Source organism: Stenotrophomonas maltophilia group sp. Smal17 (assembly GCF_030237045.1).
Taxonomy (GTDB): Bacteria; Pseudomonadota; Gammaproteobacteria; order Xanthomonadales; family Xanthomonadaceae; genus Stenotrophomonas; species Stenotrophomonas forensis.
Genome location: NZ_JASJSU010000016.1, coordinates 1 through 56,387, shown reverse-complemented (window position 1 = coordinate 56,387; position 56,387 = coordinate 1). Strand labels below are relative to the sequence as shown.

At 68.0% G+C, this 56,387-nt stretch carries 52 protein-coding genes (1 of these 52 running past the window's edge); 22 read left to right on the top strand and 30 right to left on the bottom strand.

What is annotated here, in order from left to right:
• Positions 1–182, top strand: partial view of a DAPG hydrolase family protein gene (locus QRO93_RS06955; RefSeq protein WP_180879111.1) — the final stretch only. 514 nt of this gene lie to the left of the window's left edge; 182 of the gene's 696 nt are visible here — the last part of the coding sequence; its start codon lies off the left edge, out of view; its stop codon occupies positions 180–182.
• A 12-nt stretch (positions 183–194) separates the two neighbouring features.
• Here QRO93_RS06955 and QRO93_RS06950 read toward each other — a convergent pair whose 3' ends face one another.
• Together QRO93_RS06950 and QRO93_RS06945 are read right to left on the bottom strand one after the other, a co-directional pair.
• On the bottom strand, positions 195–611 hold the full coding sequence (locus tag QRO93_RS06950; protein ID WP_180879110.1) for a VOC family protein: 417 nt from the start codon (positions 609–611) through the stop codon (positions 195–197).
• Between the two features lie 59 nt (positions 612–670).
• Entirely contained in the window at positions 671–1,774 is a 1,104-nt protein-coding gene (locus QRO93_RS06945) for an alkene reductase (protein ID WP_180879109.1), read from the bottom strand.
• Between the two features lie 131 nt (positions 1,775–1,905).
• On the opposite strand from QRO93_RS06945, the gene QRO93_RS06940 reads away from it, so the two are divergent.
• From QRO93_RS06940 to QRO93_RS06920, 5 genes are all read left to right on the top strand, one after another.
• Positions 1,906–2,811: a LysR family transcriptional regulator gene (locus QRO93_RS06940; RefSeq protein ID WP_053450772.1), complete on the top strand. Its 906-nt coding sequence runs from the start codon at positions 1,906–1,908 to the stop codon at positions 2,809–2,811.
• Between the two features lie 71 nt (positions 2,812–2,882).
• Positions 2,883–3,158, top strand: a complete 276-nt coding sequence (frmR, locus tag QRO93_RS06935) for a formaldehyde-responsive transcriptional repressor FrmR (protein ID WP_008266233.1) — start codon at positions 2,883–2,885, stop codon at positions 3,156–3,158.
• A 58-nt stretch (positions 3,159–3,216) separates the two neighbouring features.
• Positions 3,217–4,326: an S-(hydroxymethyl)glutathione dehydrogenase/class III alcohol dehydrogenase gene (locus QRO93_RS06930; protein ID WP_133935544.1), complete on the top strand. Its 1,110-nt coding sequence runs from the start codon at positions 3,217–3,219 to the stop codon at positions 4,324–4,326.
• A 50-nt stretch (positions 4,327–4,376) separates the two neighbouring features.
• On the top strand, positions 4,377–5,207 hold the full coding sequence (fghA, locus tag QRO93_RS06925) for an S-formylglutathione hydrolase (RefSeq protein WP_180879107.1): 831 nt from the start codon (positions 4,377–4,379) through the stop codon (positions 5,205–5,207).
• Positions 5,208–5,365: 158 nt separating this feature from the next.
• Positions 5,366–6,811, top strand: a complete 1,446-nt coding sequence (locus QRO93_RS06920) for a GGDEF domain-containing protein (protein ID WP_053450768.1) — start codon at positions 5,366–5,368, stop codon at positions 6,809–6,811.
• Between the two features lie 34 nt (positions 6,812–6,845).
• On the opposite strand, the gene QRO93_RS06915 is transcribed toward QRO93_RS06920, so the two are convergent.
• The gene (locus tag QRO93_RS06915; protein WP_180879105.1) at positions 6,846–7,316 is read right to left on the bottom strand and encodes a hypothetical protein; all 471 of its coding nucleotides are present in this window, start codon (positions 7,314–7,316) and stop codon (positions 6,846–6,848) included.
• 5 nt (positions 7,317–7,321) lie between these two features.
• The gene (locus QRO93_RS06910) at positions 7,322–7,768 is read right to left on the bottom strand and encodes a universal stress protein (protein WP_180879103.1); all 447 of its coding nucleotides are present in this window, start codon (positions 7,766–7,768) and stop codon (positions 7,322–7,324) included.
• Between the two features lie 141 nt (positions 7,769–7,909).
• On the opposite strand from QRO93_RS06910, the gene QRO93_RS06905 reads away from it, so the two are divergent.
• The 4 genes from QRO93_RS06905 (at position 7,910) to QRO93_RS06890 (ending at position 13,024) form a co-directional block, all read left to right on the top strand.
• Positions 7,910–8,818, top strand: a complete 909-nt coding sequence (locus QRO93_RS06905) for a LysR family transcriptional regulator (RefSeq protein WP_049455908.1) — start codon at positions 7,910–7,912, stop codon at positions 8,816–8,818.
• Positions 8,819–8,994: 176 nt separating this feature from the next.
• Entirely contained in the window at positions 8,995–10,509 is a 1,515-nt protein-coding gene (locus QRO93_RS06900) for an MFS transporter (RefSeq protein ID WP_053450764.1), read from the top strand.
• A gap of 23 nt (positions 10,510–10,532) precedes the next feature.
• Positions 10,533–11,615, top strand: a complete 1,083-nt coding sequence (locus tag QRO93_RS06895; RefSeq protein ID WP_180879101.1) for an HlyD family secretion protein — start codon at positions 10,533–10,535, stop codon at positions 11,613–11,615.
• Positions 11,612–13,024: an efflux transporter outer membrane subunit gene (locus QRO93_RS06890; RefSeq protein WP_180879100.1), complete on the top strand. Its 1,413-nt coding sequence runs from the start codon at positions 11,612–11,614 to the stop codon at positions 13,022–13,024. Before QRO93_RS06895 ends, QRO93_RS06890 begins: the two co-directional genes overlap by 4 nt.
• A 107-nt stretch (positions 13,025–13,131) precedes the next feature.
• Here the strand turns inward: QRO93_RS06890 and QRO93_RS06885 are convergent, their stop codons facing one another.
• The 5 genes from QRO93_RS06885 to QRO93_RS06865 all read right to left on the bottom strand — a co-directional run bounded on the left by QRO93_RS06885 (position 13,132) and on the right by QRO93_RS06865 (position 17,930).
• Positions 13,132–13,470, bottom strand: a complete 339-nt coding sequence (locus QRO93_RS06885; RefSeq protein WP_006469105.1) for a hypothetical protein — start codon at positions 13,468–13,470, stop codon at positions 13,132–13,134.
• 77 nt (positions 13,471–13,547) lie between these two features.
• The gene (locus tag QRO93_RS06880) at positions 13,548–14,489 is read right to left on the bottom strand and encodes a DegV family protein (RefSeq protein ID WP_053450761.1); all 942 of its coding nucleotides are present in this window, start codon (positions 14,487–14,489) and stop codon (positions 13,548–13,550) included.
• Positions 14,490–14,584: 95 nt separating this feature from the next.
• A complete protein-coding gene (locus QRO93_RS06875) occupies positions 14,585–15,217 on the bottom strand; it encodes a 2-hydroxychromene-2-carboxylate isomerase (protein ID WP_053450760.1) in 633 nt (210 codons plus the stop codon).
• 20 nt (positions 15,218–15,237) lie between these two features.
• Positions 15,238–16,521: an amidohydrolase family protein gene (locus tag QRO93_RS06870; protein ID WP_080374963.1), complete on the bottom strand. Its 1,284-nt coding sequence runs from the start codon at positions 16,519–16,521 to the stop codon at positions 15,238–15,240.
• Entirely contained in the window at positions 16,521–17,930 is a 1,410-nt protein-coding gene (locus QRO93_RS06865) for an amidohydrolase (RefSeq protein ID WP_053509591.1), read from the bottom strand. The genes QRO93_RS06870 and QRO93_RS06865 overlap by 1 nt, the downstream gene beginning before the upstream one ends.
• Positions 17,931–18,089: 159 nt before the next feature.
• Here QRO93_RS06865 and QRO93_RS06860 point away from each other — a divergent pair, with 159 nt between their 5' ends.
• Entirely contained in the window at positions 18,090–18,866 is a 777-nt protein-coding gene (locus tag QRO93_RS06860) for an AMP nucleosidase (RefSeq protein WP_005414446.1), read from the top strand.
• A gap of 43 nt (positions 18,867–18,909) precedes the next feature.
• The gene (locus QRO93_RS06855; protein ID WP_053509590.1) at positions 18,910–19,449 is read left to right on the top strand and encodes a DUF924 family protein; all 540 of its coding nucleotides are present in this window, start codon (positions 18,910–18,912) and stop codon (positions 19,447–19,449) included.
• 74 nt (positions 19,450–19,523) lie between these two features.
• Here the strand turns inward: QRO93_RS06855 and grxD are convergent, their stop codons facing one another.
• From grxD to QRO93_RS06840, 3 genes are all read right to left on the bottom strand, one after another.
• Positions 19,524–20,450 carry a Grx4 family monothiol glutaredoxin gene (gene grxD, locus QRO93_RS06850; protein WP_180879098.1) on the bottom strand — a complete coding sequence of 309 codons (927 nt, stop codon included), beginning with the start codon at positions 20,448–20,450 and terminating at the stop codon, positions 19,524–19,526.
• 172 nt (positions 20,451–20,622) lie between these two features.
• Complete coding sequence (locus QRO93_RS06845; protein WP_180879096.1) at positions 20,623–21,240, bottom strand: SGNH/GDSL hydrolase family protein; 618 nt, start codon at positions 21,238–21,240, stop codon at positions 20,623–20,625.
• A gap of 3 nt (positions 21,241–21,243) precedes the next feature.
• Positions 21,244–22,518 carry a pyridoxal phosphate-dependent aminotransferase gene (locus tag QRO93_RS06840; RefSeq protein WP_053450757.1) on the bottom strand — a complete coding sequence of 425 codons (1,275 nt, stop codon included), beginning with the start codon at positions 22,516–22,518 and terminating at the stop codon, positions 21,244–21,246.
• A gap of 113 nt (positions 22,519–22,631) precedes the next feature.
• Here QRO93_RS06840 and rsgA point away from each other — a divergent pair, with 113 nt between their 5' ends.
• Positions 22,632–23,741, top strand: a complete 1,110-nt coding sequence (gene rsgA, locus QRO93_RS06835; protein WP_008265397.1) for a ribosome small subunit-dependent GTPase A — start codon at positions 22,632–22,634, stop codon at positions 23,739–23,741.
• A gap of 176 nt (positions 23,742–23,917) precedes the next feature.
• Positions 23,918–25,171: a flavohemoglobin expression-modulating QEGLA motif protein gene (locus QRO93_RS06830; protein ID WP_180879094.1), complete on the top strand. Its 1,254-nt coding sequence runs from the start codon at positions 23,918–23,920 to the stop codon at positions 25,169–25,171.
• Positions 25,172–25,512: 341 nt separating this feature from the next.
• On the opposite strand, the gene bamA is transcribed toward QRO93_RS06830, so the two are convergent.
• The 16 genes from bamA to QRO93_RS06750 form a co-directional block, all read right to left on the bottom strand.
• The gene (gene bamA / locus QRO93_RS06825; RefSeq protein ID WP_053449210.1) at positions 25,513–27,876 is read right to left on the bottom strand and encodes an outer membrane protein assembly factor BamA; all 2,364 of its coding nucleotides are present in this window, start codon (positions 27,874–27,876) and stop codon (positions 25,513–25,515) included.
• 74 nt (positions 27,877–27,950) lie between these two features.
• Positions 27,951–29,309: an RIP metalloprotease RseP gene (gene rseP, locus QRO93_RS06820; RefSeq protein WP_053508239.1), complete on the bottom strand. Its 1,359-nt coding sequence runs from the start codon at positions 29,307–29,309 to the stop codon at positions 27,951–27,953.
• Positions 29,310–29,364: 55 nt separating this feature from the next.
• The gene (locus QRO93_RS06815; RefSeq protein WP_180878260.1) at positions 29,365–30,555 is read right to left on the bottom strand and encodes a 1-deoxy-D-xylulose-5-phosphate reductoisomerase; all 1,191 of its coding nucleotides are present in this window, start codon (positions 30,553–30,555) and stop codon (positions 29,365–29,367) included.
• Positions 30,556–30,557: 2 nt separating this feature from the next.
• A complete protein-coding gene (locus QRO93_RS06810) occupies positions 30,558–31,394 on the bottom strand; it encodes a phosphatidate cytidylyltransferase (protein ID WP_180878261.1) in 837 nt (278 codons plus the stop codon).
• Positions 31,391–32,158, bottom strand: coding sequence for a polyprenyl diphosphate synthase (gene uppS / locus QRO93_RS06805; protein WP_049456922.1), 768 nt, complete (start codon positions 32,156–32,158; stop codon positions 31,391–31,393). Before uppS ends, QRO93_RS06810 begins: the two co-directional genes overlap by 4 nt.
• Positions 32,159–32,163: 5 nt before the next feature.
• Complete coding sequence (gene frr, locus QRO93_RS06800; protein ID WP_053449214.1) at positions 32,164–32,718, bottom strand: ribosome recycling factor; 555 nt, start codon at positions 32,716–32,718, stop codon at positions 32,164–32,166.
• 96 nt (positions 32,719–32,814) lie between these two features.
• The gene (gene pyrH / locus QRO93_RS06795; RefSeq protein WP_006427124.1) at positions 32,815–33,543 is read right to left on the bottom strand and encodes a UMP kinase; all 729 of its coding nucleotides are present in this window, start codon (positions 33,541–33,543) and stop codon (positions 32,815–32,817) included.
• A gap of 121 nt (positions 33,544–33,664) precedes the next feature.
• On the bottom strand, positions 33,665–35,203 hold the full coding sequence (locus tag QRO93_RS06790; protein ID WP_008265479.1) for a GGDEF domain-containing protein: 1,539 nt from the start codon (positions 35,201–35,203) through the stop codon (positions 33,665–33,667).
• 251 nt (positions 35,204–35,454) lie between these two features.
• Complete coding sequence (gene tsf / locus QRO93_RS06785; protein WP_006427160.1) at positions 35,455–36,330, bottom strand: translation elongation factor Ts; 876 nt, start codon at positions 36,328–36,330, stop codon at positions 35,455–35,457.
• Positions 36,331–36,456: 126 nt separating this feature from the next.
• Positions 36,457–37,263, bottom strand: a complete 807-nt coding sequence (gene rpsB, locus QRO93_RS06780; RefSeq protein WP_006427162.1) for a 30S ribosomal protein S2 — start codon at positions 37,261–37,263, stop codon at positions 36,457–36,459.
• Positions 37,264–37,482: 219 nt separating this feature from the next.
• A complete protein-coding gene (locus QRO93_RS06775; RefSeq protein WP_180878262.1) occupies positions 37,483–38,181 on the bottom strand; it encodes a molecular chaperone in 699 nt (232 codons plus the stop codon).
• Positions 38,181–38,426 (bottom strand): hypothetical protein, encoded by a 246-nt coding sequence (locus tag QRO93_RS06770; protein ID WP_404830595.1) that lies wholly within the window; start codon positions 38,424–38,426, stop codon positions 38,181–38,183. Before QRO93_RS06770 ends, QRO93_RS06775 begins: the two co-directional genes overlap by 1 nt.
• Positions 38,427–38,550: 124 nt before the next feature.
• Positions 38,551–39,585 (bottom strand): spore coat U domain-containing protein, encoded by a 1,035-nt coding sequence (locus QRO93_RS06765; protein WP_180878263.1) that lies wholly within the window; start codon positions 39,583–39,585, stop codon positions 38,551–38,553.
• Positions 39,582–41,960: a fimbria/pilus outer membrane usher protein gene (locus QRO93_RS06760; RefSeq protein WP_180878264.1), complete on the bottom strand. Its 2,379-nt coding sequence runs from the start codon at positions 41,958–41,960 to the stop codon at positions 39,582–39,584. Before QRO93_RS06760 ends, QRO93_RS06765 begins: the two co-directional genes overlap by 4 nt.
• A 7-nt stretch (positions 41,961–41,967) precedes the next feature.
• The gene (locus QRO93_RS06755; RefSeq protein WP_180878265.1) at positions 41,968–42,717 is read right to left on the bottom strand and encodes a molecular chaperone; all 750 of its coding nucleotides are present in this window, start codon (positions 42,715–42,717) and stop codon (positions 41,968–41,970) included.
• Entirely contained in the window at positions 42,717–43,247 is a 531-nt protein-coding gene (locus QRO93_RS06750; RefSeq protein ID WP_180878266.1) for a spore coat U domain-containing protein, read from the bottom strand. Before QRO93_RS06750 ends, QRO93_RS06755 begins: the two co-directional genes overlap by 1 nt.
• A gap of 230 nt (positions 43,248–43,477) precedes the next feature.
• On the opposite strand from QRO93_RS06750, the gene map reads away from it, so the two are divergent.
• From map to dapE, 6 genes are read left to right on the top strand one after another with little or no spacing between them, the layout of a single operon-like run.
• Positions 43,478–44,263 carry a type I methionyl aminopeptidase gene (map, locus tag QRO93_RS06745; RefSeq protein ID WP_006427380.1) on the top strand — a complete coding sequence of 262 codons (786 nt, stop codon included), beginning with the start codon at positions 43,478–43,480 and terminating at the stop codon, positions 44,261–44,263.
• A gap of 2 nt (positions 44,264–44,265) precedes the next feature.
• On the top strand, positions 44,266–46,893 hold the full coding sequence (locus tag QRO93_RS06740; RefSeq protein ID WP_180878267.1) for a [protein-PII] uridylyltransferase: 2,628 nt from the start codon (positions 44,266–44,268) through the stop codon (positions 46,891–46,893).
• A complete protein-coding gene (gene dapD, locus QRO93_RS06735; protein ID WP_180878268.1) occupies positions 46,893–47,954 on the top strand; it encodes a 2,3,4,5-tetrahydropyridine-2,6-dicarboxylate N-succinyltransferase in 1,062 nt (353 codons plus the stop codon). Before QRO93_RS06740 ends, dapD begins: the two co-directional genes overlap by 1 nt.
• A 2-nt stretch (positions 47,955–47,956) precedes the next feature.
• On the top strand, positions 47,957–48,823 hold the full coding sequence (locus tag QRO93_RS06730) for a hypothetical protein (RefSeq protein ID WP_180878269.1): 867 nt from the start codon (positions 47,957–47,959) through the stop codon (positions 48,821–48,823).
• A 31-nt stretch (positions 48,824–48,854) separates the two neighbouring features.
• A complete protein-coding gene (locus tag QRO93_RS06725) occupies positions 48,855–49,226 on the top strand; it encodes an arsenate reductase (protein ID WP_174213496.1) in 372 nt (123 codons plus the stop codon).
• Complete coding sequence (gene dapE, locus QRO93_RS06720; RefSeq protein WP_180878270.1) at positions 49,223–50,350, top strand: succinyl-diaminopimelate desuccinylase; 1,128 nt, start codon at positions 49,223–49,225, stop codon at positions 50,348–50,350. Before QRO93_RS06725 ends, dapE begins: the two co-directional genes overlap by 4 nt.
• Before the next feature lie 80 nt (positions 50,351–50,430).
• Here the strand turns inward: dapE and QRO93_RS06715 are convergent, their stop codons facing one another.
• Positions 50,431–51,309 (bottom strand): tetratricopeptide repeat protein, encoded by an 879-nt coding sequence (locus tag QRO93_RS06715; protein WP_180878271.1) that lies wholly within the window; start codon positions 51,307–51,309, stop codon positions 50,431–50,433.
• A gap of 343 nt (positions 51,310–51,652) precedes the next feature.
• Between QRO93_RS06715 and asnB the strand changes: the two genes are divergently transcribed.
• The gene (gene asnB, locus QRO93_RS06710) at positions 51,653–53,344 is read left to right on the top strand and encodes an asparagine synthase B (RefSeq protein WP_180878272.1); all 1,692 of its coding nucleotides are present in this window, start codon (positions 51,653–51,655) and stop codon (positions 53,342–53,344) included.
• Between the two features lie 31 nt (positions 53,345–53,375).
• Here the strand turns inward: asnB and QRO93_RS06705 are convergent, their stop codons facing one another.
• Positions 53,376–55,703 carry a penicillin acylase family protein gene (locus tag QRO93_RS06705; protein WP_180878273.1) on the bottom strand — a complete coding sequence of 776 codons (2,328 nt, stop codon included), beginning with the start codon at positions 55,701–55,703 and terminating at the stop codon, positions 53,376–53,378.
• A gap of 123 nt (positions 55,704–55,826) precedes the next feature.
• Here QRO93_RS06705 and bfr point away from each other — a divergent pair, with 123 nt between their 5' ends.
• Positions 55,827–56,315, top strand: a complete 489-nt coding sequence (gene bfr / locus QRO93_RS06700) for a bacterioferritin (protein WP_004151115.1) — start codon at positions 55,827–55,829, stop codon at positions 56,313–56,315.
• The last annotated feature ends 72 nt before the right edge of the window (positions 56,316–56,387 follow it).

Below are 56,387 nucleotides of genomic sequence, written 5' to 3'. Positions count from 1 at the left end.
TCCTGCGCAGCCGATTCGTGCTGGGCCTGGACAGCGCCGAGCCGCAGCGCGATGCCAGCGATGCGGTCGGACTGGGCCTGCTCAAGCACTGCTACACGGAGTTCAGCTTCCTCTCGCGCCTGCTGCCGTCGCTGTACTACGGCGAGCGCGCCAACGGCGAGGCGGTGCCGTTGCCGTGGTGACCGGCGCGCCGGTCAGTCAACCAGCGCGTCGTAGCCTTCGCCACTGAACTGGATCAGGCAGAAGCCGTGGCCGAACGGATCGGCCAGTACCGCGATGTGGCCCCAGTGACGCTCGCGCACCGGCTGCTCCAGCGTTGCTCCAGCAGCAACCGCACGCGCCAGCGCGGCCGCGATGTCATCCACCACCCAGTCCAGATGCAGCGGCGTCCAATGGCGCTCGTAGTCGCGCACGTCGCCGTCCTCGGTGGCGGCGCTGCCTTCCTCGTTGTGCAGCAGGTACAGCGGGGTCGGCCCGCCGAGCAGTTCCACCGCACCCGGGCCGAGGCGGCGGCCGATGCGCAGGCCGAAGGCTTCGGTATAGAAGGCTTCAGCCGCGGCCAGATCGGGGACGTCAAGATTGACGATGAACGGTGCGGTGGGCGTATCCATAGGCCGGCTCAGTGGATGCGGACAGGCAGTGTACGCCCGCATCCACGCATGGGGTGGACCTACACGGCGCGCGGGTAATCGAGATAGCCGGCTTCGCCGCCACCGTAGTAGCTGCTGCGGTCCGGAGTGGCCAGTGCGATGTCGTGCTGCAGGCGCTCGACCAGATCCGGGTTGGCGATGAACGGTTGGCCAAACGCAGCCAGATCGATGGTGCCGGCCTCGACCAGCTGCAGGGCGCGCTCGCGGGTCATGCCGCCAGCCAGGATCAGCGTGCCGCCATAGGCCTGCTTGAACTGCTGCAGGAACGCCTCACCCAGCACCGATTCACCCTGTTGCAGATTGTCGTTGAGGTGCACGTAGGCCAGCCCACGCTTTCCCAGTTCCTCGGCCAGGTACAGATAGGTGGCTTCGTTGTCGGGGTAGAACGGCATGTCGAAGGTGAGGTTGTTCGGGGCCAGCCGCACGCCGATGCGGTGCGCGCCGATGCGTTCGGCCATCGCATCCACCGTCTCCAGGATCAACCGCGCACGGTTCGGCAGCGAGCCGCCGTAGCGGTCCTCGCGCTGGTTGATGAGCGGGTTGAGGAACTGTTCGAACAGGTAGCCGTTGGCGGCATGCAGTTCGATGCCGTCGAAGCCGGCGGCGATGGCGTTGTCGGCACCGCGCACGAAGTCGTCGACGATGCCGGGAATCTCGGCCGTGTCCAGCGCACGCGCCGGGGTGGGATCGGCATGGCCGCGGCTGCCGTCGTCCAGGTACACGAACGAGGTGTTCTTCGGTGCGCTGGCGACCGGGCGGGTGCCGGCGCTGACCGGCTGGCCACCTCCGGGCTGCAGCGAGGCATGCGACATGCGGCCCACGTGCCAGAGCTGGGCGAAGATCGTGCCCTGCGCGGCATGCACCGCCTGGGTGACCTGCTTCCAACCCGCCACCTGTTCGGCCGACCAGATGCCCGGCACGTCGATGTAGCCCTGGCCCTGCGGCGAGACCGGCGTGCCTTCGCTGATGATCAGGCCGGCACTGGCACGCTGCCGGTAGTACTGCGCGGTGAGGTCGTTGGCGACCGACCCGGGGTTGCGGGCACGGGTCATCGGCGCCATCGCGATGCGGTTGCGCAGGGCAGTGCCGGCCAGGTCGAACGGGTGGAAAAGGGCAGCGGTCATGTCGATCATCTCGGTGCGGGGGGAGGGGCGCCAGCGGCGCCATGCACACAGGATGGAGTTGACATGCGGGCGCATAAAGCGCTTCGATTTCCCTTGGTGCGGGACTATTTGTCCCTAATGAGGGATTGAAGATGCTGCCGCTGGAATCCTTGAATGGCCTGGTCACGTTCGTCACCACGGCCCGCTCGGGCAGTTTCACCGAGGCCGCCGATACGCTGGGCATCTCGCGCTCGGCCGTGGGCAAGGCCATCGCCCGGCTGGAAGCGCGGCTGGGCGTGCGCCTGTTCCATCGCACCACGCGGCGCATCGCGCTGACCACCGATGGCGAGGCCTATTACGCTTCGTGTGCGGCAGCGCTGGAAGAGATCTCCGCCGCCGAGGCCTGCCTGGGCTCGGCCGGCCTGCCCAGCGGGCGGCTGCGCATCGACATGCCGTCCTCGTTCGGGCGGCTGGTGGTGCTGCCGGTGCTGTTGCGCCTGTGCCGGCAATACCCGGACCTGCAGCTGACGATGACCTTCACCGATCACTTCGTCGATCCCGTCGAGGAAGGCATCGACCTGCTGATCCGTTTCGGCGGCCTGCACCAGGCCGAGCACCTGGTCGCGCGCCGGCTGGGCCGCCAGCGCCTGGTCACCTGCGCCGCGCCGGCCTACCTGCAGGCGCACGGCGTGCCGGGCAGTGTGGAGGAACTGGCACAGCACCGCAGCATCGTCGGCTTCCGCCACGGGCAGCCGGTAGCGTGGCGGATCGGCAGTGATGATGCCGAAGGAACCTTCATCCCCAACGCGGCCTACCAGCTCAACGACGGCGATGCGGTGATCGATGCTGCCATCGCCGGGCTGGGCATCTGCCAGATGCCGGCGTCGCTGGTACGCCGTCACCTGCAATCCGGCGCGCTGCAATCGGTGCTGGACGCGCACATGCAGCGCCACATCGACATCCACGCGCTGTGGCCGCCAACCCGTCACCTGCGGCCGAAAGTGCGCTACGTGGTGGATGAACTGACGCGGCTGGCGGGCGAGGGGTTGTTCGATTGAGCGCGCGGGATTGAGCCGCCCGGGGCTGCGTGTATACTATCCCCCAGTATAGTTCTGAGGTGGCCTTCGGCATGCCGCACTCCCCCGAAGAGAAAAAGAAGGTGCTGGCGCGCGTGCGCCGCATCCGCGGCCAGTGCGATGCGCTGGACCGCGCGCTGGAAGCCGGTGCCGACTGCGCGCCGGTGCTGCAGCAGATCGCCGCCATCCGTGGCGCGGTCAACGGCCTGATGTCCGAGGTGATGGAGGCGCATCTGCGCGAGGAATTCGGCCAGCCTGCGGCCTCCGACGAACAACGCGCCGAGCGCGTGCGCGACATGAGCGCGTTGATCCGCTCGTACCTGAAGTAAACGACGGCGCAACATTGCGCCGCGCATCCTGTCATTGCCTGTCTTTGGAGAAGCCACCATGAAGTCCCGTGCCGCCGTCGCCTTTGGTCCCGGCCAGCCGCTGCAGATCGTCGAGATCGACGTCGCCCCGCCGAAGAAGGGCGAAGTGCTGGTGAAGATCACCCACACCGGTGTCTGCCACACCGATGCGTTCACCCTGTCCGGCGATGATCCGGAAGGCCTGTTCCCGGTGGTGCTGGGCCATGAAGGCGCGGGGATCGTGGTGGAAGTGGGCGAGGGCGTGACCAGCGTCAAGCCGGGTGACCACGTAATTCCGCTGTACACCGCCGAGTGCGGCGAGTGCCTGTTCTGCAAGAGCGGCAAGACCAATCTGTGCGTGTCGGTGCGTGCCACCCAGGGCAAGGGCGTGATGCCCGACGGCACCAGCCGCTTCAGCTACAACGGCGAGCCGCTGTACCACTACATGGGCTGCTCGACCTTCAGCGAGTACACCGTGGTGGCCGAAGTCTCGCTGGCGAAGATCAATCCGGACGCGAACCCGGAACACGTCTGCCTGCTCGGCTGCGGCGTCACCACCGGCATCGGCGCGGTGCACAACACCGCCAAGGTGCAGGAAGGCGACAGCGTGGCGGTGTTCGGCCTCGGCGGCATCGGCCTGGCGGTGATCCAGGGCGCGCGCCAGGCCAAGGCCGGCCGCATCATCGCGGTGGACACCAATCCCTCCAAGTTCGAGCTGGCCCGCGAGTTCGGTGCTACCGACTGCATCAACCCGAAGGACCACGACAAGCCCATCCAGCAGGTCATCGTTGAAATGACCACCTGGGGCGTGGACCACAGCTTTGAATGCATCGGCAACGTCAACGTGATGCGCGCGGCGCTGGAATGCGCGCACCGTGGCTGGGGCCAGAGCGTGGTGATCGGCGTGGCCGGTTCTGGGCAGGAAATCTCCACCCGTCCGTTCCAGCTGGTAACCGGCCGCAAGTGGATGGGCACCGCCTTCGGCGGCGTGAAGGGTCGCAGCCAGCTGCCCGGCATGGTCGAGGACGCGATGAAGGGCGATATCGAACTGGCCCCGTTCGTCACCCACACCATGGACCTGGACAAGATCAACGACGCCTTCGACCTGATGCATGAAGGCAAGTCGATCCGTTCGGTGGTCCACTACTGAGCCGCGCCGGGTGGCAGGCTTGAGGGCCTGCCGCCCCTCGGGAGGAACCCATGGAACGCATCGAACACCGCGCCTGCTTCGGTGGCTGGCAGGACGTCTACCGTCATCATTCGACCACGCTGGGCTGCGACATGCAGTTCGCCGTGTACCTGCCGCCACAGGCGGAGACACAGGCGCTGCCAGTGCTGTACTGGTTGAGCGGGCTGACCTGCACCGAGCAGAACTTCATCACCAAGGCCGGCGCGCAGCGCTACGCAGCCGAGCACGGCGTGATCATCGTTGCGCCCGACACCAGCCCGCGCGGCGATGACGTGGCTGATGCCGAAGGCTACGACCTGGGCAAAGGGTCAGGGTTCTACCTCAATGCCACCCGCGCACCGTGGGCGAAGCACTACCGCATGCATGACTATGTTGCGCAGGAACTGCCGGCGCTGATCGAGGCGAGCTTCCCCGCGACCGGCGCGCGTGCGATCAGTGGCCATTCGATGGGCGGCCACGGTGCGCTGGTGATCGCGCTGCGTAATCCGGGGCGCTACCGCAGCGTGTCGGCGTTCTCGCCGATCGTCGCGCCCAGCCATGTGCCATGGGGGCAGAAGGCGTTCCACGCCTACCTGGGCGACAACCCGGCCGACTGGGCGCAGTGGGATACCTGCGCGCTGGTGGCGACGGCCAGTGAGCGCCTGCCCCTGCTGGTCGATCAGGGCGGGGCCGACGAGTTCCTGCAGACCCAGCTGCAGCCCGAGCGCCTGCAGCAGGCCTGCGATGCGGCCGGCCACCCGCTGACCCTGCGCCTGCAGCCCGGCTACGACCACAGCTACTACTTCATCGCCAGCTTCATCGGCGAGCACGTGGCACACCACGCCCGCGCCCTCCAAGGCTGACACCCCCGAAAAAGGGGACGGAGGGGATTAAGTCGCTTTTGCCATTGTGCCGAAAGCGACCTAATCCCCTCCGTCCCCTTTTTCTGCGCTGGATCACGCCATCGTGGCGCGACGCCGCGCTATCGTGCGCGCATACGGCCTTGCGGATCGGGGGAGGCATGCCGGTAGTGCTGGCGCTGCTGTACGTGCTGTGCCATGGCTTGGTCGTGGCCCTGTGGCCGGGGGCGACCGGCGTGGGCTCCTTCGTTTTCCTGACCGGCGCGCCGCTGCTGGCGGCGATGGCCTGCCTGTGGCGGGCACGTCGCGACCGTGCCGCGCTTGGCTGGCGTGCCACGGCGCTGGCGCTGCTGCTGTGGGCCGGCGGCATGGCCTTCAACATGATCGATGCACTCGGCGCCGGCCGCGCCGATATCACGCCGCAGGCCAGCCTGTTCCTGTACGTGCTGTACGGCGTCCCGCTGGTGTTCATCCTGGCCCGCGCGCGCCGTGAGCGCCTGAGCATCAGCCTGATCGACGCCGCGATGGCGGCGCTGCTGGGCGTGCTGTTCTTCGTGCATACGCAATCGTTCGCCGCCCGTATCGATATCGACGATTCGGCGATGGCCAGCATGCAGCGCATGTTCGATATCCAGAACCTGTGCATCGCGGGGTTCGCGGTGGTGCGCTGGCTGGCCGGTGATGTGCCCGAGCGGCGCGGCTTCTTCCGGGTGCTGGCGCTGTACGCGCTGGCGTACCTGCTGGTGGCCTACTACATCAACCACTACACCTCGGGTGATTCCTTCGGCGCCTACAACGATCTACTGATCGACCTGCCGTTCCTGCTGCTGGCGTTGCTGGCGCTGAGCCGGGCGCCGGTGCCGGGCTCGGCGCCGCATCCACGGCTGGCGCGCACCGTGCAGGCTGCAGGGCCGATGATCCTGCCGTTGCTGCTGCTGGTGGTGGGCACGCTGGTGGTCGACCACGCGCGACCGCTGGCGGTCAGTGGCTTCGTGGTGGCCACGCTGGGCTTCGGCCTGCGCAGCATCCTGCTGCAGACCGACCTGATGGAACGCCAGGCCGGCCTGGACCAGCTGGCGCGCCAGGATGGCCTGACCGGGGTTGCCAACCGCCGCGAGTTCGACGCGCTGCTGCTGGCGGAGTGGAACCGCGCACGGCGCAGTGGCAGCCCGCTGGGCCTGCTGCTGGTGGACATCGACCATTTCAAGGCCTTCAACGACCAGCACGGCCATCCGGCTGGCGATCGCTGCCTGCAGGCCGTGGCCGCGGTGTTGAAGGCCATCGCCGGCCGCGCTGGCGACAGCGTGGCGCGCTATGGCGGCGAGGAATTCGCGGTGATCGTGCCTGGAAGCGCGCTGTCGGGCGTGCTGGCGCTGGCCGAACGGCTGCGCGAGGCGGTGGAGGCCCTGCCGCTGCCGGAAGGGTCGGTCAGTATCAGCATCGGCGTGGGCTACCTGCATCCACCGGCCCTGGCCAGTGCCGATCAGTTGCTGGCGGACGCCGATGCCGGCCTGTATGCCGCCAAGCGGGCCGGCCGCAATCAGGTGGTGCTGCACGCGCATGTGCTCGATGACGAAGGCAGCACGCACGGCACGATGGATTGCTGAAGGCCATGGTTCCCGTGGTGCCTGCGCGTGCGCATCATCGCTGCCGCAGCCAGCCGGCCGGATCGAGCAGGCGGAGCCCGACCGGTGACAACGAGCGCTGCCGCAGTGGCAGCTTCGCCGCGTGCACCACGAATGCACAGCGTGCCAGTTGCCGGCGCAACGGCGCCAGCGTGTCGTCGTCGCGGGGGCGTGCGTGCCGCCACTGTGCAATACGCAGCAGGCAGGCCAGCAGGTCCAGTTCGCTGGCGGCGATGAACGGGGAGCCGGACCGCAGCAGGTCGATCGGCGCTGCAGCCGTGGCCAGCAGCGGCAGCAGGTTGATGAACGCTCCGCAGCCCTCGGGATCAAGGCCGAGGTCGCTCAACCCGGCCAGCCCATCGGCCCGCAGGTCGGGCTCGCGCAGTTGGCGTATTGACGCCAGCAGCGCCTGTTCGCCACGACCCAACTGGCGGCCGAATGCCCGGTAGTTGACGCGGGTAGGAAACAAGGGGGAACGGGAGGCCATGGCAGCTAGGGTTGGGGGTCGCGGGTTTCCACCAGCACGGGACAGGGCGCGTGGTCGATGGTCCATTGCCCGATCGAGGGTTCGAACAGGCGTTGCAGGCGGGACAGGTGGCGGTGACCGATCACGATCAGGTCGCACTTCAGGCGCTTGGCCTGTTCGCTGATGACTTCGCCGGGGTCGCCGGAGGGAATCTGGGCCATGGCATCGACGCCGCGTTCGCGCAGTTCGGCCAAGGCTTCGGCCAGCACCGCTTCGGCGCGCGAGCGCTGGCGGGCGGCCTCCGGATATTCGATGCGGTCGGCTTCGCTGGCATCGGCGGCCAGCGCGAACTCGGGATCGAGCACGCACAGCAGGTGCAGGCGACTACGCGGGCCGGCGATGGCCGCGGCGAGGTCCAGCACGCGCGCGTGCTGGGGGCCACCGTCCAGGGCGACCAGCAGGGTATTGAACATGGATGTCTCCTTTGCAGGCCGGGGATGGTCGCCGATGTCGCCGCGCGCACCCATGCCGTGCGGCGCAGGCAATACGTGCATGGCATGCAATCGACTTTTACTTGGAGTGTCGTAGAGTCACTCCATTTATTGGAGACTGCCATGCCCTTGCCCGATCTCAACCTGCTGCTGGCCCTGGATATCCTGCTGGACGAAGGCAGCGTCGCCGGAGCGGCTCGGCGCATGAATCTGAGCGCGCCGGCCATGAGCCGCACCCTGGGGCGGATCCGCGACGCGCTGGGCGACCCGGTGCTGGTACGCGCCGGCCGCGGCCTGGCGCCGACCCCACGCGCGCTGGAACTGCGCGAGCAGGTGCGCGACGTGATCGAGCAGGCCCATCGGGTGTTCAACGAAGGGCGCGAGGTGGACATCCAGACCCTGGAACGTACCTTCAGCATCCGCGCCAACGACGTGTTCATCGGCAGCTACGGCGGCCGCCTGCGGGACGTGTTCCGCGAGCACGCGCCAGGCTGCACGCTGCGGTTCATGCCCGAAGGCGATACCGACGATGACGCGATGGTGCAGGGCCGGATCGACCTGTATATCAGCACTGCCGGCAAGCATACGCAGGAAACCAAGGTGCAGAACCTGTTCACCACGGCCCTGCTGGGCGCAGCGCGCAAGGATCATCCGCTGTTCGACGGCGATATCACCGCCGAACGGTTTGCCGCCTGCGACCACATCGCCGTCTCGCGGCGCGGCATCGCGCATGGGCCGATCGACGACGAACTGGCACAGCTGGGCCTGCAGCGGCGGGTGGCGATGGTCATCCCCACCTTCCATGGCGCGATCTTTGCTGCAGCCGCCTCGGACCTGGTGCTGCCGCAGATGCCCAGCGTGATGCTCGATCGCATCGCTTACATGGGGCTGCCACTGCGCATGTTCCCGTTGCCGGTGCCAGTACGCACTGTGGCGCTGGTGCAGGCCTGGCACCCGCGCATGGACAACGACCCGGCGCACCGCTGGCTGCGCCGTGCGATCAAGAGCATGTGCGACGCCGACGCTGTGTAATCGTGTGCCGACCAACGGTCGGCACCCACCCAAACCCGTGCGTCTCACGCACGCCTGGCATCGCATCCACGCCATTTTTCGCAGCAGTGGGCCTGCCTAGACTGCGCTCCCCACATTCACGGAGCGCACGCCATGTCGCTTCACCTGCCGTGCGCCGCACGGATCGGCCCGCGCCCATGAGCGCGATCACCGTGCCACAGGCCCCGGCCGCCCCGCTTGCCCCCGCGTTCGATCGCCGCATCGTGGTCGGATTGTGCGGCGTGCTGCTGGTGGTGCTGCTGTCGGGCTTCAACGAGAACGTCACCAAGGTCGCGCTGGCCGACATCCGCGGTGGGATGGGGTTCAGTGCCGATGACGGCAACTGGATCACCGGCATCTACAGTGCCATGTCGGTCAGCGCGATGGCCTTCGCGCCCTGGTGCGCGGCCACCTTCTCGCTGCGCCGCTTCGGCCTGGTGATGATCGCCGCCTTCATGGTGCTGGGGGTGCTGTGCCCGCTGGCGCCGAACCTGCCGACTTTCCTGCTGCTGCGCGCATTGCAGGGCCTGGCCGGCGGTGCGTTGCCGCCGCTGCTGATGAGCGTGGCGCTGCGCTTCCTGCCGCCGGGCATCAAGCTGTATGGCCTGGCGGGCTACGCGCTCACCGCAACGTTCGGGCCGAGCATGGGCACGCCGCTGGCCGCACTGTGGGTCGAGCACGCCGGTTGGCAGTTCGCGTTCTGGCAGATCGTGCCGTTCTGCGTGGCCGGCATGGTGATGGTCGGCTGGGGCCTGCCGCAGGACCCGATGCGCCTGGAGCGCTTTGCCCAGTTCAACGGCGTGGGCCTGGCCCTGGGGTTGCCGGCACTGGTGATGCTGGTGCTGGGGCTGACCCAGGGCGCGCGCCTGAACTGGTTCGATTCGCCGCTGATCACGGTGCTGCTTGGCGGCGGCACCGGCCTGCTGGTGTTGTTCTTCATCAACGAGTGGTTCCACCCGCTGCCGTTCTTCAAGCTGCAACTGCTGGCCCATCGCAATCTCAGCTATTCGCTGGTCACCTGCGTGGGCGTGCTGTTCGTGCTGCTGGCGGTCATTTCCATCCCCTCCGGCTTTCTCGCCAGTGTGCAGGGCTACCGCCCGCTGCAGACCGCGCCGATGTTGTTGTGGGTGGCACTGCCGCAGGCCATTGCGTTGCCGCTGGTGGCTGCGCTGATGAACCAGCGTGCGGTGGACTGCCGCTGGGTGCAGGCGGCCGGGCTGCTGCTGCTGGCGGCGGCGTGCTTCCTGGGCGCACACCTGGATGTGCAGTGGAACCGCGACACCTTCCTGTGGGTGCAACTGCTGCAGGTGGTGGCACAGCCGATGGCGGTGCTGCCGTTGCTGCTGCTGGCGACCACCGGCCTGGCGCCGCAGGACGGTCCCTATGCCTCAGCCTGGTTCAACACCGTCAAAGGCTTTTCGGCGGTGTTTGCCGGTGGCGTGCTTGATGCGGTCGGACAGACACGGCGCCACCTCCATTCCACCGCGCTGATCGACCACTTGGGCAACCAGCCGTGGCTGCCCGCCAGCGCCGATCTACCCGCGCGCCTGCACGCCCAGGTGCAGGCGCTCACCTCGGCGGACCTGTACTGGCTGGTCGCGCTGGTGGCCCTGGGCTGCCTGCCGCTGCTGCCGTGGGCCACCCGTGTCCACCCGCCACGTGCCGTGGCCTGACCCTCACCCGTAAGGACTCCCCCATGAGCCTCAACAAGACAACCCTCAACACCGGCCTTGTGCTGGGCGTGCTGGCCCTGGCGATCGGCAGCTGGCTGCTGCTGCGCGACGGGCGCTACCAGCGCACCGACAACGCCTACGTCAATGCGGATTTCACCGTGGTCGCACCGAAGGTGGCCGGCTTCGTCAGCAGCGTCGAGGTGGACGACAACCAACCCGTGAAGGCCGGCGACGTGCTGGCCCGCATCGACGACCGCGACTACCAGGTCGCCCTGCAGGCAGCGCGTGCCGACCTGGCCAACGCCCGTGCACAGCTGGCCAATGCACAGGCCGCACTGGCCCAGCAGGGCTCGCTGATCGAACAGGCCAGGGCCAGTGTCGATGTCAGCCGCTCCGAACTGACCCTGGCCAGCGCCGACCAGCAGCGCTACCGCGAACTGGCCCGCGACGGTGCCGGCACCGTGCAGAACGCGCAGCAGGCGCAGTCGAAGCAGGCGGTCGCCAGTGCGCACCTGCAGCAGGGCCAGGCCGCGTTGTCGACCGCACGCCAGCGCACCGACATCCTGACAGCCGGTGTGCAGGCCGCGCAGGCCGCGGTACAACGCGCCGAAGCCGCGCAGGCGCGCGCCGAACTGGATCTGTCGCACACCGTGCTGCGCGCACCGATCGACGGCATGGTCGGCCGTCGTGCGGTACGCGCGGGTGCCTACCTGACCCCGGGCACGCCGGTGGCCGCCGTGGTGCCGTTGAAGCGCGCGTTCGTGGTCGCCAATTTCCAGGAAACGCAGATGACCCGCATGCAGGCCGGCCAGCAGGTTGAGCTGAAGGTGGACGTGTTCCCGGGCAAGTCGCTGCGTGGCCACATCGACAGCATCGCACCGGCGACTGGCGTTACCTTTGCCGCCATCGCGCCGGAAAACGCCACCGGCAACTTCACCAAGGTGGTGCAGCGCATTCCGGTGAAGATCGTGCTGGAGCCGGGCCAGCCGCTGCTGGAGCAGCTGCGTGCCGGCATGTCGGTGGAAGCCCGCGTTGACCTGGACAGCCGCGTGCGCGTGCAGAGCGCGCAGCGCGTGCAGGACCGCACGGACGGGGAGGGCGCATGAGCGCTGGCAGCGTGTTCCGAACCTTCGTTGCGGCCACCCTGTGCACGGCCCTGGCCGCCTGCACGATGGGCCCGGACTTCGTACGCCCGCAGGCAGAACTGCCCAGCCACTGGCAGGGTGAGGCGGTCGCCGGCAACGCCATCGACCAGGACGCGGCCTGGTGGGCCGGCTTCGACGATCCGCTGCTGGGCCAGCTGGCGAGCCAGGTGCTGGCGGCCAACCTGGACCTGCAGTTGGCGGCCAACCGCGTGCAGCAGAGTCGCGCCGCGCGCGGTGCCACCGCGGCCGACCGTCTGCCCAGCGTCAGCGCAACCGCCAGCGGCGTACGCGCACGCAACAGCGAGGTGGGCTTGAGCGATCCGTCCGGCAACGGCGGGCGCGAGGACTACGGGCTGTTCCAGGCCGGCATCGGCCTGAGTTGGGAGCTGGACCTGTGGGGCCGCGTGCGCCGCCAGGTGGAAGCGGCCGATGCACGCGTGCAGATGGCCGAGGAGGATGCACACGCGGTGCGCATCGCGCTGCTGGCGGAAACCGCGCGTGACTACCTGCAGCTGCGCGCGACGCGGCAGTTGCGGGCGATCACCGAGGACAATCTGAGCATCGCCTACGATATCAAGCGCCTGACCGAAGCGCGCCAGCGCCAGGGTGTGGCCAGCACCTTGCAGGTTTCCAGTGCGGCGGCGCAGGTCGCTTCGCTGCAGGCGCGCATCGCACCGCTGCAGCATCGTGAATCGCAGCTGCGCAATGCGCTGGCATTCCTGCTGGCACAACCGCCACAGGCGCTGGACGCACAGCTGCAGGACGCGCGCCGTGACTGGCCGGCGTTGCCGACGGTGGCGGTGGGCGTGCCCAGCGAACTGGCCGAACGTCGCCCGGACATCCGCCGTGCCGAAGCGGCATTGCATGCGGCGACGGCGGGCATCGGCGTGGCTCAGGCCAGCTTCCTGCCGCGCATCACCTTGAATGGCGATGCCGGTTTCCAGGCCAGGCAGCTGGATGACCTGGACGGCTGGAACGCGCACCGGTTCAGCATCGGGCCGTCGATCAGCCTGCCGATCTTCCAGGGCGGGCGGTTGAAGGCCAACCTCGCATTGAGCCGGCTGCAGCAGCAGCAATCGGCGCTACAGTTCCGTCGCACCGTGCTGCAGGCCTGGCATGAAGTGGATGATGCCATCGATGGCTACGCAGCCGAGCAGCAGCGTACCGTGCAGCTGCATGTGGCGGTGGACGAAAGCGAGACCGCATTGGGTGCGGCGCGCCGGCAGTACCAGGCCGGCGTGGTCGACATGCTGGACGTGCTGACTACCCAGCGCATCGCGCTGGACAACCAGGCTGCGCTGGCCAACAGCCAGGCCACCGCGGCGATTGCACGGGTGGAGCTGTACCGCGCGCTGGGCGGTGGCTGGTAGTGCCGCCCAGCGGCCGGCACTACCGTGTGTGACCCGGTAGTTGCCAACCTTGGTTGGCGGTTTTCCCGGAAGCGCCAACCAGGGTTGGCATCTACCCGAGCCAGGCCTCAACGCACGTCGCGCAGTTCCCAGTGATGACCGGCCAGCAGGCGCAGGCGCTGCTTGAACACGTCACTGTCGATGCGGGTGGTGGCCACCAGGTTGATGCGCAGGTCCTTCTGCTCACCGGTCACGGTGGCGTCCGGGTCGGTGACGCCCCACTGCGGTTCCACCGCATCCGGGTCTGGCTGCTTGGCCTTCCAGCGCTCGAACAGCGTGCCGCTGCGCAGTGCGTCCTGCAGCTCTTCGGCGAAACCGGCGGCGCCCTGCGAATGGAAGGACAGGTCAGGGTCGTTGCCGCGGGCCTTGGACGGGTCGGGCAGGCTGATGTGGTACTGCGCAGGCATGGTGTTCTCCTTGAAGTGCGGCAAGGCTGGCACAGTCGTGGTGGAATCGATGTGCAGATTCCGGCCGTCGCCAGCGCTCATTCGAACCGATGCGGCCCATCGGCAAAGCCCACGGTGACCGCGCCCTTGCCGACGTTGACCATGCCGGTCAGGCTCATCACCGATTCGTACACGGTCACGCCGTGGCTGGCGCAGACCTCTTTCAGCGGTGCATAGCCGGGCAGGGTGCGCAGCTCGTCCAGCTCACCGCCGTAGCTGACACACACGGTCGGCGTCATCAGTCCGGCACGCACGCGCTGGCCAACCACCGCAAACAGCTTCTGCACCGCGTTGTCGAAGCCCTTGATCTTGGCCACCGGCCCGGTCTCGCCGCGGTAGCCGTGCAGCACCGGCTTGATGTCCAGCGCGCTGCCCAGCGCGGCGCTGAGCAGGCCGACGCTGCGGTCGCCCTTGTGCCGCGCACGCGCGCGCATGTAGTACAGGTCGCGGGTGACCATGTAGCCGTGCACGTTGCCGGCCAGTTCCTCCAGCCGCTCGCGGATCTGCTGCACGCTGGCGTTGCTGTCGCGCAGGCGCACCGCCTCCACCGCGGTCACCGCCTGCGCGGCGAACAGGTTCTGGGTATCGAGCACGCGCAGCGCGAACGGCGAGTTGTAGCCCGCCGCCTGCCGCACCGGCTTGTAGTCGTTGAGGATGGCGAAGCTGGCCTGCAGCGCGTTGTCGTGGATCGGGCTGCGGGTCTTGGTGATGGTCATGCAGAACACGTGGTCGTAATCGATCACCAGCTGCTGCAGGAACAGGTCACGGATCTGGTTGACGCTGAACGGGATGGTTTCCGCTTCCGCACCATGCTCGGCCACGTGCGCGTGCAGGAAGCTCAGCGTGGCCTGCTCATCGCGATGATCGGCCAGCACGGCTTCGCCGATCCGTACGGTGATCGGCAGCAGCACGATGTTGTGCGCGGCAATGAAGTCCTGCGGCAGGTCGCAGGCCGAGTCGACGACGATTCCGATGCGCATCCGCGGCTCCCCCTCCAGGGCGGTTGTAGGTTCGGAAACGTGAAATCTATCTCAAAACCGGGCGTGGCGCGCGAGGGAAACGCGCCACGCCCTGTTCAGCGGTTGCGCTGCACCGCTACCGGCAGGCTGGCCAGGCGCTGCCATTCGGGCTGCAGCAGCAGGCCTGGGTCGGCCAGCACGGCGGCCATCAACGGGTGCGCGTCGTTGCCCCAGAACAGCTCGTCGTCGATGGCCAGGGTGGGGACCCCGAACACGCCCGCGGCAATCGCGGCCTCGGTATTGCGCCGCAGCTGCTCCTTGACCGCCGGCTCGGCGATGGCACGGTCGGCATCCTCGATGCCCAGCCGCGCGGCCGGCTCGCGCAGCGCATCGGCACTGTCGGCGGCGTTGCCGTCGCGCCAGATCCAGTCGAACAACACATCCACCGCCTGTGCGCTGGCGCCGGCGGCCAGGCACAGCCGCAGCGCCGACAACGGGTTGAACGGATGGCCCGGCGGGAATCGCAGGGGCGTACCCTCGGCCTGCGCGGTCCACAGCAGCTGGCGGTAGATGAAACGACGCTTGGCGGGAATCTCGGCCGGACCGAGGTTGCCCAGGTGATGCAGCACCGCACCGAAGGCAATCGGCACCGGCTGGATCTGCGCGAACTGCGGCAGCTGCTTCAGCTTCTGCCAGTGCAGGTAGGAATACGGCGAGACGAAGTCGAAGTACCAGCGCAGCGTGGCCATTGGAATTTCCTCGTGTACGGTCAGGGCTGCGCGTTGCGCTGCAGGTAGCGGTCGCGCAGTTCGGTCTGGCGCGAGCGCATCGGCATCGCACGTCCCCCCAGCCAGACCTGTTCGGCATAGTGCGCCACGTCCAGCGGGTCGCCTTCCCACAGCACCAGGTCGGCGCGCTTGCCGGGCTCGATGCTGCCGATCTGGTCGGCCACGCCGAACGCCTGCGCCGGTACCCGGGTCAGGCCGGCCAGGCCGTCGGCCCAGGGCAGGCCATGGGCGACCGCATTGCCGGCCAGCTGGCGCATCTTGCGGGCGTTGTGGGTGGCGTCGCCGCGCTGCACGAAGGAGACCGCCACACCCGCGCGCTGCAGGCGTGCCGCATTCTCCAGCGTGGCCCCGATCTGGTCGAAGCTGGCCGGCAGGTTGGCCAGCACATCAACGAACACCGGCACGTGGGCAGCGGCCAGTTCCGGCGCCACCTGCCACGCTTCGCTGGCCCCGGCGATGGCGATCTTCACCTTCTCGCGGGCGGCCCAACGCAGCAGCTGGCGGATGTCGGCGGCACGGTCCACTTCCACCACGATGCGGCCCTGGCCGGCCAGGTAGCGGCTCAACGTGCGGCGGCCGGCCGGGGTCAGCAACGCATGCGGCGAGTCTGCGGCCACCTGGCCACGCGCCTCGTCGATCATCTGCTGCAGCAGCATCCACTGCGCGGCGCGCGACTGGCCGGTCAATTCCGAGGCGGCTGCGCCGATGCGCAGGAACAGGGCGCGCGGGCCGATCGGATCGATGCTGCCATCGAGCCGCATCACGCCGCCCTGGCCGGCCACGAAGCCACCGCCGGGGGTTGCCCCCAGTGCGGTGAAGCCGATCCCTTCCAGCCGGGTCACCGGAATCAGCACCGAGGCCGGGTTGTAGGCCAGGGTCACGTCGAACTCGGGCCGCAACGGTTGCTCGCCGATCTTCAGTGCGCTGTCGACGGTGCTCCTCTCGACCAGTACTTCTTCGATGCCGGTCTCGGTGATGCCGCCGAACAGTGCAGGGGTCAACGGGCGGCCACTGGCCTCGACCACGGTTGCGCCAGCGGGCGCGGACAGGCCGTTGCCTACCGCACGGATGATGCCGCCCTGCACCAGCACGTCGGCGTTCTGCAGGCTGCCGCGTGCGCTGGCGGTGTGCACCGTGGCGTTGCGCACCAGCAGGTCCTGCGCCTGTGCGGATGCGGAGATGCACGCCAGCACCATGGCGGTAGCGCCGAGCCAGGCCCGGCTGCCCTTCGCGGCAGAGTGCAGCCACTGCTTGAGCACCCTCATCAGCGCACCTCCTGGCCAAGCTGGAAATCGGAACGCGGCGTCGCCGCCGGCGCACTGCGGTCGTACAGGCGGCGGCCGTCGATGAAGACCTGCTCGGCCAGCGCGTAGGAACTGAAGGGATTGCCGTTCCACACCACCACATCGGCCATCTTGCCGGCCTCCAGGGTGCCGGTCTGGCCCTCGATGCCCAGCGCCTTGGCGGCGTTGGCGGTCATCCAGGTGATGGCGTGCTCGGGTGTGATCTCCGGCATGCGTGCACGTCGCGCCGAGGCCATCACCTTGGCGGCTTCCTGGTTGAGGCGCTGGATGCCTTCGGGTGAATCGGAATGGACGATGGCACAGCTGTTCTTCGGCCGGTCGACCAGCGCGATGTTCTCCGGAATACCGTCGAAGGCCTCCATCTTGAAGCCCCACCAGTCGGCCCACAGCGCGCCGCAGACGCCATCGGCGGCCAGCCGGTCAGCCAGCTTGTAGGCCTCCACGCCGTGGTGGAACGCGGCCACCTTGAAGCCGAATTCCTTGGCCAGGTCGAGCATGGTGGCCATTTCGTCGGCGCGGTAGCAGTGGATGTGCACGCGGATGTCGCCCTGGATGGCGCCGGCCAGCGTGTCCAGCTTGAGGTCGCGCTTGCCGCCCGCATCCCCGGCGCTGTCGCCCTTGTCGCTGCCGAACCAGCCCTTGCGCTTGGCCGGCTTGGGCTTGTTCTTGGCGATGTAATCGGCGGCATCGATGAAGGCCGCGCGATAGCCGGCCACGTTGCCCATGCGTGTGGCCGGGGCCACGCCCTTGCCTTCGCCGTAGACCCGCTTGGGGTTCTCGCCGCAGGCCATTTTCAGGCCCCACGGCGCGCCGGGGAACTTCATCGCCTGGTAGGTCACCGCCGGTACGTTCTTCAGGGTCACGCCGCGGCCACCGACCAGGTTGGCCGAACCGGGCAGCACCTGCATGCTGGTCACGCCGCCGGCCAGCGCCGTGGCGAAGCCCGGGTCCTGCGGCCACACCGAGTGTTCGGCCCAGACGTTGGCGGTGACCGGCGCGGTCATCTCGTTGCCGTCGCTGTGCGCGCCGACGCCCGGGCTGGGATACACGCCCAGGTGCGAGTGCACGTCGATCAGGCCCGGCGTGACCCACTTGCCCTGGGCATCGATGCGGGTGACGCCGGCGTCGGCCTGCAACTGCTGGCCGACCGCTACGATGCGGCCCTCGCGCAGCAGCACGTCGGCGTTGTCCAGGCGCTGGCCGGTGCCGGTCAGCACGGTGGCGTTCTGGATCAGCACCGGCGCATCGGGATGCGCCTGGTAGGTGCTGGGGTAGGGATCGGCGAGGAAGCGCGAGGCGCCCACCGCCGGTGCCGTACTCAATGAAAGCAGCGCCAGTGCCACCCCGGCGCGCAACAACGTCGATGCCATGCAGTTCCCCTTGCTTGCGGCTTGGTCCAACCGCCGACGCTAGCCGGGGCGTGGTGGGCTTGCCAAGTGACCTTCTTCACAGGCCGGCCGCTGGCGGCTCGACGGCACCGCCGGTCTGGCCGAAAATAGCCGGTCCCCCGCCGTCCCGGACCCCGGCCCATGAAGAGCAAGCAGGAAATCGTCGACAACTGGCTGCCGCGCTATACCGGCGTGCCCCTGGACCAGTTCGGCCAGCACATCCTGTTGACCAACTTCGGCGGCTACCTGCATACCTTTTCCGAGCTGACCGGCGCGCCGGTCATCGGCCTGGACCGGCCGATGGCCAGTGCCACCATCGACGGCATCACCATGATCAACTTCGGCATGGGCAGCCCCAATGCCGCGATCATCATGGACCTGCTGTCGGCGGTGATGCCCAAGGCGGTGCTGTTCCTGGGCAAGTGCGGCGGGCTCAAGCGCAAGAACCAGCTGGGCGACCTGGTGCTGCCGATCGCCGCGATCCGCGGCGAGGGCACCTCGGGCGACTACCTGCCGCCGGAAGTGCCGGCGCTGCCGGCGTTCGCGCTGCAGCGTGCGGTCTCGACCATGATCCGCGACCTCGGCCACGACTACTGGACCGGCACCGTCTACACCACCAACCGCCGGGTCTGGGAACACGACGAGGCCTTCAAGGAGCGGCTGCGGGCGATGCGCTGCATGGCCATCGACATGGAAACGGCCACGGTGTTCGCCGCCGGCTTCGCCAACCACATCCCCAGCGGCGCGCTGCTGCTGGTGTCCGACCAGCCGATGATCCCCGACGGGGTCAAGACCGAGGCCTCCGATGCCAAGGTCAGCTCCCAGTTCGTGGAAAACCATATCCAGATCGGCATCGAGGCGCTTAAGCTTATCCGGCGCAACGGCAAGTCGGTCCGCCACCTGCGCTTCGACGAATGATGATGATGGCCTGGCGCGGCGCGCCGGCCCTGGGGAGTAGGTGATGGACGTTGCCGCGCAAGTGGTGGAATTCTGGAAGGAGGCGGGCCCGGAAAAGTGGTTCGCCCGCGACGATGCGTTCGACGCGCAGTTCCGCCGGTTGTTCCTGGATGAGCATTTCGCCGCGGCGTCGCGCGCGCGCGAGCATTGGCTGGGCAGCGCCGAGGGCGCGCTGGCGCTGATGCTGCTGCTGGACCAGTTCCCGCGCAACTGCTTCCGCGGTACCGCCCATTCCTACGCCACCGATGGCCTGGCCCGGCACTACGCGATGCGCGCGATCGAGGAAGGCCTGGACCTGCAGCTGGTGCCGAAGCTGCGCGCCTTCATCTACCTGCCGTTCGAGCACTCCGAGGATCCACTGGACCAGGACCGTTCGGTGGCGATGTTCGACGTGCTGGGTGACAAGGAATACCTGCAGTACGCCGAACTGCACCGCGACATCATCCGCCGTTTTGGCCGCTTCCCGCATCGCAACGCGGTACTGGGCCGCATTCCGGCGCCGGAAGAGCTGGACTACCTGGCCGAAGGCGGGTTTGCGGGGTAGATCCACGCCATGCGTGGATGCAAGAAAAACGCCGGCGTTCGCCGGCGTTTTTCGTAGGTTTCAACCGCTGCCGATCAGTACTTCGGCACGCCGTTGTCCACCTCTTCGGACCAGGCGTTGATGCCGCCGGTGACGTTGAACACCTTGGTGAAGCCCAGCGCACGGAACTGCTCGGCGGCCTGCGCGCTGCGGCCACCGTGGTGGCACATGAAGGCCAGCGCGGTGTCCTTCGGCAGGGCTTCCAGCGCGGCGCGGCCGTTGCCGTCGAAGCTCTTGAACGGCACGCCGACGGCGGCGATGGCGCGTTCGTCAGCCGGGCGCACGTCCACCAGGGTGATGTTGCCGGCACGCACCAGGTCGTCGGCATCGCGAACGCTGATTTCCTGCACCGGCTTGGGCGCGTTCGGGTTGTCGATGGCCAGGCCCTTGCCGCGGATGTCGTCCACCCAGTCGATGGTGATGCCGTTGGCGCGACGGGCGCTGGCCAGGTCGAACTGCACGCGCAGGCCGTTGGACTCGGCGGCGATCGCGCCTTCGTCGTGCGGGGCCAGTTGGAAGTTCGGCTGGAAGCCGGCGTCGATGGTCAGCTGCAGCGCGGCGCCCGGGGCGTCGGCCAGCGCGCCCTTCAGCATTTCCACCGCAGCCGGGGTCACGGTGATGCTCGGCGGGGTGCGGTCCGGCGCGGCCAGGCCCAGCACGCTGCTCAGCTCGCCGCTGGCGGCCATCTGCAGCACGATGTCGCTGCCGCCGACCAGTTCGCCGTCGATGTACAGCTGCGGGATGGTCGGCCAGTCGCCATAGGCCTTGATGCCTTCACGGATTTCCTGGTCGGCCAGCACGTTGACGTGGGCGAACTCGACGCCGAGGTCCTGCAGGGCGCCCACGGCCTTGGCCGAGAAACCGCACTGCGGCATCGACGGCTGGCCCTTCATGAACAGCACGACGCGGTTGTCGTTGAGGATGGATTCGATGCGCGAACGCAGGGCGGGATCGAGGGACATGGACGTCGGGGTTCCGGGAATTCGAATGATCAATTCTACCCCCGGCGGCATCGCGCGGGATGAGCAGGGCAGGAACATTGCGTCGCATCGCCCCACGGCGCGGTGGGGGCTGCCAGGTCCGGGGTGTCGCAGCCGGCCCTGATCCTGGCCCGGACCGCCCCGCTGGGGGATGTCAGCCGGCGCGGCCGAGCAGGTGCGCGGCCACCGGCAGCGCCCGTTCGCTCCACAGCGCGTACATCCGCGCCGAGGGATGCAGGCCATCCTCGGCGATCATCGCCGGGTCCTCGCCCTGGGCGCGGCTGATGTCGGTGATATCGACGAAGGCCACGTTGTGCTGGGCGCTGATCACCTCGGCGGCCGCGTTGAACTCGTCGGTCTCGATCTCGATCGCGGCCAGGTCACGGCCGCTGCCAGCGCCGAACGGGGTCGCGCCCCAATCCGGGAAGGACAGCACCAGCACCCGCTCGGGGCGACCGGCGGCAAAGCCGATCGCGCGCTGCAGCAGGGCCGCGAACTGGGCACGGTACTCGTCCAGCGGGCGCCCGCGGTACTGGTTGTTGACACCGATCAGCAGGCTGACGAAGTCGAACGGGCCCTGTGGCGCGGCCAGGTCGATACCGGCCTCCAGTTCATCGGTGGTCCAGCCGGTGGTGGCGATGGTCTGCGGATCGGCCAGGTCCACGCCCTGCGCACGCAGCGCGGCGGCCAGCTGGTGCGGCCAACGGCCTTCAACCGCAACCGCTTCGCCGATGGTGTACGAATCGCCCAGCGCCAGATAGGACAGCGCCACCGCTCAGGCCACCGAACGGCGCGGCTTCAGCGGCACGACCTTGGTCGCGTCCTCGGCACGTCGGGCCAGCACGCGGTCGATGCGGGCGAACACATCGCGCATCACCGAGGCTTCCGGCATCAGGGTCACGCGGAAGTGGTGGCGGTAGGGCACGTTGAAGCTGGAACCCGGCACCACCAGCACGCCTTCGTTGTTCATCAGGTCCAGCGCGAAGTTGTGGTCGTCGAAGCCCTTGGCGGCGGCGCCGACCACGGCCGGGAACGCATACAGCGCACCGGCCGGTGCGACCAGCGACAGGTGCTCGCTGGCTTCGCAGGCCTCGATCACCGCGCGCCGGGTCTCATACAGGCGGCCACCGGGCGTACACAGTTCGGAAATGGTGTCCGGGCCGTTCACGGCGGCCTCGATGGCGTACTGGCCGGGCACGTTGGCGCAGAGGCGCAGCGCACCCAGCAGGTCCAGTGCTGCCCGGAAGTCGCCGAGCCGGGCATCGTCGCCGCTGAGGTGGGCCCAGCCCACGCGCCAGCCGCAGGCGCGGTGCACCTTGCTCAGGCCGCTGAAGGTCAGGCACGGATGATCGCCGGCCAGCGGAGCGACCGGCTGGAACACCGCGTCGTCGTACAGGATCTGGTCGTAGATCTCATCGACCAGCAGCAGCAGGTTGTGGCGGCGTGCGATCTCCACCACGCGTTCCAGCAGTTCACGCGGATAGCTGGCGCCGCTGGGATTGTTCGGGTTGATCAGCACGATGGCGCGGGTGCGCGATGAGACCAGCGTCTCGATCTCGCTCGGGTCCGGCTGGAAGCCGTTCTCCGGCGCGCAGCGGTAGTACACCGGGCGGCCATCGTTGAGGATGGTCGAGGCCGACCACAGCGGGTAGTCGGGCGAGGGCACCAGCACTTCGTCGCCCGGGTTGAGCAGGGCGCGCAGCGAGAGGTCGATCAGTTCGCTGACACCGTTGCCGAGGAAGACGCGGTCCGGGTGCGCATCGGGCGCGCCACGGCGGGCGTAATAGCCAGCGATGGCTTCGCGTGCGACCGGCAGGCCCTGCTGGTGGGTGTACGGGTCGGTGCGGCCCATGTCGTCGGCGATCGCGCGCTGCAGGTGCTCGGGCGCACGGAAACCGAAGGCACCGGGGTTGCCGATGTTGAGCTTGATCAGCTTGCGGCCCTGCGCCTCCAGCTCCCGGGCTCGCCGCGCCAGTTCTCCGCGGATTTCGTAGCGCACTTCGGAAAGGCGCTCGCGGATGGCCAGGGGCTTGGGCGAGGGGGTGGACATGGGGGCTGGGCCGTCAAAAGGCATGGGGTTTCCATCCTACCGGAATTGCTGCAATGCATGGCAAGGGCGCGGGCCTGCCGTTGCTGGGCTGGCAGGGCATCGGGCCGGTTAGAATGGCGGCGATGACCCAGACCCCCGATTTCACCGCCCTGCAGACCATCGGCTGGCCCTGGCCAGGCCCGGCGCAGCAGGCCGACTGGCAGGCCGCGATGGCTGCCCATCCGCAGGCCCGCCCGGCGCGGGTGATCGAACAGCACCGCACCCATTACGTGGTGGCCGACGGCCCGGATGCATCGATCAAAGCCGAGTCGCTGCCGGAATGGCAGCGCCCGCGCTTCCCCAGCCATGAGCGGCCGGCGGTGGGCGACTGGGTGCTGCTCGATGGCATCCGCATCGTCGCCCTGCTGCCGCGCCGGACCGCGATCAAGCGCGGTGCGGCCGGCGAGCACTACCACCAGCAGGTGATCGCGGCCAACATCGATACGGTGTTCATCGTCTGCGGCCTGGATGCCGACTTCAATCCGCGCCGCATCGAGCGCTACCTGCTGCTGGTTGGCGGCGGTGGTGCCGAACCGGTGGTGGTGCTGACCAAGGCCGACCAGACCGAATACAGCGAAGACGCACTGGCGGTGCTGGAAGAACTGGAGATGCAGGGCATCGCGCTGCATGCGATCAACGGCCTGGATGCCGACAGCGTCGCCGTGTTGCAGCCCTGGCTGGGCCCGGGCCGCACGGTGGTGCTGGTCGGTTCTTCCGGTGCCGGCAAATCCACGTTGACCAACACCCTGCTTGGCGAGCAGCGGATGAAGACCAATGCGGTGCGCGCCAACGACTCGCGTGGCCGCCACACCACCACCCATCGCGCGCTGATGCCGCTGCCGACCGGTGCCTGCCTGATCGACACCCCCGGCATGCGCGAGTTGAAACCGACCGGCGAAGAAACGCTGTCCGAGGGCGGCTTCGCCGATATCGAAGCACTTGCCGCACAGTGCCGCTTCAACGACTGCAAGCATCAGCAGGAGCCGGGCTGCGCCGTGCGCGCAGCGATCGACGCCGGTGAGATCGAAGAGAGCCGGCTGCTGAACTACTTCAAGCTGAAGGAAGAAGTGGCCGCCGCGGCCGCCAAGCTGGCGGTGCGCCAGGCCGAGACCGCGCAGGAGCGCGGCGGCAGGAAGGGCAAGGGCCAGCAGTTCCGCCCGGCGGGCAAGCCACGCCGGCGTTGAGCCGTTTCTGGTAGGTGCCAACCTTGGTTGGCACGAATGGATCCGAAGCCCACCTCTGCCTGCCCTTGGTAGGTGCCAACCTTGGTTGGCACGGAATATGTCCGACGCCCGCCTGCGGGGGGTGCCAACCAAGGTTGGCAGCTACCAACGCGCGGGCTGGGCGTTATAGTCCGCGCATGGAACCGACCGCGACGCTGGACCGTGAGGTGGCCCACCATGCAGCGCTCGATGCGCGCCTGGTCGAGGCCGTGGGTGGCATCCGCCTGCTGGGCCTGACCAGCTGGCCGGCGACGGTGCAGGCACCGTTCCTGGACAGCGTGGCGCGCGGCCAGCCGGTGCTGCCGAAGGTGGACTATCCGCGGTTGGATTTCAGCGAGGAGCGCCGCGCGCTGGCCGCGATCGCCGCCGACTGCGACGACAGCCATCCACTCGGTCATTACGTGCGGCAGTCGGCGCAGAGCTGGGACCTGGCCGCGCAGCTGCTGGAGGGGCTGGGCACCGCCGCCGTCGATACCTGCTCGGTGCAGCTGTTCGGCGCACCCGAGCAGCCGTTGCCGGGTAATGGCCCGAGCACGCGCGAGGCGGCACGGCACTTCATCCAGATCGCCGCCGAACTGGACCACGAACTGCTGGCGCCGGAAGAGCAGGTGCCGGTCTCGGCCATTGCCCTGCAACTGCAGCTGCAGAACGACCTCGACGCCTTCTTCGAATCGCGCATCATCCAGGTGCAGCTCGATCCGGAACTGGTATCCAAGGCCGCCGCTGGCCCGACCCGCATCCGCCTGCGCACCAGTGCGCGCTTCAGCGCCTACGACCGCGCGCAGCTGTTCCACCATGAAGCACTGGTGCACTCGCTGACCGCGTTGAACGGCCGCGAACAGCCGGTGCTGCCGAGCCTGGCGCTGTCGTCGCCGCGGGTGACCGCGACCCAGGAAGGGTTGGCGACGTTCGCCGAACAGATCACCGGCAGCATCGACATCGAGCGCCTGAAACGCATCAGCCTGCGTACCGAAGCGATTGCGATGGCGCGCGAAGGCGCCGATTTCATCGAGGTGTTCCGCTATTTCTGCGATGCCGGGCAGAACACCGAAGAAAGTTTCGCCTCGGCGCAACGCGTGTTCCGCGGCGTACCGCCCAGCGGTGGCCTGGCCTTCACCAAGGACACGGTGTACCTGCGTGGCCTGGTGTCGGTGCACACCTTCTTCCGCCATATGCTGGCCGAAGACCGGCTGCAGGTCTGCCGCTGGTTGTTCGCTGGCAAGATGAGCCTGACCGATGCGATTGCGTTTGCGCCGCTGTTCGAGAGTGGGGTGCTGAAGCCACCGCGCTGGCTGCCGCACTGGGTGAGCCGGGCGAACGGACTGGCCGGCATGCTGGCGTTCTCGTTGTTCGCCAACCGGATACGGATGGACCAGCTGGCGCCGGAATGAAATGCGTTGGCGGACCCGCCAGCGCCTGCCTGCTATCGGTGGGGAGGAGTCGGGGCACCCTGGCCAGGACACGCAAAAGCCCCTCCATGGTGCTCGATGGCGCCATCCATGGCGCCAACGGTCCTGTCCAGGGCCACCCGCCGCCTCTGGACAGTTTCCTGCGAGCTCGGCCAAAAGCCTGTGCCGTGCAGTGTCATCTGCATCAACGAAAACGCCGGGCAGAGCCCGGCGCTTCGCACCCCGTCTGGTGGAGAGCCCCCCTTCTGTTAAGGGGGGCGCGCCGACGGCGCGGGGGATAGGAGGGATGCGCGTGCAGTTCTGATGAACCGCAGGGCGGTTCGTCAGAACTGCCCACCGAAGGTGAATTGCAGGCGTTCGATCTTGTCGTCGTCTTCCTTCTTCAGCGGGAAGGCGTAGCTGATCGAGATCGGACCGACCGGGGCGCGCCACAGCAGGGCCACACCGGTGGACACGCGCAGTTCGTTGGCCTTGAAGTTCTTGGTGCCGTTGTAGACGTTGCCGAAGTCGACGAAGGCCGACACGCGCGCCGACGGGCTGTCGAACAGGCGCGGGAAGTACGCTTCGACCGAACCGACGGTCTTCAGCGAACCACCCAGCGGCTGGCCTTCCGGATAGCCGTTGGTGGCCTCGCGCGGGCCGAGGGTGTTGTCCTCGAAGCCGCGCACCGAGTTGGTACCACCGGCATAGAAGTTCTCGAAGAACGGCAGGCCACTGGCGGTGACGGTGCGGGTCTTGCCGTCGGCATCGGTGACCGTACGGGTGTAGTCCTTGCCGTAGGCGTCGCCGTAGCCCACTTCGGCGCGGGTGTTGATCACCAGCGACGGCATGATCGGCCAGTACTTGCTGATCTGATAGTTCAGCTTGTAGTACTCGATGGTCGAGCCCGGCAGCGTGGTTTCCAGGCCGATGCGCTGGTAGGTGCCGCGGGTCGGCATGAAGTAGTCGTTACGGGAGTCGCGGGCCCAGCCCAGCTCCGTGCGCCACGCGTGGAAGGTACGGGTGCCGACCGCATCGATGTAATCGATGATCGATGGCGGGGTCGAGCCCGGGTAGGTGGTGATCTGGTTGCTGTCGATGCCGAACATCAGCGAGACGGTATCGGTCTCGGTGATCGGCACGCCGAACACCACCTGTGCCGAACCATTGGTGCTGTTGTACTGCGCGGTGTTGAAGTCGGAGTAGTCCAGTTCGCGCCAGGACAGGTTGTAGCCCAGCGACACGCCGTCATCGGTGAAGTACGGATTGGTGTAGCTGAAGCCATAGCGCTGCAGGTAGCTGCTGCGCGAGGCTTCGACCGACACGCGGTTGCCGCCGCCGAGGAAGTTGTTCTGCGACAGCTGCACCGAGGTGGTCATGCCGTAGGACTGCGAATAGCCCAGGCCGAACACGAAGCTGCCGGAGGTGGTTTCCTTGACGTTGTAGACGACGTCGACCTGGTCGTTGCTGCCGCTGACCGCCGGGGTTTCGACGTCCACCGACTCGAAGTAGCCCAGGCGCTGCAGGCGGATCTTGGAACGGTCGATCGCGGCCTGCGAGTACCAGCTGTTCTCGAACTGGCGCATTTCGCGACGCATCACTTCGTCGGAGGTGCGGGTGTTGCCACGGAACAGGATGCGGCGCACCGACACGCGCGGGCCCGGCACGACCTGCATGTTGATCGCCACGGTCTGGTCGGGGCGGTTGGTGGTCGGGATCGGGTTCACCTTGGCGAACGCGTAGCCGATGTTGGACAGCGAATTGGTGATGGTGTCCGAGCTGAACTCCAGCAGTGCACGCGAGAACGTGTCGCCGGACTTCTGGATCACCATGCGCTCGACGTCCTCCTGCGGGAGGATGGTGTCGCCGCTGACCTTGATCTCGGAGATCTTGTACTGCGCGCCCTCGGTAACGCCCGCGGTCAGGAACATGTCGCGCTTGTCGGGGCTGATCGAGACCTGGGTGGAATCGATGCTGAAGTCGACATAGCCGCGGTCCAGGTACCAGGAGTTGAGCTTTTCCAGGTCGCCGGACAGCTTTTCCTTGGAGTACTGGTCGTCACGGCGGTACCACGACGCCCAGTTGTGCTCCCTGGACTCCCAGGTCTCCAGGATGTCCTTGCTCTCGAACTTCTCGGTACCGACCAGGTTGACGTGACGGATCTTGGCCGCCTTGCCTTCCTTGATGGCGATCGCGATGTCCACGCGGTTGCGGTCCAGCGGGCTCACGGTCGGGGTGATCTCGACGGTGTACTTGCCACGGTCGTTGTACTGGCGACGCAGTTCCTGGGTCACGCGGTCCAGGCTCAGGCGGTCGAAGGTGCCGCCTTCCGTCAGGCCGATGTCGGACAGGCCCTTCAGCAGCTGCTCGGACTTGATGTCCTTGTTGCCGGTGACGGTCAGCTTGTTGATTGCCGGGCGTTCCTTGACGGTGACCACCAGGATGCTGCCCTGGCGATCCAGCTGCACGTCTTCGAAGAAGCCGGTCTTGTACAGGGCGCGGATCGTCTCGCCGACCTTGTTGTCGGTGATGGTCTCGCCACGTTCCACCGGCAGGTAGGTGAACACCGTGCCCGAGCTGATGCGCTGCAGGCCATCGACGCGGATGTCGCTGACAGTGAAGGGCTCGGCTGCCTGGGCCAGGGCGGGAGCGCCGGTGACGGCGGCGAGGGCGAGGGCCAGCAGGCGGCGATTGGGGAGTCGCGTCATGTCACGTCCGGTAGGAAGGTCGATTTCATTGGTGCGGGATGCCGACGCTGTAGACGGCAACAACGTGGAAAAGTTCATCGCGGGACCAGGCCGAGGATGTCGTTGTAGAACGCCAACCCCATCAGCCCGGCCAGCAACGCCAGGCCGATGTATTGGCCGGCGGCGATGGCACGCTCGCTCAGCGGGCTGCCCTTGACCAACTCGATAAGGTAATACAGCAGGTGCCCGCCGTCCAAGATCGGGATCGGCAGCAGGTTGATGATGCACAGGCTGAGCGACAGCAGGGCAAGGAACTGCAGGAACCAGTCGAGGCCGCGCTTGGCCGAGACATTGGCCACGCGGGCAATGGTGACCGGCCCGGAAACGTTCTGCAGCGAGGCTTTGCCGGTGACGATGCGACCCATCATGCCCAGCGAGTCGGCGGCCAGGCGGCCGGTTTCGCGAACGGCCACGGTCACCGCGTCGAGCGGTCCATAGCGCAGCAGGGTGTCGTAGGCGGGGCTGTAGGTGGTGGGGAAACCGACGCCGATCTGCCAGACCGGGTTGCCCTTGCCATCCTTGCCCTGTCGCGGTGTCACTTCCAGCGCAAGGCGTTCGCCGCCGCGCAGGACCTCGATCATGCCCGGGCCACCGGCGCGGCCCAGGGCCTGGATTTCGCCGATGACCTGGTCGACGCTGTCGATGCGCTGGCCATCGATCGCCACGATCAGATCACCCGGCTGCAGCTGCCCGGCGACCGCCGAATCGGCGGTCAACGAGTCGACCAGCGCCGGCTGCAGCCAGGATTGCCAGTACAGGCCGGCCAGGATCGGTACCCGCCGTTCATCGAATCCGGCCGGCAGCTGCGACAGCGGCAGGGTACGCACGCGCACCTGGTCGGCAGGGTCGAGCACTTCCAGCTTCACGTCGCGGCGGTCCATCGCCGCCGCAGTCAGTGCCATGCTGGCATCGCCCAGCGTGACCACCTGGCGGTCATCCACCCGCAGCACGCGGTCGCCGCTGAGCAGCCCGGCCGTGGCGGCGATGCCGCTGACCCGGCCGATGGTCGGCGAATAATCCTGCTTGCCGATCACGAACATCGCCCACAGCAGCAGGATGCACAGCAGCAGGTTGGCGATCGGGCCGGCGGCGACAATCGCGATGCGCTGCCAGACGGTCTTGTGGTTGAAGGCCTGGCCGCGCTCGTGCGGATGGACTTCGACCTCGCGTTCGTCGAGGAATTTCACGTAGCCGCCCAGCGGAATGGCGGCGATGGCGAACTCGGTGCCGTGCCTGTCGCGGCGTGACCACAGCGGGCGGCCAAAGCCGACCGAGAAGCGCAGGATCTTGACCCCGCACAGGCGGCCGACCCAGTAATGCCCGAATTCGTGGAACGTGACCAGCAGCCCGAGGCTGACAATCATCCACCAGACCGATCCGATGAAGTCAGTCATGCAGGCTCACAGTGGCGGGCAGAGGCGGCGTCGTCATGCGGGGCGAGGCAATCGTTCAGGCGGCGTCGATGGCGTTCAGGGTCAGCTGGCGTGCCCGCTGGTCGGCGGACAACAGGACCTCCAGTGTATCGGCTGCTTGGGTCGGCAGTGTTGAAAGAGCGTTAGCAACCAGCTCCGGGATGGTCAGGAAACCGATCCGGCCCTGAAGAAACGCTGAAACCGCCTCTTCATTGGCAGCGTTCAGCACCGCCGGTGCGGTTCCGCCCGCCTGCATCGCCTGCCAGGCCAGGGCCAGGCAGGGGAACGCGTCGGTGTCCGGGGCCTCGAAATCCAGCCGGCCCTGGGCCAGCAGATCCAGCCCGGCCACGCCAGACTCGATGCGCTGCGGCCAGCCGAGGCCGACCGCAAGCGTGGTGCGCATGTCCGGCAGGCCCATCTGCGCCAGGGTCGAGCCGTCCACGAACTCGACCAGCGAATGCACCAGGCTCTGCGGATGCACCAGCACCTCGATGCGCTCGCCGGGCACCGCGAACAGGTGATGTGCCTCGATGACTTCCAGGCCCTTGTTCATCAACGTCGCCGAATCGACCGAGATCTTCGGCCCCATCGACCACTTCGGGTGTGCCACCGCCTGCGCCGGGGTGACCTGGGCCAGCTCGGCACGGCTGCGGCCACGGAACGGGCCGCCGGAGGCGGTCAGCAGGATCCGGCGTACGCCGGCCCCCTCGATGCTGGCATCGCGCGAGCGCAGGCACTGGAAGATCGCGCTGTGTTCGCTGTCGATCGGGATGATTTCGGCGCCGGCACGTTCGGCGGTGCGGGTCAGCAGCTCGCCGGCCAGCACCAGCGACTCCTTGTTGGCCAGCAGGATGCGCTTGCCGGCCGCTGCGGCGGCCAGGGTCGAGGACAGCCCGGCGGCGCCGACGATGGCCGCGACCACGGTGTCGCAGGCATCGCTGGCGGCCAGCTGGTCCAGTGCGGCGGCACCCGCATGGGCCTCGGTGGACAGCCCAGCCTCGCGCAGGCCATCGCGCAGCCCGGCGAACAGCGACTCGTCAGCGATCACCGCGTGCTCGGGTTCGTGCTGGCGGCACAGTGCCAGCAAGGCCTGCAGCTGGCGGCCGGCAGCCAGCACGGTCGCCCGGTAGCGCTGCGGGTGGCGGGCGATCACGTCCAGCGTGGAGGCACCGATCGAGCCGGTGGCGCCGAGAACGGCGACCCGGCGCAGGTCTGCAGCAGCATTCATGGTCAGAACCCGAAGATTTCCTTGCCCAGCGCGAACACCGGAACGGCGGCGAGGACGCCGTCGACACGGTCGAGCACGCCGCCATGGCCCGGAATCAGGTGGCCCGAGTCCTTGGCACCGGCGTGGCGCTTGATCAGGCTTTCGAACAGATCGCCCAGCACCGACGCGAACACCGCCACCACCGAGGTGATCAGCAGGCCCGGCAGGTGCGCGACGTCGATGCCCGCCACCCAGCCCAGGCCCACGGCCACGGCAACACCGGCCAGCAGGCCGCCGAACAGGCCTTCCCAGGTCTTGTTGGGGCTGATGCGCGGGGCCAGCTTGTGCTTGCCGAAGTGTCGGCCGGCGAAATAGGCGCCCGAATCGGCTGCCCAGACCAGGGCCAGCGCGGCCAGCAGCCACAGGTGGCCCTGCTTGCCCGGCGGATCGCCGCCGGCATGGATCAGCACCAGTGCGGCCCAGGCCGGCACGATGGCCAGGGTGCCGGCCAGCATCTTCACGATCCGCGAGGGCGCCGTCGGCTGTGCGCCGAAGTTGAAGAAGCGCAGCCAGACCAGCGCGGCCAGCCACCAGGCGACACCGGCCAGTGTCGTGATCTGGAACAGCACCAGCGTGCTGCCATCGGCCCACACCAGCAGCACCATCAGCAGCAGGTTCAGCACCAGCAGCACGGTGCGCGCCAGGGTGTCTTCGATGCCGGCCAGCTTCAGCCACTCCCACAGGCCGATCAGCAGCACGGCGGCAGCGGCGGCGGCCAGCCATTGCGTCGGCAGCAGCAGGATCGCGGCAATGGCCACCGGCGCCATGATCAGCGCGGCGAGTACTCGGGTCTTGGTCATGGGCTGGAGGTCTCGGTGGCCAGTGCGGCGATCTGGGCGCTGGTCAGACCGAAACGACGCTCGCGGCTGGCGTAGGCGTCCAGCGCCTGCTGCAGCAGTTCGGCATCGAAGTCCGGCCACAGGGCCTCGGTGAACCACAGCTCGGTGTAGGCCAGCTGCCACAGCAGGAAATTGCTGATGCGGGTATCGCCGCCGGTGCGGATGAACAGGTCCGGGGCCGGCAGGTCGGCCAGGGCCACCTGGCTGCCCAGCAGCGATTCGTCGATCTGTTCGGGCAGCAGGCGGCCCGCGGCCACTTCCACGGCCAGGGCGCGCGCGGCACGGGCGATATCCTGGCGGCCACCGTAGCTGGCGGCGATCGACAGGGTCAGGGTGGTGTTGTCAGCGGTGCGCTGCTCGGCCAGCTGCATGCGGCTGACCAGGCCGGCACCGAAGCGCTCGCGTTCACCGATGAAGCGCACGCGCACGCCACGCCGGTGCAGCTCGTCCACTTCGCGGTCGAGCGCGCCGAGGAACAGCTTCATCAACGCATCGACTTCTTCCTGCGGCCGGCCCCAGTTCTCGCTGGAGAACGCGAACAGGGTCAGCGCGGGAATGCCCAGTTCAAGGCAGCGCTCGATGGTGCGGTTGACCGCGCGCGCGCCGGCACGGTGGCCGATCACGCGCGGGCGGCGGCGCTGCTGCGCCCAACGGCCGTTGCCATCCATGATGATGGCAACGTGGCGGGGCAGGGCAGCCGGCAACGGAGGCGGGACTGAAGGCATCGACTTCAGACCGACAGCAGTTCTTTTTCCTTGTCGGCGACGACCTTGTCGACGTCCTTGATGTTGGCGTCGGTCAGCTTCTGGATGTCGTCTTCGCCGCGCTTCTTCTCGTCTTCGCTGATCGCCTTGTCCTTGACCAGCTTGGCGATTTCCTTGTTCGCGTCCTGACGGATGTTGCGGATCGCGATCTTGGCGCCTTCACCTTCCTTCTGCACCTGCTTGGCCAGCTCCTTGCGGCGCTCTTCGGTCGGCGGCGGCATGTTGATGCGGATCGCGGCGCCCAGCGTGTTCGGGGTGAACTCGTGGTTGTACAGCCCCTTCTCGATTTCCTTGATCATGCTCTTGTCGAAGGGCGTGACCAGCAGCGAGTGGGCATCGGCGTTGGAGATCGAGGCGACCTGGTTCAGCGGGGTGCTGGCATTGCCATAGGCATTCACCGTCACGCGGTCCAGCAGGGCGGGAGTGGCACGCCCGGTGCGGATGGAGGTGAGGGTGTGCTTCAGAGCGTCGATGCTCTTGGCCATGCGCGTCTGCGCGTTGTTCTTGATGTCGTTGAGCATCGCCCGGTCCTGGATGTATCTGGAATCGGGCGATTATAGGCGAATACGGGACGCTGCCGGGCCTGGATCGGCCCGGTTGTCGCCTCGCGCTCAGGCTCAGGCCTGATCGCGGCCCTGGACCAGGGTGCCGATGTTCTCGCCGTTGAGGATCTTCAGCAGCTCGCCCGGCTGGCCCATGTCGAACACGCGCATCGGCAGGTCGCTGTCACGGGCCAGGGCGAAGGCGGCGGTATCCATCACTTCCAGGCCGCGGCGGATCACTTCGTCGTAGCTCAGGCTGTCGAAGCGCACCGCGTCGCTGTGCTTGTTCGGGTCCTTGTCGTACACGCCGTCGACCTTGGTGGCCTTCAGCAGCAGGTCGGCGCCGATCTCGATCGCGCGCAGGGCGGCGCCGGAATCGGTGGTGAAGAACGGGCTGCCGACGCCGGCGGCGAAGATCACCAGGCGGCCCTTTTCCAGGTGGCGGATGGCGCGGCGGCGGATGTAGTCCTCGCACACGTCGTTGATCTTGATCGCGCTCATCACGCGGGCCTTGGCGCCCAGCTTCTCGAGGGCGTCCTGCATGGCCAGGGCGTTGATGACCGTGGCCAACATGCCCATCTGGTCGCCGGTGACCCGATCCATGCCGCCAGCGGCCAGGCCGGCACCGCGGAAGATGTTGCCGCCGCCGATCACCAGGGCCACTTCGGCACCGGCCTGCTGGGCTTCGATGACCTCGCGGGCCAGGCGGTTGATGATCTTCGGGTCGATGCCGTAGTCCTCATCTCCCATCAGCGCCTCCCCGGACAGTTTCAGAAGGATGCGGCGATAGGCGAGCTTGGACATGGGGACCTCGGGTGCGTGGAAATCGCGGGCGATTCTACGCGCATGCAGCGTCCTGCCAAAGTGTTTTGTGCACTGCGGCGCAAAATTCCGGCGTTTGCCCCGGCCAGCCGGGGCTCCCCGTTCAGCCCAGCTCGGCGCCAGCGGTCGCCGACAGCTCGTCGTGGCCAAGAGCGCCAGGGGAGCGGGCGATCACCCGGTTGCGGCCGAGATTCTTGGATCGGTACAGGACGTCGTCCGCCGCGCGCAGCAGGTCCTGCACGTCGGCGAAGCGCTCGTAGCCGCCCTGGGTGGCCACGCCGGCCGAGAAGGTGACGAACAGCGGGCCGCCTTCCAGCTCGGCCATCGGCGTGGCGACGATGTTGGCCAGCACCCGGCGGATCACGTCCAGTGCCACGGTTTCGCTGGTATTGGGCAGCAGTGCGACGAATTCCTCGCCACCGAAGCGGGCCACGGTGTCGCTGTTGCGCAGCTGGCCCTGCAGCTTGCCGGCGAAGGCGCGCAGCACCTCATCACCGGTCAGGTGGCCATGCGCGTCGTTGATCTTCTTGAAATCGTCCAGGTCGATGAACGCCACCGACAGCGGCCAGCCCTGGCGGCCGGCACGCAGGAACTCCTGCTCGAGCACCGCTTCCAGCTGGCGGCGGTTGAGCACGCCGGTCAGCGCGTCGCGATGGGCCTGGTCGGCCAGGCGCTTGGCCCGGGCTTCGAATTCGTCGGCGCGGCGGCGCGCCTGGTCGGCATCCTGCAGTTCGCGCAGGTTGCGCAGGGTGGCCAGCTCCTGTGCGTGGTCGATCAGTTCACGCACACGCGAAGGCGAGTTCAGCCCAGCCTCGAACAGGCTGGCGATGTCCGGCAGGGCCTCGCTGATGCGGGCGAGCACCTGGTCGAAGCGGGCGCTGTCCAGTTCCAGGTGGTCGTGCACCTGCTGCAGGGCGCGTTCGCGGGCGGTGTCGGCATCCTCGTCCAGCCAGATGTCGGCGACGGCGCCGGACAGCTGCACGCAGGCCTGGAAGGGCGATTCGACCGCATCCTGGTCCTCGCTGTGGCTGATGCTCTCCACCAGATAGCGCGGCAGGCCCCATTGCTCGGCCACCCAGGCGCCGACGTCGGCATGGCTGCAGCCCAGTTCCTCGCGCTCGCGCGCGACCAGGTCGGTGTTGTCGCGCGCTTCGCGCAGCAGGGGCAGGTAGCGTTCCGATTCGGCCTGGGCCAGGCACAGCACGCCCAGGTCCTGCAGCAGGCCGGCCAGCATCAGTTCTTCCAGGCGGCGCAGGCCGCGGGCCTGTCCCAGTTGGCTGGCGGCCAGGGCGCTGAGGATGCTGCGCTTCCAGGCGCGCTGGCGCAGGTCGTGGCCCTCGCCACTGCCGCCGGTCAGGCCCTGGGTGACGGTGAAGCCGAGGGCCAGGCTGATCGTGGCGTTCAGGCCGAGCATGGTCAGCGCCTGGCCGAGGTTCTCGATCCGGCGCCGGCTGGCGTACAGGGGGGAATTGGCGATGCGCAGCATGCGAGCGCTCAACGCCATGTCGATGGCGATGATGTCGGCGGCGGTGGCGATGTCCGCTTCCGGGTCCTGGGCCAGTTCGATGATGCGCAGGGCAATACCGGGTGGCGAAGGCAGGTTGCGGCAGAGCGCCAGGGCAGCTGTCAGCTCGGGAGGCATGTCGGGTCGTTCAATTCCATTGGGACAAGAATACCTAGGAATGCATCACAGTCCGCAATTTTCGTTCCTGCTAAATGACTGCGGTTTCCCTGCGCCGAGTATCGGCTTGATTGGTGCGCAACGCAAAGGTCCCTGGGCGCCGGTGTCGGTGTGCGCACCAACGGTGCGCACCCACGGGTGCAGTGGGCATAAAAAAAGAGCCGCGGTTTCCCGCGGCTCCTTCTGGTCGCTTCACAGCCGGAGGGCTGGAATCAGACCTGCATCGCCTTGGCGACTTCGGCGGCGTAGTCTTCCACCACCTTCTCGATGCCTTCGCCCACGATCAGCAGCTTGAAGCCCGCCACGTCGGCGCCGGCGGCCTTGACCACCTGCTCGACGGTGGTGTCGCCCAGCACGTAGGTCTGGCCGTACAGGGTCACGTCGCTGACGATCTTGTTGATCTTGCCGCTGATGATCTTTTCCAGGATGTCGGCCGGCTTGGACTTGTCCTTCTCGGACATCTTCGCCAGTTCGATTTCCTTTTCCTTCTCGACGAACTCGGCCGGCACATCGGCAGCCTTGTTGTGCGGCGGCTTCAGCGCGGCCACGTGCATGGCCAGGCCACGGGCCAGCTCGACGTCGCCGCCGACCAGGTCGACCAGCACGCCGACCTTGCCGTTGGTGTGGACGTAGGCGCCGATGGTGTTGTTGCCATCCACCTTCACCATGCGACGGATCTGGATGTTCTCGCCCAGGGTCTGCACGGCGGTGGCGCGGGCTTCTTCAACGGTGCGGCCATCGGCCAGCTTGGCAGCCTTCACGGCTTCGACGTCGTTGGCGCCCGATGCCAGGGCAGCAGCGGCGACGGCGTTGACGAAGGACTTGAAGTTGTCGTCGTTGGCGACGAAGTCGGTTTCCGAGTTGACTTCGACCAGCACGGCCTTGCCGCCATCCTGGGCCAGGCCCAGGCGGCCTTCGGCAGCCACGCGGTCAGCCTTCTTGTCGGCCTTGGCAGCGCCGGACTTGCGCATGGCTTCAGCAGCGGCGTTGATGTCGCCGTTGGCTTCGGTGAGCGCCTTCTTGCATTCCATCATGCCGGCGCCGGTGCGCTCGCGCAGTTCCTTGACCAGGGAAGCAGTGATTTCCACGGGATTACCTCACGAAAGAAAGGGGTTGGGCCGGCATGGTGGCCGGCCCGTGTGACACGGTCCTGTCACGCGCCAAGGGCTGCGCGCAGGGAGGGTGGACGCCGGGCGTCCACCCCGGGGCCTGGATCAGGCCTGGGCGTCGTCGCCCTTCTTGGCGGCCTTCTTCGCCGGAGCGCGGCGGGCCGGCTTGTCTTCGCCTTCAGCAGCGGCTTCAGCGAACTCTTCCTCACGCACCGAGGCGGCGTGCGGAGCAGCAGCCTTGCCTTCCAGCACGGCGTCGGCCGCAGCGCGGGCGTACAGCTGCACGGCGCGGATGGCGTCGTCGTTGCCCGGGATGGCGTAATCAACCAGTTCCGGGTTGTAGTTGGTGTCGACCACGGCGATGACCGGGATGCCCAGCTTCTTGGCTTCCTTGATCGCGATGTCTTCGTGGCCGATGTCGATCACGAAGATGGCGTCCGGCAGGCGGTTCATGTCCTTGATGCCGCCCAGCGAGGCTTCCAGCTTGTCGCGCTCGCGACGCAGGCCCAGCACTTCGTGCTTGACCAGCTTCTCGAAGGTGCCGTCGGTTTCACCGGCTTCCAGTTCCTTCAGGCGGGCAACCGACTGCTTGACGGTACGGAAGTTGGTCAGGGTGCCGCCCAGCCAACGCTGGTTCATGAACGGCATGCCGCAACGCTCGGCTTCTTCCTTGATGGTTTCGCGGGCGCTGCGCTTGGTGCCCAGGAACAGGACGGTGCCGCGCTTCTGGGCCACCGACGAGATGAAGTTCATCGCGTCGTTGAACAGCGGGACGGTCTTTTCCAGGTTGATGATGTGGATCTTGCCGCGGGCGCCGAAGATGTACGGAGCCATCTTCGGGTTCCAGTAGCGGGTCTGGTGGCCGAAGTGGACGCCGGCTTCCAGCATCTGACGCATGGTGACCTGGGGCATTGCAATACTCCTGATATGGAACCAGCGATTCCGCCCGCGGGGATAGGTGTGCGGGACGCGTGGAAGCGCGATCGGTTCCGGGGTTGGGCTTCCCTGTTGCCTCCGTGGCCGAACTCCTCGCGGAGCACCCCGGCACGGATGGGGGCAGCAGGTGTGGATTCACCGGTGACGTCCGGTGTGGACGGGTCCCGCGCACGCAGGCGGCAGGAATCCGGTCGATTATAGCCCGCCCGGTGCGTTTGCTGCAATTGCCGGGTCCGGCGTGGACAGTTCGACCACGCGGCCGTCCTGCAGGCGGGCCTGGAAATGGCCGCCGGCATAGCCGCGGGCATGGGCGGGCAGCGCCCAGTGGCGCTCCTGGCCCGCCAGCACATAGCCGGCCAGGCCGGGCAGCAGTACGAGGCGCCGGCCATCGTCGGCAACGAAGGCGAGGTCGTGCAGGCGGGCGTGGAGGGTACCCGAGTTGGTCAGTCGCAGGGTAGGGTGCGACGGCTCGGGGCCGACCTCGGACCGCAGCTGCGGCTGCGCCAGCGGCGCGGCATGTCCCTGGAACAGGGGCAGCGAGTAGCGCGGCAGGCCAGGCGCGCTGGGCGCGAGCACGACCCGGTAGGCCCGTTCGCTGGCCACGGGAGACGGCAGGCGCGGCAGCAGCCAGACGCGCTGGCGAGCGCCTGCTGGCAGGTCCAGCTGGACCGGGCTGGCCACGATCTGGTCGCTGGGGCGCAGTCGCTCGGTGTCCGCCTGCTGCTCCCAGGCCAGGATCCTCACCTGGCCCTGCCAGCGACCCGGGCCGGGGTTGTACAGCCACAGCGCGGTATGGCCGCCGTCGGCTGGCAGCTGCAGCGTAGTCGGCAGCAGGTCCAGCGCCGCGGCCGACGGCGCCAGCAGCAGCGCGAGCAGGGTCAGCCGTGTGCGCATCAGTAGATGACGGTCACGGCAGGCGCTGCGTCGTCGTCGGCGGCCGGCGGGGCAAGGTCGCGGACCTGGGATGGCAGCTGCGGTGCATCGCTGCGCTGATGCGGGGATGGGCAGTGGTCGCCGCCGGTATCACCGCTGCAGGCTTCGACCACGGTCAGCTGGATCTGCACGGTACTGCTGCTGGGGTCGGCCCACGCGGGCGTACTGGCGACCAGCATCGCCCCGATCAGAAGTGCGCGAACCACCTGCCATCCCGTGTGTCGAAAGACTCGTTGCGCGGTATCGGCCGGATCGGCAGGAACTGTAGAGTCGAGCTTGCTCGACTGCGCCATCTGCCCGGTGGGGGCCGACCGCAGGTCGGCACGCGCGTCAATAGGTGATCGTCACCTGCACCAGATCGTTGTAGGCGCCGGCAGGGGGCTGGCCGGTGACCGGCGGCACCCGGCCATAGATGGTCAGCTGCTGCGCACTGCCACTTCCGGTGCCGCCAACGGTATCGACGTTGAGGGTGTTGCCCCAGCGCAGGCTGCGTGCCGAATCGCGGTACAGCTCATAGGTGAGGTAGTAGGTGCCGGTGCCAAGGGTGGTGGCCATGCGCCGCGTGCTGGTAGCGGCGGGGTTGTTCTGGCCGTTGTTCAGGCTGATCTGGTAGGCGGTGTTCTTCAGGCAGGTCAGCGTCAGCGTGGCGGTCTGGTCGATGTTGGCGGGAATGCCACCGGTGACGTTGCCGAAGTTCATGTTGGTGGTGACGTAGCTGCCGCACTGCGGCAGCACGTTGGCGGTGGCGGTGAAGCTGAACGCGGCGCTGGCGCTGTTGGTGCCGGTGGCGCCGCCATTGCAGTTGGCCGGCACGGTGGCGGTACCGAGCAGCACTTCGTTCCAGGCCCAGGTCAGTACCACGCTGGCGCCGCTGAAGGTGCTGCTGTACGCACCCGAGGCCAGCACCTGGTTGGCCGGGATCTGGGCGAACAACTGCGTGGCCTGCGTGCCGTTGCCGCCGGTCAGGGGCACGTTGTAGGTCAAGGTCAGTTCCTGCGCTGGCGGTGTGCCGCGCGGGGTCAAGCCGGTCACCTGGCTGAAGTTGGAGGTGTTGTAGAGCTGGAAATTCATGCTGTCGCTGGTGCCGGTCTTCATCGTCCGCCAGCTGGCGCTGCTGCCGCCACCGCTGCCGGCGCCGATGCCCACGCACACCCGCACCCCGGTGGTGGCCAGCAGGCTCAGCGCGGAGGTGGTGCAGTTCACCGTGATGTTGAGCGTGCCCGTGGTTGCGCCCGGCGCATTGCTGTTGACGTTGCCGAACGGCAGTGTCGGGTCGGCGATGGCCGTGCAGACCGCGACGGCGCGCGCCGGTGTCGCGGCCAGCAGCCCGGCCACCAGCAGCAGGCCAAGCAGCAGCATCCTCATGGCGCCACCTCCGGGATGCAGTGCAGCGGTGCCGGCTGCGGCCGGGCGCCGGACGCCACCACCCTGGGCAGGTCCGGCACCTTCAGCCGGCACTGGCCGCGGCTGGTGGTGACGTACAGCATGCTGCCGGCGGCCACATCCTCGAGGTAGAGCAGGCCGTCATAACCAACGGTCGCCTGGCGGCCATCGGGCAGCTGCACTTCGCTGCCGACCTCCAGTGGTTGGCCGTCCATGCCCAGCAGGGTCAGGCTCAGCGAGGGCCGCGATCGCAGCTGGAACGTGACCCGGGTGCCCGCGCGCTGGCGCGGCGTCACCCAGTCCTCGATGCGGTCGGCGCGCATGTCCTCGGGCAGGTCGAGGGTGTCGATCGAGACCCGGTTGCGCTGCCACGACAGCAGCGGGCTGACCAGCAGCAGGCCGCGATCATCGGTGACGCCGATCAGGCGGTTCTCCAGTCGTACCGGCACGCCGCCGACGCCGTTGGTGCTGATCACCGCGAACGCGTCGGAGACCTCGCGGGTGGCGAAGGCGTGCCCGCCCATCCACACCAGGCTGCCGCTGGCACTGGCGTAGGCATAGTTGAGGCCGCCCTGGCGCGACGCACCGAACGAGTAGCGGCCGACATCGTTGAGGATGCCGACCTCGGCCAGGCCACCATTGCCGTCTTCGCCATGACGGACCTGGGCGCGCCAGCCGACACCGCCGGCACTGCCATCGCCCGGCACGGGCTGGGTGACGTCGGCCACCCAGCTCTGGCTGTCGCCATTGCGCTGGCTGGACAGGCTGGCCTGGCGGTTGTTGCCGAGACTGGCGGTGACCGACAGATAGATGCTGCGGTCGTCGCTCTGGTCCAGGTTCTGGTTCACCGACAGGTAGGCCGACCAGCGCTGGCTCCAGGTGCGCGACCAGAACAGGCTGGCGTAGCGGTTGTCCTCGCCATCGGGATAGCGCAGGCGCAGGTAGCTGGCGCTGAGCGTGCCCAGCCGCAGCAGATCCATGCCGACCGTGGCCTGTTCGCTGATGCTCGGCGGCAGGTTGCCCTGCAGCGCGCCCAGGTCGCGGTAGTCGCCGTGGCTGCGCACGCTGCGCAGGTTGACGTTGAGGCGGCGGTTGTTCCAGCTGTAGCCCAGCGCCCATTGCCCGCCCTGCAGGCCGTGGTAGTCGCTGTGCGCGTAGGCGGCATTGAACACGCCGGCACTGCCGAGCAGCCACCAGCCGCCGAGGCCGGCCTGGGCCAGGCCACCGCCGCCTTCGGCATGTGCTTCGCCGGTGAATGCATCGCTGACGCCGCCGCGCCAGCTGGCGCTGGCAACCGTGCGGTCGTCGTAGGCGAACGAGCGCTGGCCGAAGTCTTCGCGCAGATGGCCAACGCCCAGCGACCAGTCCGACAACCCCTTGGCCAGCAGCTGCTGGGTGCCATAGAAGCTGAAATCCAGCGTCTGCATGCGGCCGAACGCATCGGTCACCACCACCTGCGCGCTGCCGGTACCGCTGATGCCGGGTTGCGCGGCCAGCTGGAACGGGCCGACCGGCACCTGGCCACTGTATTGGCGCAGGCCATCGACATACAGCTCGACCGTGGAGGGCACCACCGCCTGGCCGAGGAAACTGGGGGTGGGGGTCAGCACGCGATAGGGCTGCAGGCCATAGTTGCGGCCGATCTGCAGGCCGCCCAGGCGCACCGGCCGTGTCCAGTCGACGAAGCCGCTGTAGAAGTCGCCAACCTCCAGGGTCATTGCCTGGTCGGGGAAATCCAGGCTCCAGCGCGTATCCAGGCGCACGCTCTCGCCGCGCCAGCGGCGGTCGCTTGGCTGCTGGTAGCGACGGCTGATCGCGGTGTTCTCGAAGGTGCCGTTGCCGATGCCGAACAGGCGCAGTTCCGAGCTCAGGCTGAGGTTGCCGAGCGTATCCACCCGGCTGCCATACACGTCGTAGTTGAACAGCACGCCGGGCGACGCACTGCCAGCGGGTGCGCGCGCCTGCGGGCGGCTGAGCACGGTGGTCGGCAGGGTCAGCTGGTCCAGCGGTACGTCCAGTGCCAGGGTCTGCATGTGGGCGTCATAGCGCACCACCGCGCCGCTGATCTGGTCCAGGTACACCGGCGCGTCGCCGCTGGCATTGAAGCCGAGCTGTCGCAGCACTTCGGGACTGGCCTGCAGGCGACCGCGGTTGTCGGTGAATGGCAGCAGGCCGCGTGGCGTGCTGTTGAGCGATACGTCCAGATACAGCGTCTGGCTGGCGGTGAGCGGAGTGGGAGGCGGCAGGATGGCATCGGCGGACACGCCGGATACATCGGCAGCCCCGGTGGCTCCTGCGCCGGACACATCGGCGGCTTCGGTCGCCGCAGGAGCCAGGGCAGCAAGCAGCGCGCCCATCAACGCCTCAGCGAGCCGGTGGTGGCGACAGTGGCGTCTGTTCCGACTCGCCATTGAGCTTGGCCGTGATCTGGTCGTTGTCGCGGTCGATCGCCGTGCGTTCGAGTGGCCAGCGCATCACCTGGCCGGGCAGCACGTAGCCCAGCAGGCCGGGATGCACGATGCGCGGGCGCTTGGCGCTGCCCAGCGCGAGGTCGGCGATCTGCGCGTAGCTGTCGCCGGAATTGGACACCTCCACGCCGTCGCGGCCATCGTCCAGCCGCACCAGCCGGGCCTGCAGCCGCGCGGCCAGCTTGCCCGACGCCGGTTGCACGAATACCGGGATCGAATAGCGCAGCACGAACTGCATGCCGTCGGTGCGGGTGGACAGGTCCGGCACCTCGTCCACGATCAGCCGGTAGTACTGCTGGGCCGGCGGCGGCTCACGGGTGGGCCGCATCACCCGCACCAGCTGCTGCTGTCCGGCCGCCAGTTCCTGCATCGGCGGGGTGGCGACCAGTTCATCGGTGGGCAGCAGCTGTTCCTGCCCGTTCTGCTGGACCCAGCGGAACACACGCACCTGCAGCTTCACTGGTGAGGTGCCGCTGTTGGTCAGCCACAGTTCGCCGGCGCGTTGGCGGGCTTCCAGCTGCAGGCTGGTGGGGGCCACCTGCAGGCTGGTGGCCCCTGCCATGGGGGCCGCCAGCAGGCAGAGGGCGAGCAGCGCCACGCCGGTGGCGCGCCACGGGCGGGATCCGGCCATGCGGGCGTGCTCCATCAATAGGTGATCGTGGCGGTGACCGTATCCAGGTAGTTACCGGTGGCCGGGTTGTTGGTGCTCAGGTTCAGGATCTGGCCGTAGACGATGTAGGGCACCGCCAGGCCGGTGCCGATGCCGGCCTGGGTGTTGGTGCCGGTGGTGGCCCCCCACACCAGCGTGTGCGCCGCATCCTGATACAGCTGGTAACCGACATAGTTGTTGGCGGTCACCGCCGCATTGGTGTTCTTCATCCGGCGGGTGGTGACGTCATTGGCGGTACTGGCGTTGGCGCCCGCATTCAGCGAAATCGTGTACGGGGTCAGCGCCGAGCACTGCGCGGTCACCGTGCCCTGGCCCAGGGTGGGCGTGGCGGTGGTGGAGGCGGCGGTGCCGAAATCCACGTTGGTGGCCGCCGCGGCGGTGATGGTGCAGGCCTTGGTGACGATCAGGGTGACGTTGAAGGTGGTGGTGTCGGCGGCCAGCACCGGGCTGGACGCCAGGAGCCCGGCCATGGCCCAGGCCAGCGGGGAACGAACTGGGGATCGCATGGACAACCTCCCTGACCCGAAGGTCTGTTGAACAAGGCGAAGACGGCACGATCGGTGCCGCTTTGACGACGCTGGGGCCAGCTTAGGCAGCGCAAGTGTCTGTAATCCGTGATAAATAGGGACCCGAAAGGGCGGAGTTCGTCACGCTTTCACTTTCCTTGCCGGAACCGTGCATGGCCCGGATCGCCAGTTGGGTGGCGTTCGTTCAGATTGCGGCCGGATCAGCGATAATGGGCGCCATGAGCGTGAATCTGAAAACCCCGCAGGAAATCGAGATGATGCGCATCGCCGGCCGCCTGGCCAGCGAAGTGCTCGACATCGTCACCCCCCACGTCAAGCCCGGTGTCACCACCGAGGAACTGGACCGCATCTGCCACGACCACATCGTGAACGTGCAGGGCGCCATTCCGGCCAACGTTGGCTACCGCGGCTTCCCCAAGACCGTGTGCACCTCGGTCAACAACGTCATCTGCCACGGCATCCCCAGTGAAGGGAAGGTGCTCAAGGATGGCGACATCGTCAATATCGACGTCACCGTCATCAAGGACGGCTGGCACGGCGATACCAGCCGCATGTACTTCGTCGGCACGCCGTCGGTGATGGCGCGCCGCCTGGTGGAAACCACCTACGAAGCGATGTGGCGCGGCATCCGCGCGGTGCGCCCGGGCGCCACCCTGGGCGACATCGGCCATGCCATCCAGAGCTATGCCGAAGGCGAGCGTTTCAGCGTGGTGCGCGAGTACTGCGGCCACGGCATCGGCAAGGTCTACCACGACGAACCGCAGGTGGTGCATTACGGCCGCCCGGGCCAGGGCCTGGTGCTGCAGCCGGGCATGACCTTCACCATCGAGCCGATGATCAACGAGGGCACCCGCTACAACAAGGTGCTGCCGGACGGCTGGACCGTGGTGACCAAGGACCGCAAGCTGTCGGCGCAGTGGGAGCACATGATCGCGGTCACCGAGACCGGCGTGGATGTGCTGACCCTGTCGCCGGGCGAGTCGCAGGTCTCCTGAGGATGCTGCCGGCGAGTTCGCTGCTGGACACGCCGGCCGCGTCGCTCAACGACCCGGACTGGGCTGCTGCCGCGCGCCAGGCGCTGCAGCAGGCCGACGCGCGCCTGTACCGCCGCTTCGACCAGGGCGACAACATCGAGCGCCTGCTGGCGCTGCGCGCACGCGCTGCAGACCATCTGATCCGCCTGGCCTGGCAGCGCTGCCTGCCGGCCGACAGTAGCCTGTCGCTGTTCGCGGTGGGCGGCTACGGCCGTGGCGAACTGTTCCCGCGTTCGGACATCGACCTGCTGGTGTTCGGCGAGCCGCCGGCACAGCTGGCGCACGAAGCGGCATTGGCGCGCCTGTTCGCGCTGCTGTGGGACTGTGGATTGGCGGTCAGCCATGCCGTGCGCTCCGCTGCGCAATGCCGCGAGGCGGCGGCCGACCAGACCGTACTGACCGCGCTGATCGAGGCGCGCCCGATCCTGGCCGAAGAGGCCACGCGTCGCGCCCTGCGCGAGGCCATCGATGATCGCGAGTTGTGGCCGGCGCGTACGTTCTTCCTGGCCAAGCTGGAAGAACTGCGCAACCGCCACCAGCGCTTCGGTGATACCGCCGACAACCTGGAGCCGGACCTGAAGGATGGCCCCGGCGGCCTGCGCGATCTCAATACGCTGGGCTGGATGGCGCTGCGCGCCTTCGGCGTGCGCGACCTGGAGGCCCTGGTCGGGCTCGGTCACCTGGGCGCCGATGAAGCGGCCGCGCTCAAGCGCGAACGCGCGGTGCTGGCGCGGCTGCGCTTCGGCCTGCACCTGGTGGCGCGCCGCCCGGAAGAGCGCCTGCGCTTTGATTACCAGAAGACCCTGGCCGCGCGCCTGGGCTTTGAGGACGACGCCGAGAACCTCGGTGTCGAAAAGATGATGCAGGGCTTCTATCGCGCCGCACTGGTGGTGCGCCGGATCAGCGACCGCCTGCTGCAGCGCTTCGAGGAACAGTTCGATGGCGAGGCGCAGCCGGAACCGCTGACCGTGGGCTTTTCCCTGCGCCGTGGCTACCTGGCCGCAAACGAGGCCGACTGGCCGCGCGGCGACATCGGCCAGGTGTTCGCGCTGTTCGCCAGCTGGGCCAACAATCCGCAGGTGCGCGGCCTGCATTCGCTGACCGCACGCGCGCTGGCCGAAGCGCTGCCCGTGCTGCCGGCCTACGACGTGGCCGACGCCGATGCGCGCGAGCAGTTCCTGGCGTTGCTGCGTGGCCAGCGCCCGGTCGACACGCTTTCGCGCATGGCGCGGCTGGGCGTGCTCGGGCAGTGGATTCCCGCGTTTGCCCAGGTCAGTGGGCGCATGCAGTTCGACCTGTTCCATGTCTACACCGTCGACCAGCACACGCTGATGGTCCTGCGCAACATCGGCCTGTTCGCCAGCAGTCGTGCCGACGAGCGATTCTCGATCGCGCACGAAGTGTGGCCACGCCTGCGCAAGCCGGAACTGCTGCTGCTGGCCGGCCTGTTCCATGACATCGCCAAGGGCCGTGGCGGCGACCATTCGGAGCTGGGTGCGGTGGACGCGCGCGCGTTCTGCCAGGCCCATGCGCTGAGTGGTACCGATACCGAGCTGGTGGCATGGCTGGTCGAACAGCACCTGCGCATGTCAGTGACCGCGCAGAAGCAGGACATCGCCGATCCGGTGGTGATCCATCGCTTCGCCACCCTGGTCGGCAGCCGCGACCGCCTCGACTACCTGTACCTGCTGACCTGTGCCGACATCGCCGGCACCAGCCCGAAGCTGTGGAACGCGTGGAAGGACCGCCTGCTGGCCGATCTCTATTTCGCCACCCGGCGCGCGTTGCGCGAAGGGCTGGAACACCCGGTGCCAGCGGCCGAGCGCGTGGCCGAGGCGCGTGACAGCGTGCGTGCGCTGGTGCGCGAGCAGGGCTACGACGATGCCACCATCGACCGCCAGTTCGCGGTGATGCCCGACGAAGGCTTCATCCGGCTGCGGCCGGAGCAGCTGGCCTGGCAGGCGGCCGCGCTGGTGCCGGTGAAGCAGGGCCAGGCGCTGGTGAAGGTGCGCCGGATCAGCGTCGACGACCCGGCGCTGGAAGTGTTCGTGCATTCGCCGGACCGCGACGGCCTGTTCGCCGCCATCGTGATGACCCTGGACCGCAAGGGCTATGGCATCCACCGCGCACGCGTGCTGGATGGCCCTGCCGACACCATCTTCGATACCTTCGAGGTGAACCCGGCCGATACCTTCGCCGATGGCAGCAGCACCAACCTGGAGGCTGCGCTGCGCGAGGCGCTCAGCGGTGACCTGACCCGACTGCGGCCTTCGCGCCGGGTGGTGCCACGGCAGCTGCGCCATTTCCGCTTTGCCCCGCGCATCGAGTTCCGCGATGAGCCCGGCGCGACCCGTTTTGCCCTGGTCGCCCCCGACCGTCCCGGCCTGCTGGCCGACGTGGCGTTCGTGCTGCGCAACCAGGGCCTGCGCGTGCATGACGCGCGCATTGCCACATTCGGCGAACGCGCCGAAGACACTTTCGTGATCAGTGACGAACACGACCTCCCCCTGACTGAACCTGCCCGGCAGCAGCTGCATGACGCGATGCTGGCCTGCCTGGACCCTGATCGAAACGCCGGAGACCCCGCCTGATGGCCACCAAGCCCGCCAAGAAAACCGCCGCGACCCCGAAGAGCGCAGCGGCCAAGAAACCTGCCGCCGTGCCGGCCGCGAAGAACGCCGCTGCGCCGAAGAAGGCCGCTGCGGTGAAGGCCCCGGCGAAGAAGGTGGCTGCACCGAAGAAGGCGCCGGCCAAGAGCGCCGAAGCCGCGCGCGCCGAAACCATTGCCCGCAAGTCGCTGCGCAAGCCGGCCGCGCCGGGCGTGGAAGAGCTGAAGTTCGGCATCGAGAGCGCCTTCGAGCGCCGCGCCACGCTGACCCTGCATGAGCTGGAAGGCTCGACCAAGCCGCTGGTGAACCGGGTGATCGATGGCCTGGAAAGCGGTGAGTTCCGGGTTGCCGAGCCGGACGGCCATGGCGGCTGGAAGGTCAACGAGTGGCTGAAGAAGGCCGTGCTGCTGTACTTCCGCGTCAACGACATGGCGGTGGTCGATGCGCGCCCGGCGCCGTTCTGGGACAAGGTCGAATCGCGTTTCGCCGGCTATGACGAAGCGAAGTTCCGCCGTGGCGGCGTGCGCGTGGTGCCGGGTGCGATCGCCCGCCGCGGCACGTACTTCGGCAAGGACGTGGTGCTGATGCCGAGCTTCACCAACATCGGTGCCTACGTCGGCGAAGGCACGATGGTCGATACCTGGGCCACCGTGGGTTCCTGCGCGCAGATCGGCCAGCACTGCCACCTGTCCGGCGGCGCCGGCATCGGCGGCGTGCTGGAACCGCTGCAGGCCAGCCCCACCATCATCGAAGACCACTGCTTCATCGGTGCGCGTTCGGAAGTGGTGGAAGGCGTCGTGGTCGGCCACCACAGCGTGATCGGCATGGGCGTGTTCCTCAGCCAGAGCACGCGCATCTACAACCGCGCCACCGGCGAGATCAGCTACGGCTACATCCCGCCGTACAGCGTGGTGGTGTCCGGTTCGCTGCCGAGCAAGGACGGTACCCACTCGCTGTACTGCGCGGTGATCGTCAAGCAGGTTGATGCGAAGACCCGCAGCAAGACCAGCGTGAACGACCTGCTGCGCGGCCTGGCCGACTGAAGGTGATGGCGCCGGAAGACCTGGCGCAGTCCGCGATCTACCGGCATCCGTCCGACACCCTGTTCGGGCGGATGCTGCCTCGCCTGCTGCACGCCCCACGCTGGACCCGGCTGCGGCGTGCGCTGTCGCGGCGCTGGCCGATACCGGCGCTGGTCAGCGACGTGCGCGACGTGGTGTATGTGAGCTGGTGGGTCGATGTGCGCCATGCACCGCCACCGCCGCCGGGCCATCACTACGTCGTGCATGAAGGGCGTACGCCGTACACCATCCTCAGCTATCGCCATGGCCATTTCGGGCCCGGCATGGCCGGACCGCTGCGCGCGCTGATGCCCTCGCCACGCCAGAGCAACTGGCGCTGGTACCTGCGCCGGGACGATGCTCCGGACGGGACGCCGGTGGTGCTGTTCGACCGCAACGTGATGGACCAGCTGGCCTTCGTGGCCGGTGCACGCGCGTTCAGCGATGCGATGCAACCCCACCTGTCCACGCGTTTCGAACACCAGATACGCGCCGATGGCGGCGGGCAGACCTGGATCGAAGGCGGGCAGGGCAGTGCCCCGGCGCTGCATCTGCAGTGGCGCGCCGCCGAAGGCTGGAACCCTTCGGCATGGGCCGGGTTCTGCGATGGCCATGACGCGCGGTTGCGATTCCTGACCTGCCAGGACGAGGCCATTGCACGTACCTGCGATGGGCGCTGGGCCAGCACCCGCATCGATCTGCCGGTGGATACCACCCAGCTGCAACCGCTGCAGCTGGAGGGCGGAGCGCACTGTCCGCGCCTGCAGGCGATGGGCGTGAACCTGGCCGAAGGGCTGGCGCTGCGGCTGCCGGCGGTGCCGTTCCGGGTCGTGTCCGAGCGCCTGTTGTGAGATTCTGGCCCTCTGTTTTCCAGCATCACAGATGGCCATGAGCACCACTGTCTACGGTTTGAAGAACTGCGATACCTGCAAGAAGGCGACCAAGTGGCTGGACCGCTTCGGCGTGCCGTACACCTTCGTCGACTACCGCGACAACAAGCCCAGCCCGGAAACCCTGCTGGAATGGGCCGCGCAGCTGGGCGGCCTGGCGGCGATGGTCAACAAGTCCTCCACCACCTGGCGGCAATTGCCGGACAACCGCAAGGCGGCCGACTCGGATGCCGAATGGAAGCTGCTGCTGCGTGAGTACCCGCAGCTGATCAAGCGGCCGGTGGTGGTGACCGCCGACGGCACGGTCAGCCAGGGCTTCAGTGACAACGGATTCAAGGCACGCTTCGGCGTGGGCGGCGCATGAGTGCCGTCCTCGACCTGACCTGCGAGCTGATCGCACGCCCTTCGGTGACGCCGGACGATGCCGGCTGCCAGGCGTTGCTGGCGGCACGCCTGAAGCAGGCTGGGTTCCACTGCGATCACCTGCGCCTGGGCGAGGTCGACAACCTGTGGGCGACCCACGGCCATGGCGCGCCGGTGCTGGTGCTGCTGGGACACACCGACGTGGTGCCGCCCGGCCCACGTCAGGCGTGGACGAGCGACCCGTTCACGCCGACGATCCGTGACGGCGTGCTGTATGGCCGCGGCACGGCCGACATGAAGGGCAGCGTGGCCGCGTTCGTGGTCGCCGCCGAGCAGTTCGTGGCCGCGCATCCCGATCATCCCGGCACGCTGGCGGTGCTGTTGACCAGCGACGAAGAAGGCGACGCGATCGATGGCGTGCGCCATGTGGCACGGCTGTTCGCCGAGCGTGGCCAGCGCATCGACTGGTGCATCACCGGTGAGCCTTCGTCGACCGCGACGCTGGGTGACCTGCTGCGTGTCGGCCGTCGCGGCAGCCTGTCGGCCAAGCTGCGCGTACAGGGCGTGCAGGGGCATGTGGCGTACCCGGAAAAGGCGCGCAATCCCATCCACCAGGCCGCGCCGGCACTGGCCGAACTGAGTGCGCGGCGCTGGGACGAAGGCTACGAGAGCTTCCCGCCGACCAGCCTGCAGATCTCCAACATCCATGCCGGCACGGGCGCCAACAACGTGATTCCCGGTGAGCTGGAGGTGGACTTCAACATCCGCTACAACCCGCACTGGGACGCGCCGAAGCTGGAGGCGGAGATCGCTGCACTGCTCGACCGGCATGGCCTGCAGTACACGCTGAAGTGGCATCGCAGCGGTGAGCCGTTCTACACCCCGGAAGGTACCTTGCGCGCCACTGCGCGTGCCGTGCTGGCCGAACACATCGGTCGTGCGCCGGAGGAAAGCACGGGCGGTGGCACCTCCGACGCGCGCTTCATCGCACCGCTGGGTGCGCAGTGCATCGAAGTGGGGCCGGTCAACGCCAGCATCCACCAGGTGGACGAGAACGTGCGCGTGGACGAGCTGGAAGCGCTGCCGGGGCTGTACCAGCGGCTGGTGGAACGGCTGCTGGTGTGAGGAGGGAGGGTGCCGACCGTTGGTCGGCACGCCTCCGGCTGAGGCTGCTTTCCTGTAGAGCCGAGCCATGCTCGGCTCTACTACTCCGAGAAAATGAAGAACGGCGGCTCGATCGCCTTCTTCCAATAGCTCGGCGCGGCCATGTAGAAGTGCTGCGCTTCGGCCCTGGCGAACCATTGCGTCGCTGCATCGGTGTTTTTCTCCACGCCCGGCGCGCTCCGACCCAGCAACAGCCCAGCGAAGTACTGGCCGAACACGTTGCCCTGCGCACCGGCGAGCTGGTACAGCTGCAGGGCGCGCGCCGGATCGCGCGGCAGGCCCACGCCTCTTTCCAGCAGCGCGCCCAGGTCCACCTGCGCTTCGGCATCGCCGCGCTCGGCGCGTCGCTGGATGCGGGCCACCAACGGGTGCACGGTGCCGGCCTGCGCGGCCACCGCATCCGGCAGTCGTGAGGAACGGCTTGGATAGCGGTGGTAGATCATCGCGCGCAGGTCCCAGCGCAATGCCAGCTGCGCGTCGCTGCGCGCGCGATAGGCAGTGGCGAGTTCATGGAACGCGTAGGGATTGCCGTGGTTGGCCGCTGCCAGGTAGGCGCGTTCGCCACGTCGCCACGACGCACGCAGAACCGGTGCAGGATCGATATGGGGGCTGTCGGCATGCCGCAGCGTGCCGGACGTCCAGATCCGGCCCAGTGCTTCTTCCGCCTTGGTGTTGTGGAAGGTCCAGGGCGTGATCGCAGCGGCGCGCTCGTAGTACGTGATCGCACGCGGATCGTTGAAGTGCTCGAAGGTCTGCGCGGTGTTCCAGGCACCGTCGAAGCTGCCGTCGGTGCCGCGTTGCTCCAGGCTTTGCAGCTGGGCTGGCGGCAGGGGCGAAGGCGGGGGCAGGGTCTGGCATGCGGCCAGGCCCAGGCAGAGCAGGGCGGCCAGCGCCCCGGTGCGTCCATTGCGGTGTTGCATTCCAGTTACACATTGCAGGGCGGGCCATTATGCGCCGCCAGGCGGTCCAGCTGGTTGCCGACGCAACTGTTGCGCCGTGCCGGAAACCGGGGTAGGGTCGATGCCATGTCGATCCGCCTGACCACCGCCGTCAACAACAACCGCAATAATCTGCGCGCGAATAATCGTGCGCGGCCGATGCGGGACTGCGCCCTGGGTAGATAGACAGCAACATACGCCCGGACACCAGAAAACCCGCCTCGGCCGATGCGGGTTTTTTTGTGCCCGGGCGCAGCCCCACCCGGGCCTGGATGGCCGGTCGAACACCTTCCCACCCGTGAAATCCCCCAACAGGAGCTCCGCCATGTGTTCGATCTTCGGAATCTTCGGCCTGCAGGCCGGTGACGATCTTCCCGCCCTGCGCCGCCACGCGCTGGAACTGTCGCAGCGCCAGCGCCACCGCGGCCCGGACTGGAGCGGCGTGTACCTCGACGAGGGCGCACTGCTGGTCCATGAGCGGCTGGCCATCGTCGATCCGGCCGGCGGCTCGCAACCGTTGCTGTCGGCCGACGGCCAGCTGGCGTTGGCGGTGAACGGGGAGATCTACAACCACCAGCAGCTGAAGGCCGCGCTGACCACCGCCTATGACTTCCAGACCGGTTCGGACTGCGAAGTGATCAACGCGCTGTACCGCCAGGGCGGATCGCCGGCGCAGTGGCTGGAGCAGCTCAACGGCATCTTCGCCTTCGCGCTGTGGGACCGTGACAGCGGTCGCGTGCTGGTGGCGCGCGATCCGGTCGGCGTGGTGCCGCTGTACTGGGGCCATGATGCGCAGGGGCGCCTGCGCGTGGCCTCGGAGATGAAGGCGCTGGTCGATTCCTGCGCCGATGTCGCGCAGTTCCCGCCAGGCCACTATTTCGACAGTGCCAGCGGCGAACTGGTGCGCTATTACCAGCAGCCGTGGCGCGAGTACGCGGATGTGCAGGGCCGCCAGGCCGACCTGGCCGAGCTTCGCCAGGCCTTCGAGCATGCGGTCGAACGCCAGCTGATGAGTGACGTGCCGTACGGGGTGCTGTTGTCCGGTGGCCTCGATTCCTCGCTGGTCGCTGCCGTGGCTGCACGCTATGCACGCCGTCGCATCGAGGACGGCGGCCAGACCGAAGCCTGGTGGCCGCGCCTGCACTCGTTTGCGATCGGCCTTAAGGGCTCGCCCGACCTGGCCGCTGCTGCGGTTGCCGCCGAAGCGCTGGGCACCGTGCACCACGGTTTCGAATACACCTTCGAGGAGGGGCTGGATGCACTGCCGGAAGTGATCCGCCACATCGAGACCTATGACGTCACCACCATCCGCGCATCGACGCCGATGTTCCTGCTGGCGCGGCGGATCAAGGCGATGGGGGTGAAGATGGTGCTGTCCGGCGAAGGCAGCGACGAGATCTTCGGTGGCTACCTGTACTTCCACAAGGCGCCGGATGCGCGCGAATTCCACGATGAACTGGTGCGCAAGCTCGATGCCCTGCACAACTACGACTGCCTGCGCGCCAACAAGTCGATGATGGCCTGGGGCGTGGAGCCGCGCGTGCCGTTCCTGGATCGCGAATTCCTCGACGTGGCGATGCGTTTCGACGCCGCGCACAAGATGGTCGGTGCCGGGTTCGGTGGCCGTCGCATCGAGAAGGCGGTGCTGCGCGAGGCGTTCGACGGCTACCTGCCGGACAGCATCCTGTGGCGGCAGAAGGAACAGTTCAGTGATGGCGTCGGCTACGGCTGGATCGACGGGCTGAAGGCGCATGCCGAAGCACAGGTGAGCGACCGTGTGCTGGCGGCCGCGGACAAGCGCTTCGCGCACAACCCGCCGCAGACCAAGGAGGCGTACTACTACCGCCACCTGTTCGAGCAGTTCTTCCCTAGTCGCGCAGCTGCCGAGACGGTGCCGGGCGGCAAGTCGATCGCCTGTTCGTCGCCGGCGGCGATTGCATGGGATGCCAGTTTCGCGGCAGCGGCCGACCCGTCCGGGCGTGCGATTGCCGGCGTGCACGAACAGGCACTGGCCTAGCGCCGGAGGCAGTGCCGGCCGTTGGACGGCATTACCGTGCAGGCACCAGCGTCATCACATGCTGGGCCTTGCCCGGCAGGAACGGGGTCGGCCGGCCATGCACCCAGTCTTCATGGCCGGCACCCCAGTAGGGGGACAACGGATGACCGCTCTGGCCGCCGGGCATGTGCACGATGCCATCGGCCTCGTGGCCGGGCGAGACCACCATCCGCTCGGAGGCGCCGAAATTCGGCGTCTGCACGCGCGGCATGTCGCGGTCGCCGGGCAGGCGATCGGCCGGCATGCACAGCCAGCGCTTTGCGAAGTCCGGCAGCGCGCGTGCGATCGGATGACAGATCGCCGCGGTGTTGCGTTCGCCCCAGCTGCGCTGGGCCAGCGGGCCCTGTTTGGACAGTTCGTCCTCGGTTCGTCGTGCCGCATCGACCAGCAGTGCGTCCCAGCTGTCGAAGGCAGGGGGCAGCAGGTTGGCCGGGCGCTGCTGCAGCATCGGCCAGGCGACGCCTTCCAGCTGCGCCAGCCGCGGGTCCAGGTAGTCCTCTCCCAGTCGAGCGTTGGCCGGGGCCAGTAATGCGTCAGACAGCGTCTGCATTACCTGCGAGCGGAACTCGCGCACCACCCGGTAGCTGACCGAGCTGACCGAGGCGCGGCCGCCCCATTGATGGCTGGCCTCTCCCAACCGCTTCAACGCAGGATCGTCACTGCGTTCGATGACGTCGTGCAGCAGTGCCCACCAGCGCTGCAGGAACACCGCGCGGTCGTCGAGCTGGATCGCCAGCAGGTCGTGCTCGTCGAAGCGCTCCTGGATGGCCAGCAGGTCGCGGATCTGCCGCGCACGGGCCCCAAGGTCATAACCACCATGGCCGACGCTGGCCAATGCCTCGCCGTCGAGGACGCGGCCGTTGGCGGTCCACAGGCGATGATCGGGTGGGTCGATCAGTGCCGGTGCGGCGTCGCTGCGGATCGGCCAGGGCGCGCAGTCCTGGTTGCTCGCGGCATTGAAGCCGGCCGGTGCGCAGCCGGGACCGCGGTCGGGGCGGGCGCCGATCAGGCGCCAGGCGATGCGTCCGCTGCGGTCGCCGATCACCAGGTTCTGCGCCGGGATGCCGGCCTGGTCGGCGAAGTGCAGGGCGGCTTCCAGATCGCCGGCACGGGCCAGGTCACCAAAGTCCAGGCGCACCGCACCCGGCAGCTGCGCGACCCAGCGCAGGGCATCGCCGCTGCCATCGGCATGCGTGTGCAGGATCGGTCCCCAGGCGGTTTCGCGCACCGGGAACAGCACGTCGGCCTGGCCCGCCACCGCGATGCGTTCCTCATGCACGGTGACCGCAGCGTTGGCCGGTTCAGTGCGGTAGTCCGCCGTGTCGATGTAGCTGTTGGTGAAGCCCCAGGCAACGTGCCCGTTGCTGCCGACGATCACCGCCGGCAGGCCGGGCAGCGAGAAACCGGTGACATCGACCTGGCCGCCTGCGGCCTGCGGGTCGGGGTAGCGCAGGCGCACGCGGAACCACAGCCCCGGCGCGCGCAGTCCCAGGTGCATGTCATCGGCGACGATGGCGCGGCCGTCGGCGGTCAGTGCACCGGATACGGCGAAGTTGTTGCTGCCGACCGCATCGGCCTCTTCCTGTCCGGTGCCCGGCTTTCCCTGCAATGTGCGCAGATCGAGCTGGCTGGCGTCGGGCAGCACGGCGTTGCCGGTTGGTTCGCCGAACAGGGGCGCATCCCATTCGCTGCCATCGTGGGCGAGCAGGGCGTACAGCGCCGGCGGCACCACCGCGCGGATGCGGCTCAACGCCAGCTCGGTCTGGTTGCCCGGATCCTGCAGGTCGGCGTACATGGCCAGCCCGGTGAGCACGCTGTCGCTGGCCCGCCAGGGTTGCGGCGCCTGGCGCAGCAGCAGGTACGCCCATGGCCGCACCGGAAGTCCGGCCAGTCCCTCATTGACGCCGGCAATGTAGGCGCCTACGGCCTCGCTGTTGCTGCCCAGCGCGGCCTGCATGTTCGCCTCGGTACGCGCGCGCAGGCGATGCACGCGCATGCGCTTGTCGGCGTCGACGGCCTTCGGCCCGAACAGCGCCGACAGCTCGCCCGCGGCACTGCGCCGCATCAGGTCCATCTCGAAATAGCGTTCCTGCGCATGCACGCGGCCCAGCGCACGCATCGCGTCGGCCTGGTTGCCGGCGGTGATGGTGACCACGCCCAGCGCGTCGCGCTCGACGGTGACCGGCTTGGCCAGGCCCGGCAGCGCATGCTCGCCGTCCAGGTCGGCCAGGCTGCCGCGCAGCAGCAGCCACAGCACCAGAACGGTGGCCAGCACGATGGCGATCAACACGCCCAGCACCCAACGCCATGTACGTCGCATCGCACGTCCTTTCCACGCTCGAGGGTCGATTGTAGCCGCAGGCGCAACTGCGACTGATTCCGATTAGATCACCGTCGCCGGAAATGCGTCACCCTATGCCGCATCGATTCACAGGAGCCCCCCATGAAAGGCAACCCGGACGTCATCGCCTGCCTGAAGGAACTGCTGCGCGGCGAGCTTGCTGCCCGCGACCAGTACTTCATCCATTCCCGCCGCTACGAGGACCAGGGCCTGTTCGCGCTGTACGAACGCCTGAACCACGAGATGGAAGAAGAGACCCAGCACGCCGACGCGCTGCTGCGCCGCATCCTGTTCCTGGGCGGCGACCCGGACATGCGCCCGCATGCCACCGAGCCGGGCAAGACCGTGGAGGAGATGCTGCAGAAGGATCTGGATACTGAATACGCGGTTCGGAACAATCTCGCCGCCGGCATGAAGCTGTGCGAAGAGAAGGGTGACTACGTCAGCCGCGACATGCTGCTGGCGCAGCTGAAGGACACCGAGGAAGACCATGCCTGGTGGCTGGAGCAGCAGCTGGGCCTGATCAAGCGCATCGGCCTGGAGCTCTACCAGCTGAGCAAGATCGACGGCAACGGCGCCCCGGCGCACTGAGCCGCAGGCGCTGGGCAATTCCCGGCGACCACCCGGTAGAGCCGACCGCTGGTCGGCTGTCTTTTGAAGAGC

Coding starts and splice junctions, on each gene's coding strand:
- QRO93_RS06705 (WP_180878273.1), bottom strand. CDS start 55,703: ATGCGACGTACATGGCGTTGGGTGCTGGGCGTGTTGATCGCCATCGTG.
- QRO93_RS06905 (WP_049455908.1), top strand. CDS start 7,910: ATGCCCTTGCCCGATCTCAACCTGCTGCTGGCCCTGGATATCCTGCTG.
- QRO93_RS06940 (WP_053450772.1), top strand. CDS start 1,906: ATGCTGCCGCTGGAATCCTTGAATGGCCTGGTCACGTTCGTCACCACG.
- QRO93_RS06830 (WP_180879094.1), top strand. CDS start 23,918: ATGGAACCGACCGCGACGCTGGACCGTGAGGTGGCCCACCATGCAGCG.
- QRO93_RS06945 (WP_180879109.1), bottom strand. CDS start 1,774: ATGACCGCTGCCCTTTTCCACCCGTTCGACCTGGCCGGCACTGCCCTG.
- asnB (WP_180878272.1), top strand. CDS start 51,653: ATGTGTTCGATCTTCGGAATCTTCGGCCTGCAGGCCGGTGACGATCTT.
- QRO93_RS06890 (WP_180879100.1), top strand. CDS start 11,612: ATGAGCGCTGGCAGCGTGTTCCGAACCTTCGTTGCGGCCACCCTGTGC.
- QRO93_RS06815 (WP_180878260.1), bottom strand. CDS start 30,555: ATGAATGCTGCTGCAGACCTGCGCCGGGTCGCCGTTCTCGGCGCCACC.
- QRO93_RS06840 (WP_053450757.1), bottom strand. CDS start 22,518: ATGTCCACCCCCTCGCCCAAGCCCCTGGCCATCCGCGAGCGCCTTTCC.
- QRO93_RS06870 (WP_080374963.1), bottom strand. CDS start 16,521: ATGAGGGTGCTCAAGCAGTGGCTGCACTCTGCCGCGAAGGGCAGCCGG.
- QRO93_RS06790 (WP_008265479.1), bottom strand. CDS start 35,203: ATGCCTCCCGAGCTGACAGCTGCCCTGGCGCTCTGCCGCAACCTGCCT.
- frr (WP_053449214.1), bottom strand. CDS start 32,718: ATGCTCAACGACATCAAGAACAACGCGCAGACGCGCATGGCCAAGAGC.
- QRO93_RS06895 (WP_180879101.1), top strand. CDS start 10,533: ATGAGCCTCAACAAGACAACCCTCAACACCGGCCTTGTGCTGGGCGTG.
- frmR (WP_008266233.1), top strand. CDS start 2,883: ATGCCGCACTCCCCCGAAGAGAAAAAGAAGGTGCTGGCGCGCGTGCGC.
- QRO93_RS06880 (WP_053450761.1), bottom strand. CDS start 14,489: ATGCGCATCGGAATCGTCGTCGACTCGGCCTGCGACCTGCCGCAGGAC.
- QRO93_RS06910 (WP_180879103.1), bottom strand. CDS start 7,768: ATGTTCAATACCCTGCTGGTCGCCCTGGACGGTGGCCCCCAGCACGCG.
- QRO93_RS06900 (WP_053450764.1), top strand. CDS start 8,995: ATGAGCGCGATCACCGTGCCACAGGCCCCGGCCGCCCCGCTTGCCCCC.
- bfr (WP_004151115.1), top strand. CDS start 55,827: ATGAAAGGCAACCCGGACGTCATCGCCTGCCTGAAGGAACTGCTGCGC.
- pyrH (WP_006427124.1), bottom strand. CDS start 33,543: ATGTCCAAGCTCGCCTATCGCCGCATCCTTCTGAAACTGTCCGGGGAG.
- QRO93_RS06740 (WP_180878267.1), top strand. CDS start 44,266: ATGCTGCCGGCGAGTTCGCTGCTGGACACGCCGGCCGCGTCGCTCAAC.
- bamA (WP_053449210.1), bottom strand. CDS start 27,876: ATGACGCGACTCCCCAATCGCCGCCTGCTGGCCCTCGCCCTCGCCGCC.
- rseP (WP_053508239.1), bottom strand. CDS start 29,309: ATGACTGACTTCATCGGATCGGTCTGGTGGATGATTGTCAGCCTCGGG.
- QRO93_RS06725 (WP_174213496.1), top strand. CDS start 48,855: ATGGCCATGAGCACCACTGTCTACGGTTTGAAGAACTGCGATACCTGC.
- dapE (WP_180878270.1), top strand. CDS start 49,223: ATGAGTGCCGTCCTCGACCTGACCTGCGAGCTGATCGCACGCCCTTCG.
- rsgA (WP_008265397.1), top strand. CDS start 22,632: ATGGCGGCGATGACCCAGACCCCCGATTTCACCGCCCTGCAGACCATC.
- grxD (WP_180879098.1), bottom strand. CDS start 20,450: ATGTCCCTCGATCCCGCCCTGCGTTCGCGCATCGAATCCATCCTCAAC.
- QRO93_RS06865 (WP_053509591.1), bottom strand. CDS start 17,930: ATGGCATCGACGTTGTTGCGCGCCGGGGTGGCACTGGCGCTGCTTTCA.
- QRO93_RS06760 (WP_180878264.1), bottom strand. CDS start 41,960: ATGGGCGCGCTGCTTGCTGCCCTGGCTCCTGCGGCGACCGAAGCCGCC.
- map (WP_006427380.1), top strand. CDS start 43,478: ATGGGCGCCATGAGCGTGAATCTGAAAACCCCGCAGGAAATCGAGATG.
- QRO93_RS06810 (WP_180878261.1), bottom strand. CDS start 31,394: ATGACCAAGACCCGAGTACTCGCCGCGCTGATCATGGCGCCGGTGGCC.
- QRO93_RS06715 (WP_180878271.1), bottom strand. CDS start 51,309: ATGCAACACCGCAATGGACGCACCGGGGCGCTGGCCGCCCTGCTCTGC.
- QRO93_RS06930 (WP_133935544.1), top strand. CDS start 3,217: ATGAAGTCCCGTGCCGCCGTCGCCTTTGGTCCCGGCCAGCCGCTGCAG.
- QRO93_RS06755 (WP_180878265.1), bottom strand. CDS start 42,717: ATGGAGCACGCCCGCATGGCCGGATCCCGCCCGTGGCGCGCCACCGGC.
- QRO93_RS06765 (WP_180878263.1), bottom strand. CDS start 39,585: ATGAGGATGCTGCTGCTTGGCCTGCTGCTGGTGGCCGGGCTGCTGGCC.
- rpsB (WP_006427162.1), bottom strand. CDS start 37,263: ATGCCCCAGGTCACCATGCGTCAGATGCTGGAAGCCGGCGTCCACTTC.
- QRO93_RS06920 (WP_053450768.1), top strand. CDS start 5,366: ATGCCGGTAGTGCTGGCGCTGCTGTACGTGCTGTGCCATGGCTTGGTC.
- QRO93_RS06875 (WP_053450760.1), bottom strand. CDS start 15,217: ATGGCCACGCTGCGCTGGTACTTCGACTTCGTCTCGCCGTATTCCTAC.
- QRO93_RS06885 (WP_006469105.1), bottom strand. CDS start 13,470: ATGCCTGCGCAGTACCACATCAGCCTGCCCGACCCGTCCAAGGCCCGC.
- fghA (WP_180879107.1), top strand. CDS start 4,377: ATGGAACGCATCGAACACCGCGCCTGCTTCGGTGGCTGGCAGGACGTC.
- QRO93_RS06775 (WP_180878262.1), bottom strand. CDS start 38,181: ATGCGCACACGGCTGACCCTGCTCGCGCTGCTGCTGGCGCCGTCGGCC.
- uppS (WP_049456922.1), bottom strand. CDS start 32,158: ATGCCTTCAGTCCCGCCTCCGTTGCCGGCTGCCCTGCCCCGCCACGTT.
- QRO93_RS06950 (WP_180879110.1), bottom strand. CDS start 611: ATGGATACGCCCACCGCACCGTTCATCGTCAATCTTGACGTCCCCGAT.
- QRO93_RS06860 (WP_005414446.1), top strand. CDS start 18,090: ATGAAGAGCAAGCAGGAAATCGTCGACAACTGGCTGCCGCGCTATACC.
- QRO93_RS06855 (WP_053509590.1), top strand. CDS start 18,910: ATGGACGTTGCCGCGCAAGTGGTGGAATTCTGGAAGGAGGCGGGCCCG.
- QRO93_RS06915 (WP_180879105.1), bottom strand. CDS start 7,316: ATGGCCTCCCGTTCCCCCTTGTTTCCTACCCGCGTCAACTACCGGGCA.
- dapD (WP_180878268.1), top strand. CDS start 46,893: ATGGCCACCAAGCCCGCCAAGAAAACCGCCGCGACCCCGAAGAGCGCA.
- QRO93_RS06750 (WP_180878266.1), bottom strand. CDS start 43,247: ATGCGATCCCCAGTTCGTTCCCCGCTGGCCTGGGCCATGGCCGGGCTC.